This window comes from Streptomyces sp. NPDC005402 (genome assembly GCF_040606575.1).
Taxonomy (GTDB): domain Bacteria; phylum Actinomycetota; class Actinomycetes; order Streptomycetales; family Streptomycetaceae; genus Streptomyces.
The window spans coordinates 149,714-204,711 of record NZ_JBEXFB010000005.1; the positions used below are offsets into that span (position 1 = coordinate 149,714).

Sequence of the window (54,998 nt, forward strand, 5' to 3'; positions counted from 1 at the left end):
CGTGGGCGAGGGCGAGGGCGAGGGCGAGGGCGAGGGCGAGGGCGAGGGCGAGGGCGAGGGCGAGGGCGAGGGCGAGGGCGAGGGCGAGGGCGAGGGCGCCCAGCGCCCAGCGCCCCGGGAGTGCCGGCGAACGGGGCGCGCTCCGACAGCCGGGCCGGGGGTTCATCGGCGCCGCCCTGTCTCCGGCGCGCACACCGGCCTCGACGAGCAGGGCCGGAACGCGGTCGCCGCAGACCGGGGGCGCCCTCGAACCAGCCCCGTCGCGCTTCGTCGCCGGGGCGGTAGCGGCACTGCCACAGCTCCAACAGGTCAGCGCGCGCTCCGCCAGGAGCCGACGCAAGCCGAGGGCACCGGCACCGACCTCCTGGGCGGCCCGCTGTCCCCGCCCCGGGTCAGGCGAGCCTGATCCGAACCACCTGGCACCGCCCGGCACCCCCCTGAGGCCACCACAATTTGACTTGCCACGACAACCCCCGACTTCCGCCCCCAGATAGGCTGTCGGTCCGGTTTCGGGGGTGCGGGGGGCAGTGATGATCGGTAGCGGTGCCCGTGAGTTGTCAGTGCCACTGAGCTTGGGAACGGTCGCCGATCTGGCGCCGGTTCGCGATCGCCGTCAGCCGGCGTGGCTGGCGCTGGGCGAGGACGGAACGATCAGCCGGTGGGACGTGGCAACCGGTCATCACGAGGCTGTCGGCACCACAACCGTCGCGGAAGAATCCGAGCACGAACCATGGAACGATCACCCGCTGCGCAGGCGCCTGCACGCCTCCTACGACGGCCTGTTCGCATCGGTGGTCAACGACTACGGCCGGTTCGGTGAGGTGATCGACCTGCGGACCGGCGAGATCACGCTGACCTTGGACAACCAGGGCTATCACGAGAACACCGTGCCGTTCTCAATGGCGTTCGGCCAGCACCTCGGGCGTGACGTCGTGATCCACCGAACGGACTGGAACCGGCTGGATGTGTCGGACGCGCAAACAGGATCGCTGCTGACGGAACGGTCCTTCGCCGTGCCTGCAGACGCAGACAAGGACGTCTTGCCGGAGCATCACCTCGACTACTTCCACGGCGCCCTGTATGTGAGCCCGGATGGCAGGCGGATCCTGGACGACGGATGGATATGGCATCCGATCGGCCTCCCCTCGGTGTGGGACCTGGACCAATGGGTCGAGAGCAACGTCTGGGAGTCCGAGGATGGTCCGAGCCGGGTCGATGTGTGCGGCCGGGCGTACTACTGGGACCACGCCATGACCTGGATCGACTCCGCCAGGATCGCCGTGGAGGGGATCGGCGACGACGACGAGCGGATGCGGCCCGGGGCACGGATCCTCGATACGGGTCAGCGCGGAACGGCCGTAGAACTCCTTGCGTTCGAGGGACCGACCGCACCGTTCTTCAGTGACGGCTCCCGTCTGTTCAGCGGCGGCAACACCGGTCTGTCGCTATGGGATCCGGCCGAGGGGAAGCTCCTGGGGGCCGTTCCCGGTTTCTTCCCCACCCACCACCACCCAGGCGCTCAGCAGTTCTTGCAGCTTGCTGACGGCGTGGTCCGTCTATGGAACGCGTGACTGCTTTCCTGAGCGAGAAGTGCGAAGTCACCGGCCCCGGCGTCCGCTGCTCTCCCTCACCACCAGTTCCGTCGCCACCTCCACCCGCGTCGTCTCCGGCTGTTCCCCGGACAGCAGCCGCAGCACCATCCGGGCCGCGAGTGCGGTCATGTCGGCAAGAGGGGTGCGGATCGTCGTCAGGCGTGGAGTCACCCAGTCCGCGAAGGGCAGGTCGTCGAAGCCGACCACGCTGACGTCGGCCGGAATGCGCAGACCCAGTTCGGCGGCGGCCCGGTAGGTGCCCAGCGCCTGGTGGTCGGAGCCGGCGAAGATCGCCGTAGGACGGTCGGGCAACGCCAGGAGTTCCAGGGCGTGTTGGTGTGCGAGGCCGTGGGTGAAGTCGCCGTAGCGCACCAGCTCGGGGTCGAAGGGCAGTCCCGCCTCCGCCAGGGCGGAGCGGTAGCCGTCGACCCGCGCCCGGGAGGTGAGCCGGCGTTCCGGGCCGCTGATGATCGCGATGCGCTCGTGGCCGAGCTCGATGAGGTGCCGGGTCGCCGCCAGTCCGCCGGGCCAGTTGGTCGCGCCCACCCACGGGGTGCCGGGCGCGGGTTCGTCGATCGGCATCACCAGCGCGTAGGGGATGCCGAGCCGTCTCAGCTCCTCGTGCTGCCCGGGCGTCAGTTCGGGCACCACGAGAATCGCTCCGCGTGTGGAACGGGTGGCGAGGGAGTCCAGCCACTGACGGGCGCGTCTGGTCCGGCCGTGCGTGGAGGAGACCACCAGGCCCATGCCCGCGTCGTGCAGGACGTCTTCCGCGCCCCGGATGAGTTCGACCGCCCAGGGGCTGTCCAGTTCGTTGATGACGAAGTCGATCAGCCCTCCGGGCGGGGCCGCGGTGGCCGCCGGATGGTGTTTCGCCAGGTAGCCGTGCTGCTCCAGGAGCCGCTGCACCTTGGCCCGAGTCTCCGCCGATACATCGGATCTGTCGTGCAGCACCTTGGAGACGGTGGACACCGAAACGCCTGCACGATCGGCGATTTGGGCCAGCGTGCGTCTCCTGCCGTCGCTGGATCCTGTCCGAACCGTTGACGTCATCGGATGAATCTCCTACGTTGCCGGGCGATCGAGTTTTGCGAAAGATATCGCAATTCTTGTTTCCGGAGCACGGCTCCTCGGCGAATTGGTGGTCTACATGAAGAGATGGCGCGTCGCTCCCCTGGCCGCGGCCGTGGCTCTGGTGCTGTCCGGCTGCGGAGGTACCGGCGGCGGTGACGGCGCCCGCTCGGGCGGCGGGAAGGGCGAGTTACTGGTCTGGGTGGACAACACCCGTATGCCCGCGGCCCAGCAGTACAAGAAGGCCCACCCGGACGTGAAGATGCGCATCGTCACCATCCCGCCCGACGCCGGCTACGTGCCCACCAAGGTCTCGCTCGCCAACCGCACCAAGAGGGGCTGGCCCGACGTCGTCTTCCTGGCCAATCCTGCCGAGACCGCGACGCTCGCGAGCGAGAAGTTCGGTTACGCGGCCCCGCTCGACGACCTGGTCCCCAAGACCGTCCGCGACGGTTTCTCCCCCGGCTCCCTCGACACCTGCACCTTCGGCGGCAAGACGTACTGCCTGCGCAACGACATCGCCCCCACCGTCCTTTGGTACGACGCGAAACTGATGGCGCGCTACGGCTACCAGGTCCCCAAGACCTGGGCCGAGTACCGGCAGACCGGCCTGAAGGCAGCCGCCGAACACCCCGGCACGATCGTCGGAGCCGTCAACGGCAAGTACGGCGCCGGCATTTACTTCGGAAGCAGCGGCTGCCCCACCCGGGACACGCTCAGCCTGACCGAAGTCCACATCGACCTCGGCCGGCCGGAGTGCACCCGGGTCGCCGATCTGCTCCAGCCGCTCGCCCGCAAGAAGGCCGTCACCACCGTCGTGCCCATCGACCCGGGCTTCGCGAAGTTCGGCAAGGGCGACAAGATCCTGATGCTGCCCGCCCCGGCCTGGTTCGGCGACTTCATGTTCGCGCCCGCGTTCAAGGTGCCGAGCGGCCGGATCGCCGCCGCCCCCATGCCCACCTGGCCCGGCGAGAGCAAGCCATACGCCGGACAGGTCGGCGGCGGTGCCTTCCTCGTCTCCTCGCACGCCGGTGGCCGTACGAAGCAGGCCGCGGACCTGGTGCGCTGGATGACCACCGACGTGAACCTCCAGGCAAAACAGCCCACTTACCCCGCCTTCACGGCAGCCGCGCAGAAGTGGGGCGAGGCCAAGTCGAAGGACCCGTACTACGCCTCGGACCCGATGCCCGCCCTCACCGCGGCGGCGAACGCGCTGCGACCCGGTTTCGGCGCGGTCCGTTTCGAGGCCGACTGGCAGAGCAGCTTCAACGACACAGTCGTCAAGGCCGTCGACTCCGGCAACAACCTCCGCAGTTCTCTGGGGAGTTGGCAGGACAAGCTGGAGGCGGCGGCCAAGACCAGCGGGTACACGCTCGGATGAAGACGCTCGCGACATCCCGCCCGCCCGCGGTCGCCGCCGCCGCGACCCCGGTGCCGTCCCGGCGAAGGCGCCGTCCCGCCCGTACCACCGCCGTCTGGATTCTTGTCGGCCCTTACACCGTGTTCCTCGTGCTCTTCGGGCTCGCGCCCGCCGGATACGCCCTGTGGACCTCCTTCGTCGACAACGGCTCCTTCTCCGGCGGACGCGACTGGGCGGCCGTCTTCCACGACTACCGGCTCGGCGACGCGGCCGCGCACGTGACGACGTATCTGCTGCTGTGGCTGCCGATCCTGCTGCTGACGGTGCTGTCCCTCGCCTTCACCCTGCACGCCCGCCCCGGCCGCACGACGAGCACACTCCAACTCGTCTACTACCTGCCAGGCGCGGTCACCGGCTCGGCCGCCGCCCTGCTGTGGCTGTTCATGGTCAGCCCGGACAGCAGCCCGTTCTCCCCGCTGCTCGAACTCATGGACATCGAGAGCGCCACGGACGCGCTGTCCGGCGGCAACCTCATCGCCGTCCTCACCGTGATGGGCGTCGCGGTGCACGCCGGCGGCTGGATCGTGGTCCTGTACGGGGCGCTCAACGCCCTTCCCAAGGACGTCCTGGAGGCCGCGCAGGTCGACGGCGCCTCCGCCTGGCGAACCATGTGGCACGTCAAGCTGCCGATGGTGCGTACGTACGTCGCCTTCGTGCTGATCTCCAGTTTCGCCTCCGGCAGTCAGGTGTTCGTCGAGCCCACCGTGCTGTCCACCAGCGCTCCCGGTCAGATCAGCCCCACCTGGTCCGTCAACCAGCTCGCCTACGTCTACGCCACCCAGGACGGCGACTTCGGCAAGGCCGCCGCGCTGTCGCTGGCCATGCTCGCCGTAGGAGTGCTGGCCGCGTGGATCGTGATCACCCGTACGCGCATGTACGCCACCCACTCCCCCGATTCCCGGTGAATGAGGCGATGACCGCTCTCTCGCGTGGCGCCCGCGCCCTGTTCCTGCTCGGCGCTGCCGTCTTCTTCGGACTGCCCCTGCTGTGGCTGCTGTTGGCCCCCACCCGCACCGCCGACGACCTGACCACCGGTTCACCGCTCGGCTTCGGCTCGCTGGGCAACGTGGGCGACGCCTGGACGCACCTGACGTCATACAACGACGGTGAGATCACCCTGTGGATCGGCAACTCGATTCTCTACGCGGCGGCCAGTGTGGCCCTCTCTCTGCTGCTGTGCGTGCCCGCGGGCTACGCGCTCGCCAAACACGACTTCGCCGGCCGCCGGACGCTGCTCACCCTGTCCATCGTGACGATGATCCTGCCCCCGGCGGCGCTGGTGCTGCCGCTCTACCTGGAGATGTCGGCGATCAACCTCACCGGAACGGTCTGGTCGGTGATCCTTCCCCTGTCCTTCTACCCCTTCGGCGTCTACCTGGCCTTCCTGCACTTCCAGGCGAACCTTCCAGACAGCCTGCTGGACGCCGGACGCGTCGACGGGGCGAGTGAACTGCGGCTGTTCTGGTCGGTCGCCCTGCCGCTGGCCCGCCCCGCCGTCGCCCTGATCGCGTTCTTCGGCTTCGTCCGCTGCTGGACCGACTTCTTCCTGCCCTTCGTGATGCTCTCGGACGACCGCACCTTCACCCTCCAACTCGGCCTGATGTCCCTGCTGCAGTCCACCGGCGCCGTCAACAACTCCAGCGGCTTCGCCGACCTCGACATCCACCAGCCGGAGGCGGCCCTTGCCGGGCTCGTGGCCTGCGCGCCGCTGCTGATCGGATTCGTCCTCGCCCAGCGCTTCCTGCGCACCGGGCTGCTGGCCGGAGCGGAGAAGGGCTGATGAACGATCCACGTATCGAACTCGGCACAGCAGTAAGGGAATTGGTCGTGCCCGTCACATCCCGCTTCAGCGTGGGCCGGGCACGCGTACGGCTCGGCGTGAACACCGCGATCCACGACGACAAGGCGGCCGAACTGGAGGCGTTCGCCCGGCCGTTGTGGGGACTCGCGCCCCTCGCGGCGGGCGGACAGGACGTCCCACACGCCGAGTTGTGGGTCGAAGGGCTCGCCCACGGCAGCGATCCCGCGCACCCCGAGTACTGGGGCGAGCCGGCCGACCGTGACCAGCGCATCGTCGAGATGGCCGCCATCGGCTTCGCGCTGGCCCTCGCCCCCCAGCAGTGGTGGGACCCGCTGAGCGGCCCCGAACGCGACCGGCTCGCACGCTGGCTGCTCAGCGCGCTGCCCCGGGAGACCTCCGACAACAACTGGCTCTTCTTCCCGGTCCTGGTCGGCCTCGGCCTCGACCGAGTCGGCGTGCCCTACGACCGCTCGCTGATCACCTCGCGCCTCGACCGTCTGGAGACCTTCTGGCTCGGCGACGGCTGGTACGCGGACGGACCCACCGAACGACGCGACTACTACGTCCCGTGGGCCATGCACTTCTACGGCCTGCTCCACGACACGCTCACCGGTGGCGACCGCTTCAAGGAACGGGCGGCACGGTTCGCCGGTGACTTCCGGCACTGGTTCGCCGACGACGGGGCCGCCGTCCCCTACGGCCGCAGCCTGACCTACCGCTGGGCGCAGGCCGCCTTCTGGGGCGCGCTGCCCTTCGCGGGCGTCGACGTACTGCCGTGGGGCGAGGTCAAGGGCTATCTGCTGCGGCATCTGCGCTGGTGGCAGGGGCGGCCGGTGACCGGGCCCGACGGGCTGCTGTCCATCGGGTACGGCTATCCGCAGCCGGCGCTGGCCGAGCAGTACAACGCGCCCGGCTCGCCCTACTGGTCGCTCAAGGCGTATCTGCCGCTCGCACTGGCGGCGCAACACGCGTTCTGGACCGCGAAGGAAGAGCCGGCTCCCGCACTGCCCACCGTCAGCGCCCAGCCACACGCCGGGGCCGTACTCATGCGGGCGTCCGGCGACGTCACCCTGCTCGCCAGCCGCCAGCACCACTCGTGGGTGCGCCACGGAGCCGAGAAGTACGCCAAGTTCGCCTACTCGACCCGCTTCGGCTTCAGCCTGCCCAACGGCACCCTCGGACTCGATCAGGGCGCCCACGACTCCATGTTGGCGCTGAGCGACGACGGCGGGGCGCACTACCGGGTCCGTGAGGAGCCGGCCGCGCACTACGTCACCGCCGACACGGTCCTCAGCACCTGGCACCCCTGGCCCGATGTGGAGATCACCACCTGGCTGACGGCCGCAGCGCCCTGGCACACGCGCACCCACCGCATCCGCAGCGCCCGCGCCCTGCACACCGCCGAGGGCGGCTTCGCCGTCGACCGGGACGCGGACACGGACCGCGAGACCGGACCGGCGTACGCGAAGGTGTCGGCCCCGGCAGGACTCACCGCACTGCACGACCTCGACGGCCGACGCGACGGCGAGGTCATCGACTGCCTCCCCGGCACAAACGTCCTTGCGCGACGCACCGCCCTGCCCATGCTCATCGGCCAACTCCCGCCCGGCGAGCACTGGTTGCGATGTGCCGTACTCGGTGCTCCCGGCGGGGCCGAAGCCGAGACGGCCTGGCGGAAACCCCCGACCACCGCACATCCGACGACTGGAGACCGGACATGAGACTCAGACACCTGTCCGTACTGGGCGCCGTGACCGCGCTGCTGACCTTCCCGGTCCAGGCGCAGGCGGCACCCTCCGGCCACACGTACCACGTGGCCCCCCAGGGCAGAGACCAGGCACCCGGCTCACCGACAAGCCCGCTGCGCACCATCGGCGCCTGCCTCGAACGCGTCCGCCCAGGCGACACCTGCCTGATCCACCACGGCACCTACCGCGAACAGCTCACCCCGCCCTCCGGCACCCAGAGCGCGCCCATCACGATCGCCGCCTACGGCGACGGGCCGGTGACCGTCGACGGAACCGACCGCGTCACCGGCTGGAAGGACGCCGGCGGCGGACTGATCGCCGCTGACACTGACCTGCCGCCCGACCCGGACTTCAACGCGGTGTTCCTGGACAACACCCGTGCGGCGGAAGGCCGTTGGCCCAACTCCGGCGCCGATCCGCTGAACGCCACCTGGGCCGAGGCCGACACCACCTCCACCGACCAGCACATCGACGACAGCGACCTGCCCGACGCCGACTGGACAGGTGCGACCGTGCACGTGTGGGCGGGCTCCAACCCCTGGGCCCAGCAGACCGGTACGGTCACCGCAGCCGCATCCGGCGCGCTGGACTTCAAGGGCGGCAACTACCGCTGCCCGCCCCTGTGCATGGGCAACCAGACCTACCGCAACTACTACCTCGTCGGTTCGAAGGCCACCCTCGACCAGCCCGGGGAGTGGTACTACGACAAGGCCGCGCACCGTCTCTACATGGTCCCCCCGAAGGACGGCATCGCCGGACACACGGTGACCGCCAAGCACCGGCTGTGGGGCGTCGACCTCACTGCCAGCTCGTACGTCACCGTGCGTGGCCTGGACCTGTGGGGAACCTCCCTGCGAACAGGCAAGCCGAGTACAGGAGTTGTGGTCGACGGACTGCACGCCCGGTACATATCCGAGTTCTCCACGCTGCCCATGCCACCGGACAGCGATCTCGCAGTCGAGCCGTTCGAGGGCAACATCGTCGCCTCCCGCATCCTCGACTCGGGCGTGCAGATCCTCGGCACCGACAACACTCTGAAGAACAGCGAGATCGAGCAGTCGGCCGGCGACGGGGTACTGGTCCGCGGCACCGGAAACACCGTCACCGACAACTACATCCACGACGTCGGCTGGATGGGCAGCTACACCCCGGGCATCGAGATCAACGGCAACGGCCACACCGTCACCCACAACACGGTCCGGCGCACCGGACGGGCCGCCATCGACACCGCCTGGCAGCTCAACGGCACCGAGTTCCACGACAACCGCATCGCCTACAACGACATCTCCGAGGCGATGCGCACCTCCCGCGACGGCTCACCCTTCTACGTCTGCTGCAGCCTCAACGGCTCCGGCACCTCCATCGACCACAACACCGCCCACGACGCCGACGGCCAGAACGGCTACTACGTCGACAACTACTCCGGCCACTTCCGCCTGCACCACAACGTCGCCTGGAACACCGGCAGTCGGGGCGTCTACTTCAACGGCCACACCGGCCCCAGCATCGCCAACGAGGACCACAACTCCAGCTACGGCATGGGCATCAACGTCGCCTCGACCGCGCTGGGCGGCGCCACCGACGCGTCCGGCTCCTACTTCAGCAACATCATCGGACCCAAGCCCGTCACCGCGACGCAGACCGGCAATCCGCTGCCGGTCGTCCGCTCCAACCTCATCAGCAACACGCCCGGTTACACCGACGCCGTCAACGGTGAGCTGTGGCTGACGCCGGGTTCGCCCGCCATCGACGCGGGCGAAGTGGTGGACGGCGTCACCACCGACGTCCTGGGCACGGCTCCCGACCAGGGCGCGTACGAGTACGGCGCACCCCTCTGGTCGACCGGCTGCGATCTGCCCGGCTGCCAGCAGCGGGTGCGGCACGGGAGTTGGACCGCCACCTCGAGCGACGGCAGCAACGCCTCCACCACCGTCGACGGTGACATCAACACCCGCTGGACGGGCAGCGCCCCGCAGGCGGCCGGACAGTTCCTGACCGTCGACCTCGGCGAGAGCAAGACCTTCGACCGGCTCACCCTCGACGCGGGCCGCGACACCAGCGGCCAGCCGTACGGCTTCACCGTCTCCGTCAGCCGTGACGGCACGCACTGGGGCGAACCGCTCGCCGAGGTCCACGGCCGCTCCTTCACCCAGGACGCGGCCCTCCCCCGCCGGACCACCGCCCGCTACCTGCGCATCACGCTCACCGCGAGCGGGCCCGCCCCCTGGGTCGTCAACGACATCCGGCTGTACGGCGACGGTCCCGACGCCGCCTCGACACTCCAGGCGGAACAGGCCACCGAGGTTCGGGGAACGGTCCGCGGCACCGCGGCGATCTCCCTCGGGGGCGGGGACCGGGTGGGCTTCCGCGCGGCGAACGTCAGCGGCAGAAACCTCACGGTGCGCGTCGCCCCGTCCTGCGTACGCGGCTGCTCACTTCAGCTGCGCCTGGACAAGCCGGACGGTCGCGTGGCGGCCACTATGCCCCTGAACGGCACCGGCGACTGGCAGGAGCGGTCCGTGAGCCTCAAGCACACGGTCACCGGATCACACGACCTCTATCTCGTGGCGAAGGGCAACAGCCCCGTGGCCGATCTGGACTGGCTGACCATCAGACCGTGACCCGGCCGGTGAACCGGCGCCCCCGGTGACTGACCGCGTCGTGTCCGACTGCGGCAAGCGAACCGGGGGCGTGGGGCCGAACCAAGCCTGGTCCCGGGCTACGACGGCCTCGGCCACCGACCAAGCAGTCCAGCGGCTCGGGCGCGTCAACGACCTCGTGGTGCCCTCCACCCCCTCACGAGTGCAAGGCATGGAGCAGCAGCGGCAAAGACCGGTGCAGCTCGCGCTCCCAGTACGGCCAATCGTGGGTGCCGGGTCCGTAGAAGTCGGTGGTGAGGTGTCCTCCAGTGGCCTTCAGACGGTCGGCGAGCGCGTGGTTCATCTGGTTGAGCAGCGCTTCGAGATCGTCGTAGGCGCATGACTTCCGTGCTCAGCGATGACATGGAGGGTCCGGTCGAGAACACGTCCGACCGCCGGGGTGGTTGGGGCAGCTGTGACCACCGGAGATCTGAGTGCTCCCCCTCCTCTTCTCCCGCGCCGACCAGTTATGTAGATTTATACATAACTGCTGGATGCGGGACTCGTGGCCGGCCCGCCCCATTTCTTCTGAGCCTCGCGGAGCCTCCTCTTGACAGACCCCGCCGTGCGTCGGCGCCGCCAGGCCCTGTACCTCTTCTTCTTCCTCCCGGGTATCGCCATGTCCTCCTGGGTCACGCGCACTCCGGACGTGCGGGACCAACTCGGCGTGTCGACGGCGGAGATGGGGCTGATCCTGTTCGGCCTCTCCGTTGGATCGATGATCGGCATCCTGGGTTCCGGCCGCCTCGTGGAGCGCCTCGGTACCCGGCCCGTGATCGTGCTCGGTACCGCCCTGATCATCTCGGCCACGATCGTCATCGGCGTCGGCAGCGCCGTTGCGTCGGCTCCCCTGGTCACGGCGGGGCTCTTCCTGTTCGGCGCGGGTATGGGCTCGGGCGAGGTGGCGGTCAACGTGGACGGCGCCGACGTCGAGCGCATCACCGACGCACCGGTGCTGCCCACACTGCACGGCTGTTTCAGCCTGGGCACGGTGGTCGGCGGGGTGGCCGGCATGACCGCCACGGCCGCGGAGATCCCCGTCCACTGGCATCTCGCCGTGATCACGCTCGTCGCCACAGGGATGCTGATTTACGCCTCACGTGCGCTTCGGACGGGCGTCGGCCTCAGCACGCGACGTGACACGTCCGACTCCGCCCCGCTCTCGGGGCCGCCGGTCTGGAAGGACCGAAAGCTGCTCCTCATCGGTGCCATCGTGCTGGCCATGGCCCTGGCCGAAGGAGCGGCCAACGACTGGCTGCCGCTGCTCATGGTGGACGGCCACGGTCTGGACGCCACGGCCGGTTCGCTCGTCTACGTCGGGTTCGCCGCCGCGATGACGCTGGGGCGCTTCTGCGGCACGTTCTTCCTCGTCCGTTTCGGACGCGCGGCCGTCCTGCGAGCGAGCGCCGTCTCCGGGGCCCTGGGACTCGTCCTCGTGATCTTCTCCGACAACGTGGCCGTCGCGGCGACCTCCGTTCTCTTCTGGGGCCTCGGGGCTTCGCTCGGCTTCCCGGTGGCCCTGTCGGCGGCCGGCGACTCGGGCCCCGACCAGACTGCGCGCGTCTCCCTGGTCGCCATCATCGGCTACGTCGCCTTCCTCGTCGGGCCGCCGGCCCTCGGCTTCCTGGGCGACCACTACGGGCTGCGTACGGCGATGCTCGCGGTTCTCGTGTTCGTCGCCTCCGCCATCGTGATCGCCCCCGCCGCCGACACCCGCGACCGGGCCGCTGCGACACAGGGCGCCTGACAGAGCCCCGGCGCCGCGAGACCGGGCCGCGCAGCCCCCAAGGCGGTGCCGAGATTCCAAGACAGAGGTGATTCTCCGGTCCTCGCCCGCCCTCGCCTCCGACACAGCCGCGGCCCACGTCGGAGTGGTCAGGGATCGATGGCCGTGCGGTCGTGGGTGGTGCGGGTTTGCCGTACGTTGCCACGCCCGACCGCGCGACGGCCCGGAGCGGGACGGGCCGGAGCGGGACGGGCCCATACCGGTCGCCCGCCGCGGCAAGTAGGGTCCAACATCGTGAAACTCGCGATCTTCGATCTGGACGGCACCTTGGTCGACCGCAGCGGCGCTTTCGCCGAGGCCATCACCAGCCTGAGCAACGACCACGGCTACGGCCCGGAGATCGAACAGTGGCTGCTGACCGAGCTCGCCGACCAAGCCGAGCGCGGTGACTTCGACCGGTTGCGTGCCACCTTCCCCGTCGCCGAGAGCGCCGACCATCTGTGGCGCGTCTACATCGACCGTATGTCGTCCTCAGTGCACTGCCGTCCTGCCGTCCTCAGCAGCCTGGAGCGTCTCAAGGAGGCGGGCTGGAGCATCGGCGTCGCCACGAACGGCGCCAGCGACATCCAGCGGGCCAAGATCCACGCCACCGGCCTGGCCGATTTGATCGACGGGATGGCGGCCTCGGGCGACGTCGACATACGCAAACCCGACCCGCGCCTGTTCGAACTCGCCGCCGCACGATGCGGTACGCAGCTCAGCCCGGGCGACTGGATGACCGGCGACAATCCCGAGACCGACATCGTCGGCGGCCACGACGCGGGGTTGCGCACCATCTGGGTCACCGGCCGCCCCTGGCCCGCCGGACTGGTGACGCCGCACCACACGGTCGATGACGTCGTGGCCGCCATCGGCTACCTGCTCGACGAGGGATCGGCATAGTTCGGGGGCTGCCTTCCTGCGTAGCCGCACCCCACTGCCCGCCGATCAGGGGCAAGGGAACTCCGCCGATCAACCCGAGGGACGAAGCGGCCCTGGTTTCGTACCCTGGCTCACATGCGCACGCGTCCGACACTGCACTGGACCCCTCCCCCGGGCCTGCCACCGGGCACCACCGATCTCCAACCGGTGACCGACGCGCTGAGCGCCGGCGGCGTACTGGTGATCAGCGGGGCGGGTATCTCCACGGAGTCGGGCATCCCCGCCTACCGAGGCGAGGGCGGAAGCCTGAGCAGGCATACGCCGATAACGTATCAGGACTTCACCGCGGCCCTGGAGGCACGGCGAAGGTACTGGGCACGCAGCCATCTCGGGTGGCGTACGTTCGGCCGCGCCCGTCCCAACGCCGGTCACCAGGCCGTCACCGCGTTCGCTCGGCACGGTCTGCTCTCGGGTGTGATCACCCAGAACGTCGACGGCCTGCATCAGGCAGCCGGCACCGAAGAGGTCGTGGAACTGCACGGCAGCCTGGCCAGAGTCCGATGCCTGGCCTGCGGCGCCGTCACCTCACGCCGCGATCTCGCCGTACGGCTGGAAGAGGCAAATGCGGGGTTCGAGCCCACGGGCGCAAAGATCAACCCCGACGGTGACGCCGACCTCTCCGACGAACAGGTCGCCGGCTTCCGCGTCCTGCCGTGCGAAGACTGCGGCGGCATCCTCAAGCCCGATGTGGTGTTCTTTGGCGAATCGGTGCCCGCGCAACGGATCGAGCACTGCCGTCAGTTGGTCCGTGAGGCGAGATCCGTACTGGTTCTGGGTTCCTCGCTCACGGTGATGTCCGGACTGAGATTCGTCCGCCAAGCGGCCGAGGCCGACAAGCGGGTCCTCATCATCAACCGGGACCCCACCCGCGGTGACCAGTTCGCCCACACCCGCATCAACCTCCCGCTGGGAACCGCCTTGTCGTCCGTCGCGGGCCGACTGGACCTTTCCGTCGACGCGGAGCGGACACCCCGGCCAACGTCGTGACAACGGCTGTGCGCCCACCACGCCGGACGAGTCCACGCGCGTGACCGGCTGGGGGTCACCCACGTGCCCACCGACGGCCGTACGCCGATGTGGTAGCCGAGTCTCCCGAGGTTGCCGGCCACCGGCTTCGCATCCCGGCGCTGGGACCTCCTCACCGAGCGGCGCGAACCCCCCGGCCGGTGAGCTCAAGGGTTCCTTCGCGTGGCCTGCCTCAGGTCGGAACGGAACTGCCGCACGAGCGTCTTCGGATCCCGTACGACCTGCCACAGGCCGATCGACAGCAGCGCCAGACTGACGGTGAAGCAGACCCAGAACACTAACTGGGTGCCGGTCGCGAGGTCGTGGGTGCTGCCGTCCTCGTAGCGGCAGTACGCCTGTGGGGGAAACGCCTTCGAGCTGCCGACGCCTCCGTAGTACATGGAGCACAGGTCCTCGCCCGGGTCCTTGAGCGTGTCGTCCGCCGTGACGATCAGCAGCCAGGCCAGCGCGGCCACCGGAACCGTGCCGAACACGATCACTTTCGTCCAGGTCGGCAGGCGGGGATGGCCGAGGAGCCCGATCAGCGCGAGCAGTACGACCGCGAACACCGCGGACACGGCTCCGGCGGTCAACGGCCTCTCGAACACCTCGTCCAGGAGCCAGACGACTCCGGCCACCGGTGGCGCAGTGAGGAGAACGACCTTGATCCCGGACGCGATACGCGGCTGCACGAGCAGGTACACGGCAAACGCGCACGTGATCAGGGCGAGGAGCGCGATCACGGACGCGCGGGGGCGGTGGCAGCGGCATCCCGGTGTGTCTCGTCCTTCCGCCACGGACCGACGCCGAGTTTTCCGGTCGTCCCGAGGTCGAGTTCCGGCACAACCATCACGGGATCGGCTGCGGGCTTGGCCCGGACGCGGACGTACGGCGCGTTCACCGCTTCGCCGGCCTGGGTGGTGTTACGCCAGGCCAGTCCGGCCACCGCAGCCTCACCAGGACGCAGGACGACCGGTTGGGGGCCACCGTCCCCACCGAGACCGGTACTGATCTGATCGGTCCCCTGAAGGATGTGCACGCCGTCCACGGCGTGGTGGTCCTCATCCTGGATCGTGAGTCCCGGGTAGCCGTCGAGGTGAAGGGGCCGGGTGCCGCAGTTGACCAGGTGCAGGCCGACGACGCGCAGCCCCATCGCCGCGTCCCCCTCGTCGGCGTACACGTGCATGCCCGACTTCGGGCACGTTCCCGAGGCGGACGATGCCTCGGCTTCGGGGACGCTCCGCACCTTGATCACCTCCACCCCCGTCACCTCGGGTGGGTTCCCGAGCGTCTCCCCCATGACGGCGGTGCCCTTGACGGTCCGTCCCGGCCCGACCGCCTCGACGGTCTGCTTCACGTTGTCGACCGCGCCTCCGGAGTCCGAGAGGAAGCCGATGGTCAGCGTGTAAGTGGCGCTCTCCGTCTGCTGGTTGGTGACCTCGAAGTCCGCGCTGTAGTCAACTCCCGCGCAGCCGCTCTGCGGGCCCCAGGCGTACAGCGCGGTGATCTTGACGCCGTCCTCCGTCACGCCGGCACCGTCCACGGAGGGCAGGGGCAGCGCGGTCGGAGTGCCGGAGGGACGAACGGACGGCTCCGAGGACGAGGGGCTGCCGTACCGGGAGAAGTCCGACGGGCACAGCGCCTCGGCTCGGACCGGGCCGCCGTCGTCATCCCCGCCGGACGAGGCGCTCTGGGAGCCACAGGCGGCGAGCAGCAGGGCGGCGAGGAGGACGGCGGGAGCGGTGCGGGAGGCGGTCGGCATCCGCCCACCCCACCAGCAAGACCCCCGCTTGGGCTGTGGCGGAACCCACACCTCCGGTCACAGCGGTGTCACAGATCACCTTGGCGGGCGTGGTGCCTTCAGCAGGTGCCTTCTTTGCCCTGTTCCGGTATCCACACCCACCGGTTCCTCGTGGACGTCGTGGCTGCTGACCTGGTTCAGATACGGCGCACGGTGTGCAGTGACCTGGCGTACGTCCCCGCGCCGTCGAGGAGGGACGCGCCGCCGAGATCGGACATGGTGGGCCCGTTGGCCGTCTTGCGGCTGGAGAGGAAGCGGCGTTGACCGGCGTCGTCGAGACCCAGGTAGATGCCGACGTGGTCGATCGTCAGGCTGACCCCGTCGTCGCTGGAGTCGGCGTTGAACAGCACCAGGTCGCCGGGCTGGAGCAGGGCTGCGGCGGGCGGGGTGGTCCCGGTGGCGCGGTCGACGACCACGCCCGGCGCGTAGTCGGCGATATGCCGGGACTTGCGGGGGATCCGCGTGCCCGAGGTGTCCTCCTCGGCGGCCAGGGGCACGCCCAGGTGGTAGCCGTAGACCATGCGCGTGTAGCCCGAGCAGTCGAGGTTGCCGGCCTGCTTGCTGGACGGCCCTGTGTAGGTGCCGTCCGGGAAGGTCCAGCCCACCTTCATGTACTCGTGGAAGTCGGCGCCCTCCAGCCGGTAGCCGTGCGGGTCGAGATAGCCGTACCCGGCCTCGCCCAGGACGTGCTTGCCCTGGGCGGGTCCGGCGCCGGCCGTGACCGCCGCAGCGCCGCCGAGGAACATCGCGGCGTACGCGAGGACGTCCGGGACGGTGGACCCGGCCCAGCCACGGATCGTCTGCTCCAGCTCGGCCGTCCAGGTGCCGTCGAAGGGCTCGGGCAGCAGACGCACCCAGTCGCCGTGGGTGACGGTCGGCAGGGCCGCCCAGTTCGCGGCGTCCACCTCGAGGCGGCTCACGGACAGTCGGACCGGCAGGTTGGTGCAGCCCTCGTTGGCCAAGGCGCGCAGGCCCACCCGGCCCTTGGTCAACGTGGGCGTGGAGTCGGTGATGTCGAAGGCCCACGAAGACGGTTCCACCGACGCGGACTGCCACGCTTTCGCCTGGATCCGGGCGCCCTCCCGCCGCACCCGGATCGTCCAGTCGACCCCCGCCCGCACCCCCGTGGCCAGTGTGAGCGCCGTTGCCAGCGGGGTCACGGCGTTGTCGACCTCCTTCTCCAACCGCATCTCGACCGCCCCGGAGGTGAGGAAGGACAGCCGCGCCCGGTAGTGGTTCTGGGTGCTGACGTAGCCGAAGCTCAGCGCGAACGAACAGGCCTGCCCCGTAGGGACCTTGTCGAACCTGGCGGTGCACCGTACGTCGACGTCGGTGATCTCGTCGTCGGAGAGGCTGGCGTGCCGGCTGTACCCGGCGGTCGTGACGTCGACGATGCCGGCGCCCGGCACCACCGAGAAGTCGGTCTTGAAGGTTTCGGATGTGATCCACCTTCCGCCGCCCGGCGAAGTACCCCAGTACACCCGGTCGCCCTCGCCCAGCGCGAGGTCCGGCAGCGTCCGCTGGAAGTCGTCGACGAACGGCCGTTTGTTCTCGGCGAACGTCCGCTGCGGGCCGGGCAGTACGACGGTTCGCGCGCCGTGCGTGAGCAGTGCGACGCGCTTGCCGCCGGAGGTGACCTCGGTGCGGGCCGGAGCGCTGGAGAGCACGGTCGCGGTGAGGGGGGTGGTGAGGGCCACCGGCGTGAAGTGCGCGGCGCCGAGCGGCGCCATGGTCACCCACGAACGGGCCGGGGACAGGCCACCCGGCCCCGGGAAGGCGGGCACGTCGGCGGCCACCGCGGCACGCGCCGGGGCGACGGCCAGACCGGTGAGCGGAACGGCGGCAGAGGCCGCAAAGGCGGCGAGGAGTCTTCGTCGAGATGTGTCAGACATGTGCTTGATGATCCGTTGCCACCCACCGCCACGTCACGTCAACTCCGACTTCGGCCTGCGACAAGCGACTTCGGCGGTGGGGTGAGGTGTGACACCGGTGCGTCGGCCAGGCCCCGTCGATCAGTTCGGCAAAATGCCGCCGTGAGTTTGAGGGAAAGCCCTTCCACCGGTCTCTCGGCTTGACAGTCTCTGTCCGCACACACCGGATGTCATGTCCGCGATCACCACGTCGCCCTGGAGAGCACCATGCCTCGAACCGTCAGCAGGACCTTCCGGCTTGTCAGAGCCGCCGCCGTTACGGGTAGCGGCACCGCTCTCGCCGTCACCCTGACGGGCAGCGCCTCCGCGGGCGTGCTGCCGAACCTTCCGGAGAACGCCACCACGTTCCAGAAGTACTTCGAGCCGGTGTACGACTACGACACGGACTCCTGCTACCCGGCCGCCGCCATCGACGCGAACGGAACCCTCAACGGCGGTCTGAAGCCGACCGGGTCCATCACCGGCCAGTGCCGCGGTGACCACCTCGGCCACGCCAACACGTACTCGCGAGCCAAGTGCAACAACGGCTGGTGCGGGATCATCTACGCCAGCTACTTCGAGAAGGACAAGGCCTCTCCGGGCATCGGCCACCGCCACGACTGGGAGTGCATGGTGGTGTGGGTCGAGCAAGGGGCGGACACGCCGTCGTACCTGTCCGCCTCCCGGCACGGCGGCTTCAGCACCCACCCGATCGCCGACGTTCCGATGAGTGGCCGGCGGGTCATGGCCGTCTACCACAAGGACGGCGCCAGCACCCACGCCTTCCGCTTCGCCAAGTGGAACGAGACGGCGGAGAACGACACCGGCGCGTGGCACCAGGAGAACCTGCTCACCTGGGACAACCTCGCACCCAACCTGCGCACCATCTTGAACGGCTCCGACTGGGGCAGCGCCAACCTCCCGCTCCAGGACTCCAAGTTCAACGACACGCTCAACAAGGCCAAGCCGGGCGAGATCCCCTTCGACCCGTACGCCTGACCCGCGGGCCGGCACGGCACCGAGGCGGGGCATGACGGTCGCCGCCCCGCGTGTCGGGGCGGCTCACACCGGCGAGCGCACCGGTACGCGAAGTGACTCGGGTCTGGCCCCCGTCCTGCGGTGGCACCGAATCTTGGGACACGTTTTACGCGACGCACGCAACTGCGGCCTGTGCCCTCTCTGTCTGACAGGGAGACGGGTCCGTCAGGGCCGAAGAGCGAGAAGACCGGGGCAGTCAGTGGGACGGCGCAAGGGCAGCATATGGGTCGCATTCGTCACGGGTGTGATGCTGGTGGGCGCGAGCGCCTGCGGTGGGGGCGGCAGTGACAAGGCGAGCGGGGGCGACGCGAAGGCGTCGGGAAAGCCGAGTGCGAGCACCTCTCCGTCACCGACGAAGCCCGCGGGCCCGCCGATGCTGCTGGAGACGATAACCCCGCAGACGGGAACCACGGTCGGCGTCGCCATGCCGATCTCGGTGATCTTCACGAACCCTGTGGCGGCCAAGGCGCGAGCCGCGGTGGAGAAGCACATGAAGGTGAGCGCCTCACAGCCGGTGCCCGGCGCCTGGCACTGGATGGGCGACAAGCGCGCCGACTGGCGCCCTAAGACCTACTGGCCCTCCGGCACGACGGTGAAGATCGACGCCGACATGACGGGCGTCAGCAACGGCAACGGACGTTACGGCGTGCACAGTTACACGCACACCTTCAAGGTGGGCGACGACGTGCGCGCGGACGTCTCGGTGACCGGCCACACCATGAAGGTGACCCGGAACGGCGCGCCGGTGCGCACCCTGTCGATCAACGCGGGCAGCGCCGAGTATCCGACGTGGGACGGCACGATGGCGGTCATCGACAAGCAGGAGAAGGTCCACATGACCTCCTGCAGCGTCGGCATCAGCTGCGACAAGGGCAGCCCCAACTACTACGACCTCACACTGCCCTGGGACATCCACCTCACCCAGTCCGGCACCTACGTCCACTACTCGACCGGCGACCCCAACCCGGGCAGCGGCAGCGCCCGCGGCTCGCACGGCTGCGTCCACCTCTCCCTGTCGGACGCCAAGTGGTTCTACGGTCAGGTCAAGCAGGGCGACCCCATCACCATCACCGGCTCACCCCGCGGCAAGGCCCCGGCCGACAACGGCTACGCCGACTTCAACCTGGGCTGGGCGCAGTGGCTCGCGGGCAGCGCCTCCGGAGAGGGGACAACCGCCACCCTGTGACGCACGCGCGTCGGTGCCTGGTGCTGCTGAGGGAGCTGGGGGCCGCGAAGAAGCTGGACTGGTCGTCGGCGGTGATCGACCCCTCCCCGTCCGGGCGGCCCTGCGCGGCCCAAAAGCGCACGCAGCCCGGTCTTTCGCCCCCGACCGGGCAACAAGCACCACGTCGTCACCGACGAGTTGGGCATCCGGTTCGAGGTGTGACCGACTGGCGGAAACCGTGGCGACGCCACGCAAGGCGGACCTGATGCCGGGCTTACCTGGAAGCCCGGCATCAGGAGCGGCTGGGCCAGTACCGGACACGCCTGAAGCGCGCCGACGGCCGGGGTGAGGGCGTGCCGACGGTCTTCGACGCGTACGCCGATCACGCGTCGTTCGCGTACGAGTACGGCATCCGCGACCGCGGCTGTTCAGGGCCGCCGCCGAGCTCCCGGCTGGGGACGAAGGCCGGGCCGTAATTCGCGCGCACAAGGACAGGTCGAGTGCCCGATCGAGGGCCACCTGGAGCAGCTGCTGCCCCGCCCGGCCCTACGCGGCCTGACGCGACCCGCGCGAGCGATCGTGAGCAGGGGCCGATGTCGACGCGGACGACGATGGCCGGGCGGAAGATCGTCCGTACCGCAGCACCTCCCCGAGCCTGGGGGCGTCGATGCCGTGGCAACGCAGCGTATGTCGCTCGAAGAGCCCTCTCGGTCCTGGGGCCGGGCTCACGTCGGGATGGAGAGCGCGTTGCGCACCTCGTGCATGACACGCGTTGTTGGTGGAGGGGTCGAGAGGGTCAGCGGTCAGGTTGTTCTTGGCCAGTGCGACGGCGAAGCGGTGGTCTGGTGCGGCCCATCGGAGCGAGCTACCGGCCCCGCCGTGACCGAACTCCCGGTTGCCCGGACCGCCGAAGCCGAGGGCGAATCGGGCCGGGTAGCCAATCATGGTGTCCGGTCCGTCGCCGACGGGGGAGGTAGCAGCGGTGACCCGGTCGGAGGACATCAGCCGGACGCCGTCGAGTTGGCCGCCTTCGGCCAGTGCGGCGTACATGCGGGCGAGGACGCGGGCGCTCGCGGTGCATGCTGACGGAGCACAGGCCCGCTGATGAGGAGAATCGAGCGATTGCCCGCCGTGCTGGTGTCCGTCTGCGGCATGCCGGTGTGGCCGTTACTGCCACTGCGAGCTGGTTGCGATGGCCCGTAGCTGGGTCATTGTCAGGATCGGTGCGGTACGGGTCGCGGGGGTGTCGGCGCTGGGTGCCTGCCACTGCATGATGGTGACGTAGAGCCCGTCAGGGCGCAGGACGTTCACCGTCTCGTGCCCGGGGTTCGTGGCGGGTGGTGCCTGCCGGGACTGGATGAGGGTGCCGTCGGCCCATTGCGTCGCGCCGGTGAAGACGTGGGTGCGGATCGCGGTGGTGGAGGTCGGCCGGGAGACGTGCACCTCGAGCAGCGATGTGCCGTGGCCGTCGTCCACCCACAGCTGTCCGGACGTGCGGCCGCCGGGCGGGTTCGAGTGACTCATGCCGGTCGGCAGCAGTGCGGTGAGGGTGGCCAGGGCGCGGTGGGCGGGCAGTGTGCCGGTGAAGGTCACCTTCGGGGTGGCCGGGGCCGGGTCGGTCGGGGCTGAAGCTGCCGGAGGGGTGAGCGGGTGGTCGGCTGTCCGCCCGTCGGCCGGCAGTCCGGGAACGAGTCCGGTGCCGAGCCCCCCGACGATGGCGAGAACGGCTGCTGCGCTCACGCCGACGGCCATGGCGCGACGCCGACGCCGGCGTCGGCCGTTGCGGATACCGCCCTGCACGAGCGAGGCGGTGTGGGGCGGCTCGAAGGGCAAAAGGGTGGTGCGCAGCGCTTGGGCGAAGTCTTCTTCGAGGGGCATGGCGGGTCACCGCGTTTCGGGGTCGGTGAAGAGGCGGAGGTGGGGGCGGGAGCGGGGTGCCGGGGCAGCGGTGTCAGGGGCTGACGAGCTCGGACAGGTCCTGGCCCAGAACGTCCCGGATCCTGGCGAGCGCGCGCATGCTCTGGTTGCGTACCGTGCCCGGCCGGACCTGAAGGATCGCCGCGGTCTGCTCGACGCTGCGGTCCTCCCAGTAGCGCAGCAGCAGTACGGCCCGGTCCCGGGCGGAGAGCCGGCCCAGGGCGTCGAGCAGGGTCAGCCGCAGTGTGGCGTCGTGCTCGGTGGCGGCACCGCGGTCCGGCAGCAGGGCGGTGGGCTGCTCCGTGCTGCTGCGTCGGCGGCGGTGGGACAGGTAGGTCCGTACGAGGACGGTGTGGGTGTAGGCCGCCGGGTTGTCCACCTGCGCGATCCTGCGCCAGTTGGCGTACATCCGGCCCAGCGTGTCCTGCACCAGGTCCTCCGCGAGGTGCACATCACCGCTGGTGAGTACGCATGCTGAGCGGAACAGAGGTGCGGACCGCGCAGCGGCGAACGCCATGAATTCCTCTTCGTGCCGGCGCTTCATCCAAGTTCCTGTTCGTCGTCCACACTCTCAAGACGCGGTGGCCACATGGTTACGTCCCACCCGGAGCAGCAGAAGTCCGGCCGCCGAACGCGTACTTGCTGCCAGCGACGCCGACGGCTCGGCGAAGGCCCCGTGTCCGCGCAGGCGCCACGGCTACGCGCGCAGATACTCATCACCCTCCGCGGTGCCAGCGGCCCACTCCAGCTCATCGAGTCGGCGAAAAGAGTGCGATCAAGGAGACCGCATCACCGGCCCACCGGTCGGCCACCGCGAGTGCGGTACGCGCCGGTGTCACGCCGGGCCGATGACCTTCTTACGCATGGGTTCGATGTCCGCCTCAGCCGTGGCGGTGTCATGTTCTTCACCGACCCCATCGCGGCCTTCACTCATCTCCGACACGCGCTCGTCCCAGCCGGCCGGCTCGCCTTCCTCGGCCCGCAGCCCGGCGGCCCGGACAGCGCCTACGCCCGTGCGACGGCCGCACTCGCACCGTTTCTGCGCGAGGCATCCCCTGCCGCCAGAGGCATGGGGTCCCTCATCGACCCCGCCCGCATCCACCAGGTGCTCGCCGCCGCCGGGTTCACCGACATCGACATAGCCCCCGCCGAGGCCCCCATGACCTTTGGCGCAGATGCGGCCGACGCCGCCGACTTCATCTTCGCCATAAGCCCGACGCGCCACAACCTGCGCCCCGTCGCCCCGGCGACCGTCGCCCGTGTACGTGCCGAAGTGCACGACGCGCTCACAGAGTTCGAGACCCCCGACGGTGTCCACATCCCTGGTTCCGTCTGGATCGTCACCGCATCGCCTACACACAAGCAGTAGTCAAGGGGGAGGTCCAGTCCACGAGCCCATACCGAAAATGATATATCCGACAAATCCTGAATAGTGGTGTTTGGTAGGGGCACACCGTCCAGGGAACGCCACTCCCGAACGGAGCAGCCAATGATCATCAAGAAAATGCATGACATGGGCATCCGCAGCGAGCATGCCTACACCGCAGCCATGGTCTCCATCGGCCTGTCCGTCCTCACCTGGGCAACCAGCCTCGGAGGCGAACCCGGAAGCCACGCCGACCTCGCCCGCGCCGACCGCTGGGGCATCTTCGTAGGTGAATGGGCGCCCACCTTCTTCGGCCTGGGCGTCGCCCTCTCCCACTACGAGCAACAGGACGGCACACTGACCGCCACCGTGCATGAGCTGCGGGAGCAGAAGGCCGGCTGACACGCACGAGCGCCCGCCCCGCCCCGGGGCGGACAACAAGCAACGACCCCCGCCGCCCGCTTCGAAGAGCAGGCGACGGGGCCCACGCACGCGTGGCGTCGGGGCAGTCAGCCTCGGTCAGGGTGGTTGTCCTCGATGCCAGGAGGCGAGAGCCGAGATCCGGACTCGCCCTGCGGGCCCCCTTCAGGAACTCCGCCGATGAGTTTTCCGCGGTCGTGCCGTCTACCCCTCGACGAAGGGAGCGCACCATGCGCAAGATCATCGTTTGCACGTTCCTGACGCTGGACGGCGTCATGCAGGCACCGGGTGGTCCGGACGAGGACGTTCAGAGCGGCTTCGAGCACGGTGGCTGGCAGAAGCCGGTGAGCGACGACGAGGTCGGCGCGGCCATAGCCGGTTGGTACGAGCCCTCCGACGCGATGCTGCTCGGCCGCAAGACGTACGACATCTTCGCGTCGTACTGGCCGACCGCCGATCCCGACAACCCGTTCACCCATCGGATGAACAACATGCACAAGTACGTCGCGTCTCGAACCCTGACGTCCGTCGAGTGGCAGAACTCCACTCTGCTGGAGGGCGACGTCGTCGATGCCGTACGCACGCTGAAAGCGTCCGAGGGAGGCGACATCAACGTCGTCGGCAGCGGCGACCTCGCCCAGACCCTCATGCGGCACAGCCTCGTCGACGAATACCGGCTGACCATCCATCCGGTGATCATCGGCACCGGCAAGCGGCTGTTCGCCGACGGAGCGATCCCGACCGCGCTGGAGCCGGTCAGCGTCTCGACGACGAAGAGCGGCACCATCGTCGGCGTCTACCGGCCCAGCGGCAAGCCCGGATACGACAGTTACTAGCCAGACGCCCTCCGCATGCGCTGGTAGACGGCCCCGCCGTCACCTGCACCCCGTCGCAGTGGGTTCGTACCGATGACGATCGGTACGAACCCACTGCGCTGTGCGCAGAGCTCAGGTGATGTCCATCAGCGGCCGCGGCGGCGGCCACCCAAAAGCCTGACCTTGGCCAGGGTCGTTTCACACGACGTCTTCAAGGCGACCCCCGATGTCCCGACACCGGAACGCGCTCAGGGAACCTCAGCCATCCGACCTCTGATTCAACTCCCCCGCATGCACACCCCATTGACACTCCCCTACGCCTCCCCAATCATCAAGACATCCGATGATTGAGGAGCCGCCATGAGTACGTATCCAAGACGTCATGTCCTCGGTGTCACGGCGGGTGTCGCTGCCTCGGCCGCCCTTTCCTTCGCCTCCGCGACCGACGCCCAAGCTGCTCAGGAGGTCGAGCAGCAAAGCGGGACTTGGGCAGCCGTGCCCGCTCCTGTCCCCGTCCCGCTCGACAGCCTCTACGACAACGACGGCATCGACACCGCCTCCGCGCGAGGCGGCGACTTCGACGGCTCCGGCTACACGTTCCCTGGCGAGGAACTCCCGGCGGGCCAGGTGGCGGTGGACGGCGTTCCCTTCGTCTTCCCGTCCTCGGCAGCCGGTGCCAAGAACAACGTCGTGGCGCTTGGTCAGCGCATCGAGCTGCCCAAGGGGCGCTACATGGCGGCCTACTTCCTCACCTCGGGGAGTTACGGCAACGCCTCGGGCAAGGCGACCGTGCACTACGCGGACGGTTCGACCACGACCGCCGGCCTCACGGGAGCCGACTGGTACGCGGCAGGCGGCTCGCTGTCGACGCCGTTCCGCTACGGCCCGGACGGCGCGAAGGACGAGCACAGCGTCGGCATCGGTACATCGGAGCTGTGGGTCGATCCGCAGCGCGAGGCGATCGCCATCACCTTGCCGGTCACCCACGCCCCCGAGCCGAACCAGACCGCGTTGCACGTGTTCGCGCTCTCCCTCCAGCCGGTCGCCCAGGGACGCGCGCTCGTCCTGCGCGACGCCCACTCCACGAACTCGCTCCTGACGTCCACCGGCGCCCAGAGCGTCGAGGCCACCGTCGTGAACGCGGGCACCACCGCCGTGTTGGCCGGCGACCATGTGTCGGTGCAGGTGGACGTGCCGGGTGCCCGGACCGTGGAGCCCGCCGCCGTCCGCCGCCTCGACCCCGGCGAGCAGGCTCGCGTCCGCATCGGTATCCGCAACCGCACGGGGACGGCACCGGGCACGTCCCAGGACGGCGTGGTGACGGTCACCGGCCGTGGCGCCACGGCCGCCACGCAACGCAGCCGACTGTCCCTCGGCGTCGCCGACTACCAGCCGACCGATACCTCCCTCTCCGGTCACCAGGCGCCGTACTGGTTCCACCGCGCCAAGTTCGGCATCTTCATCCACTGGGGCGTGTACTCGGTGCCCTCCTGGGCGCCGGTCGGAAAGCAGTACGCCGAGTGGTACTGGGACCAGATGCAGGACCCTGCGAACGACACCTACGCCTACCACCGGCGGACGTACGGCGAGAACTTCGCGTACGACGACTTCATCCCGATGTTCACGGCGAAGAAGTTCGACCCCCGCGCCTGGGTCGAACTGTTCCGGGACGCCGGTGCCCAGTACCACGTGCTGACCTCCAAGCACCACGAGGGATTCGCCCTTTGGGACACCAAGGTCTCCGACCGCAACGCCGTGAAGATGGGCCCGAAGCGGGACCTGGTCAAGGAGCTGTTCGAGGCGTCCCGGCGCTACACGCCCGAACTCCACCGCGGCCTCTACTTCTCGATGCCCGAGTGGTTCAACCCGGACAACCCCTGGATGGGCCACGCCCCGCGCAACCCGTACACGCTCGAAGCGTTGCCCTACACCGGATACACGTCGGGCAAGGACTTCGTGAAGGACTATCAGGCTCCGCAGATGCTGGAGCTGATCCACGGGTACGACCCGGAGCTGATCTGGTGCGACATCGGGGGCGCGAACGACAGCGTGCACGTGCTCGCCGAGTACTTCAACCACGCCAAGAACCGGGCCCGTCCCATCGACGTCACCGTCAACAACCGGTCAGGGATCGCCTTCCACGACTTCACGACTCCCGAGTACACGACGTACGACAACACCGTGATCGCCAAATGGGAGTCCAGCCGCGGCCTGGACCCCTTCAGCTACGGCTACAACCAGGCCACCCCCGACGGTTCCTACATGACGACGGAACAAGTCGTGCAGAGCCTGGTGGACATCGTCTCCAAGAACGGCAACTTCCTGCTCGACATCGGCCCACGCGCCGACGGCACCATCCCGGAGATCATGCAGACGCGACTGCGGGAGACGGGTCAGTGGCTGCGGACGAACGGCGAGGCCGTCTACGACACGACGTACTGGTCGAAGATGGCGGAACTGGGTGAGGACATCCGCTTCACCGTGCGCCCGAACCAGGCCTTCTACATCCACTCGCTGGCACAGCCGGGCTCACGGCTCACCATCGAGGCGCCGGTGCCGATCCGCAGCGGGGACAGGGTGATGATGCTCGGCCACGACCGGCCGCTGAACTGGACCGTCAGCAAGGGAGCGTTGGTGATCGACGTCCCAGCGGCAGCCCGCAAGGCGGGACAGCACGTGTGGGTCTTCAAAGTGAAGTGGAGTTCCTGACCGACGACGCCGCAGCGACAGCCATCACTTCACCTTGCGTGGTGTTCGACGCGGGCTCCGTGGGGATTCCCGTCCTGTGCAGTCCAACGCCCAGCGAACGGAGCCGACATGGAGTACCCGGACCTTTCCGCACTGCCCGCAGAGTTGCAGGATGAGGTGACCGCTCGCGGTTCGCTCAACGTCTTCCGGATGATGATGCACTCCCCCGCGCTGGCACCCGGTGTGCTGGCGCTGGGGGACGCGATCCTCCGGCGGAACTCGCTGCCGGATCCCTTGCGCGAACTCGCCATCGTCCGGGTCGGCCATGCCTACCGGGCGGCGTACGAGATCCACCATCACGAGAACATCGCCCGTCTCGTCGGACTCGGTGAGGAGGCGATCGCCGCCGCCGCGACCGGTTCCCCCGAGGGCCTGTCCGCGGCCGAGGCAGCCGTCCTCACCGCCACCGACCGCCTGCTCGACCGGCATTCCCTCGACGACGCCGAACAGAAGGAGCTGCTGGCGTTCCTGACGGTGAACCAGCTCGCCGACCTCGTCATCACCGTCGGCTTCTACCAACTGATCTGCGACTTCCTCAACACCTTCGAGGTGACGACCGCAGGCGAGGCCCCACCGCCCTACGGCGACGTACCGGCCGCTGGGAGCGACGAGGGCCGGTGAAGCGGGCGTCGCGTTCTCGGGTGCGTGACCGGTAGCTGCGGTTGCCCGCTGTCCAGCCGCTGGGTGCACGAGTCGTCGGAGTCGGAGTCGCCCACTCCTGGCAGCTCATCGGAAGCGGAGTGCCCGGCGAGCTCCGTGATCTCCTGCCGGTGACTTCGGCAGGTACGTGGCGACGCGGGCACGCCGTCCCGTGGCCCTCCGTGCGGCAGGTCGCGCGGAAGGCCACGGTACGAGCGTCACCGCCCCTGGAGGCCCTGGCCGGCGCAGGTCGACGTGCCCCCTGGGCGGGCTGTCACGGTGCCATCTCGTACGCCCCGGACAGCGCCTCCACACGCTGCCAGACGCGGCCCGACCGCGCTTCGTCGACGACGGGACGCCGGACGGCAGCCAGTGCCCAGCGCTGCTGATCCTCCGTGGCGGAGTCCTTGCCGTGCAGTTCGACGGCGAAGGCGGAGAAGTCACGCACGAGGACGGAGAACAGCTCGTCGAGCACATCCTCGTCGAGGTCCGTCAGACGGGCCTGCTCCAGGATCAGCTGAGCGTGCACCACCAGCGCGAACAACTGGCCGACGGCGAGAAGGAGATCGAGGTCGCGGCTCTGCTCCTCGTCGGGGGCCGCCGTGGCGACGAACTCGCACAGGGCGTCGGCCTGTTCCCGGAAGCGGGCGACGTTCGGCACGCCGGCGTACGCGTCGTAGGCGGGGCGCCAGTCGTGGAAGCGCACGGAGCCGAGGCCGCGGGCCGGTCCCTGCTCGAAGAGGAACGTGTCGTCAGCCGCGTCGAGGCGGGTCGGCACGGCCGCGAACTCGACCGGGTGCAGGAGGTGGTTGCGCATGAACTTGAGGATCAGCGCGAGGTTGACGTGCACCGTGCCCTCGAGCTTGGGCAGCCCCCGGATCTCGACGGCGGCCTGTGCGAAGTAGGTGTCCTTCTCGAAGCCCTTGGCGGCGATCACGTCCCACATGAGATCGATGACCTTCTCGCCCTCCGTGGTCACCTTCATCTTCGTCATCGGATTGAACAGCAGATAGCGGCGGTCGTCCGCAGAGGCGGAGCGGAAGTAGTCGACGGCGCGGTCGCTGAACAGCTTCATGCCGACGAGGCGGACGTACGCGTCGGTCAACTCCCGGCGCACGTGCGGGAAGGCGGTGACGGGGCGGCCGTACAGGATGCGCTGATGCGCGTGCGTCACCGCCTCGTACATCGCGTGCTCGCAGATGCCGATCGTCGCGGTACAGAGGTTGAACTTGCCGACGTTGACGGTGTTGAGAGCGGCGTCGAAGGCGGCGCGGCCGGTGTGCAGGACGTCGTCCGCGCCCACGGGATAGTCCTCGAGGCGGAACTCGCTGACGTACTTGGAGGAGTCGACGACGTTCTTCACGAGGTGATACGCCGGGTGGCGGCTGTCGGCGGCGAAGAAGACGTAGCCGTCCGGGCCCTCGATGTCGGCGCGTCGGCCGAAGACCGAGACGAGCCCGGCCGCGTTGCCGTTGCCGATGTAGTACTTGGAACCCGTCGCCCGGAAGCCGCCGTCGGCGTCCGGTGTCAGCAGCATGTCGGTGGAGTAGATGTCGGCGCCGTGGGTCTTCTCGGAGAGTCCGAAGGCGAACACCTCGCCCTGGGACAGGAGTTGCGCCGCACGGGTGCGGGCAGCGGCGTTGTCGCTCTGCCACACCGGCCCGAGACCGAGGATGGTCACCTGCCATGCGTACCAGTAGTCGAGGCCGTAGAACCCGAAGATCTCGTTGAGGGCCGCAATCCGGGCCGTGTCCCAGCGCTGGTCCTCGCGTCCGCCGGCGGACGCGGGGGTGAGGAAGGTGGCGAACAGCCCTTCCTTGGCTGCGAACGCGAGAAAGTCGGCCAGCCAGGCGCGGGAACGGTAGTCCTCGATGAGCCTGCGCTTGCCGCGGTCCTCGAACCAGTCGACGGTGGTGCGCAGCAACCTGCGGGTCTCGGGGTCGAAGTGCGCGGGGTCGTACGTCCGCGGGTTGAAGAGGAGGGGGTCGGCCATGGAGGTCCGCCTTCCGAGGGTTGAGGGTGAAGTGGGCGGGCTGGGGACAGGACTGAAGGGCGCGCGGTGCGCGGGCGGCGTTGGGCGGCGGTTCAGGCGTACGGCTGTGCCGTACTGAGCCGCCGAAGGGTGGCGAGCACGTCGTCGAGCCAGGCGATGGTCATCCGCTCGTACGCGATGCCGCCGCGCAGCACGACGTGCTGCAGCTCCTGAGCGGCGTCGAGCGGGGCGGGGGCCGCGGGCCCGGTGAAGTCGCGTTGCTCCCCTGCGAGATAGTGCGCGAGCCGGTCGCTGTGCACCTGACGGTGGCGTTCGACCTCACGGATCAGCACGGACGGGTCGTCGAAGGCCGCACCCCGGATCTTCACGGCGAGGTCGTGCCGCATGCTCTCGGGCTGGATCGATTCGTGCAGCCACTGAGAGAGGGCGGCGCGGCCAGGGCCTACGACGGAGTACTCCTTCTTGTCCGGCCGGTTCTGCTGCGGCATCTCACGGACGGCGAGCAGGCCATCGCTCTCCATGCGCCTGAGAACGCGGTAGATCTGCTGGTGGGTGGCGGTCCAGAAGTATCCGATGGACCGTTCGAACCGCCGGGCCAGTTCATAGCCGGAGCCCGGCTTCTCCAGCAGGGAGACGAGGATCGCGTGCTCAAGCGCCATGCCGCGATCTTTCTATGCAACTCGTTGCATAGCCAAGGGGCGCCGCCCAGGTGAGACGGGGCTCACTGCCCCTTGCTCCTCCGAGTCGCCGGTGAACTCGTGCTCGCCGACCGGCCACGATCGTCTGACCCGGCTGCCGAAAGCGGGTGGGCCTCGAAGCATTCCCTTTCCCCGCCGGCCGCAGGGCTGAAGCAGGCTTGCACCGGCGTTCCGGGGCTGACCACGCTCATGAGGGTGTGGACGTAGGTCTCCGCCTGCTTGCGGGTGGTGACCTGGGCGCTGTGGAGGGAACCGGGCCGGGCTCCCACTCGCATCTCGACGCGGTCCTTCACGCCCGCGCCCCACATGCGGACCCAACTCGTCCCGCATTCCTGGCTGTAGCGGATCTGGACCCAGGCACCGGTGGTGGTCTCGTGTTCGGCCAGGGTCAGCGGCTCGGCACCGCATCGCGTCGCGATCGGGCTGGGGCTACACGGGCGCCATCGACGGTCAGCTGGGCACCAACAGCTGGAAGGCCTTCCAGCGCTGCCTCGCGACGTACTGGGGCTACACGGGTGCCATCGACGGGGACCCGGGCCCCAACACCATCAAGGCGCTGCAGCGTCTGCTGAAGGACGACTACGGCTACACGGGCGAGATCGACGGCATCGCCGGTCCGGGCACCCGGGCGGCGTTCAAGCGCTTCGCCGCCTGAGCCGTACGACCGGTACGACCCGCCCGACCGGGCTGATCGTCGGGTGAACGCCCGCGGCCCGTCCTTGCCCGGCAAGGACGGGCCGCGGAGTGCGTTCCCGCTCACCGGTCCACACCCGCTCCGAACGCCTGGAACAGCGGCGCGCAAGACGCGGTTCTCCGGCGTTCGTCCGTCCCTGCCACGCCCCACGCCCCTCCTCAGAAGGAGAACTCGCCGCCATGGGAAGACTCGCATTCGTCGTTCGTGCCGAAGACAGAAACCCACCGCACAGGACCGCGCACCGCACCGCACCGGGCGGGGCTGGCGGATCCGCGTCGGGACCTTCGCCGCCACCGCGGCGATGGTCTCGGCCGGCATCGCGCTCGGCGCCGGCCCGGCGTCCGCCGCTCCGGCCCCGGTCAGACTGACGTCCGCGTCCTGCCCCAGCGAGATAGTGCAGGGCCAGGCGAGCGGCTGTGTGACGGAGTTGCAGAACCTGCTCAACGCGCACGGCGCCGGTCTGGCGGTGGACGGTCAGTTCGGGTCGGCCACGCTCTACGCGGTCCGTGAGTACCAGGCCGCCACAGCGATCGCGGTGGACGGGCGGGTGGGCCCCGCGACCAAGAGCAAGCTGTACGCGACCGGCGGCTCGGCCCCCGCCCCCGTCAATCTCAACTCCTCCTCGTGCCCCGCGAACATCGTCCAGGGCGCCAAGGGCGGATGCGTCACCGAACTCCGGCGGCTGCTCATCCACCACGGCTACACGGTCGACGTGGAAGGCGACTTCGGCGCCGGGACCGCGAGTGCCGTCCGCAGCTTCCAGTCCGCCCACGGTCTTACGGCCGAAGGCCAGGTCGGCCCAAACACCAAGGCCGCCCTGTACTCGAACATCGGCGGTGGCGGCGGCAACGGCGCGCCCGCGCCGATCAACCTGAACTCCGCCTCCTGCCCCAACGAGGTCGTGCAGGGCAGCGCAGCGGCTGCGTCACCGAGTTGCAGAGCCTGCTCAACCACCACGGTGCCGATCTCGCCGTCGACGGCGACTTCGGCGCGCTCACCGACAGCGCCGTCCGGGACTTCCAGGCCGAGAAGGGCCTGTCGGTCGACGGCCATGTGGGGCCGAACACGAAGGCCGCCCTGTACGGCGCGGTCACCCCGCCGTCGTCGCCCCCGTCCGGCGGCGGTTACGCCAAGATCCTCGACGTGGCGGCGGCCGAGGCCGGCACGGTCGACGGCAGCGCCCGCGCGAACAGTTACGGCTCGGCCGTGGGTCTTTCGCTGTCCACCAGCAACTACGCCTGGTGCGCGACCTTCGTGAGCTGGGTGGCCAAGCAGACCGGGGCCACCTCCTACCGCAACACCTACGTCTCGGGCTGGGTCAAGCAGGCGCGGGCCGGCAACTACCACCTCTCCGTGACCACCAGTCCCCAGCCGGGCGACATCGTGGCCTTCGACTGGGACGGCGGAAGTGACTTCACCGGCGGCCACGAGCACATCGGCTTCGTGCGGACGGTGTCCGGGTCGTCCTTCACCACCGTCGAGGGCAACACGAGCAACCCCAAGGGCGGTAGCGATGGCGTCTACGTCAAGTCCCATGCCATGAACAGCGGTTACGACGTGGTCTTCATCCGCGGCCGCTGAGCCGAACGGCCGGGGTCCAAGGCAGGCCGGGCCGTAGGGCGGCCTTCCCAGGGCTCCGGCACCGGCGGCTGCTTCGGCGGGCGCGGGGGCGCGGACCGCGCCGCAATGCTCAGTGGGTGTTCAGCGCTCCGCAGTGGGTGTCAGCACTCCGCGCGCCGGGCCAGCAGGACCGAGTCCTCGGCCTCGACCGGCCCGTTGTCCCGTTTGAGCGTGCGAGTGCGCTGCTCCACGACGACGGGCTCGAAGTCGTCCGGGAGGCCAGGGAGGAGTTCCGCGGCCAGGAACATCGCCTTGCGGTGGCTCTCGGCGAGGTGAGTGAACTCGTGGGACGGCGCGTGCCCGACGACGAGCAGCAACCCGCCAGGGGCGACGGCTGCGGCGAGGCGGCGGGTCACGTCGACCATGCCGCCGTCCGGGGCGTGCAGATAGTGGCTGGTGACCAGGTCGTACGAGCGGTCGCCGGCATCGAAGGTCCTGGCGTCCACCTGCCACCAATCGACACGGTCGGCCACGCCGGCCTGCTCGGTGTGGCGGGCGGCACGGGCCAGGCCCTCGGCCGAGAAGTCGGCGCCGGTGACACGCCAGCCCTGCCCGGCCAGCCAGACCACGTCGCCTCCCTCGCCGCAACCGACGTCCAGCGCCGTGCCAGGGGTGAGCTCACCAGCGGTGACGACCAGCTGCGGATTTGGCTCGCCGCTCCAGAACCGCTCCTGTCCCGCGTACCGCTCGTCCCAAGCCGCCGGCTCGAACATCTCGGTGGCCGCCTGCTCGTCGTGCTCGCCGCTTCGGCCGTGCTCGTGGTGTCCTGACACCGGATGCCTCCTGCTGCTCGTGGTTCTGTCCCGGGCCGCCCCACTGGGCGCGTTGTCGATGGTGCTCGGACCGGCGCCGGTCCGCACGCGAAGTTGCCGGACCGGCAAACAACAGGGGTGGTCGTGAGGCCGGAGCCGGGTCAGAGAAGTGGGGCCTCGAATCCGGCGCGCCCTGCCGGCGGCGCCTGGCGGTGCAACAACGGACACTGCGGAAGATCCCGCGCCAGTCAGATGCCGCTCCCCCGCTGCGCAGCGACATGACTCCTCTGCACCGGCCGGCTACACCATGACAGGAAGCGCTGCGAGCCCGCGAACGAGACGAGTGCGCCGCCAGTCCAGCCGATCGGACGGTGCGGCGAGCCGGATGCCGGGGAACCGAGTCAGTACCGCTCGCAGGGCGATCTCCGCCTCGGCCTTGGCCAGGGGCGCACCGATACAGCGGTGGATGCCGTGGCCGAAGCCGAGATGCGCAGCGGCGTCCCGGTCCAGGTCGAGCAGGTCCGGCGACGGGAAGCGCACGGGGTCGCGGTTGGCCGCGCCAAGAACGACCAGCACCGGGATCCCGGGCGGAATGTCGACACCGCCGAGCGTGACCGCCTCCGTGGTGAACCGGAAGGTGGCTGTGGTGACGGGGGAATCGAACCGGAGCAACTCGTCCAGCACGTCCGGCACGTCGTCCGGATTCTCCCGGAGGCGCGCCAACTGTGCAGGGTGCTGCAGCAGTGCCAGGGCGGCGTTTCCGAGGAAGTTGGTGGTGGTCTCGTGGCCGGCCACGAGCAACAGCACCGCCAGGGAGACCAGTTCCTCCTCGCTCAGACGCTCCGCCCCGTCGCGAGCCGAGATGAGCCGGTCGAGGAGAGAGTCACCGGGGTCCCGGCGTTTCGCGGCGACGAGGCGCGTCATGTAGTCGGCCATGGAATGCGAGGCGGCGTCGATGACGTCGGGTCTGCCTGCCGCGAACAGCTCTCCGGACCAGCGCTGGACGTCCGGCCGATCCTTCAGCGGGACTCCGAGCAGCTCACAGATCACGATGACCGGCAGCGGCACCGCCAGCGCGGTCACGAAGTCGAACCGCTCGCCGGCCGGCCATCGGTCCAGCAGTTCCTCGGTGACCCGCGCGATGAACGGACGCAGCTGCGCGACGGCCCCGGCCGTGAACGCCTTGGTCACCAGCTTGCGCAGCCGGGTGTGCCGAGGCGGGTCGCTGGCCAGCATGGTGTGCGCCACCGCGGGGTGCAGACGACGCCGTGACTCCTTGCCCGCGAAGAAGGCTGCCGTGTCCTTGGAGAGCCGAGGGTCGCAAAGGGCCTCCCTGGCTTCCGCGTAGCCGGTGACCAGGTAGCTGGGGCGCCCGTCCGACTCCGTGAGCATGGGCTGCACAGGGCACTTGGACCGCATGGCCGCAAAGGTGGGGTACGGGTCCTGGAGGAAGCGGGGGTCCTGAGTCGGGTCAGTCATGCTTTCAGACTCCAACGGGGGCTGGCTCAGCGTCGTCGGCGACACACCCAACACGAGGCGCGCTTGCGTCAGTTGCCTGGAGGAGCGACTGCTTGCGTGTGCCCATGGAGGTCATCGCGAAGACGGCCACCACCGGACGGCAAGGCGCCCTCGCGGGACAAGGTGAGGCGCCGATCTGCGCGGCGAGGCCCCGGACCTGAGGGCGGCGCTGAAGGAGTCGGCGACTGCCGGGACCAGCGACTGCCGACGACGTCGCGTTGATCAGGCCCCTGTCGTCCGCCTCGGTCTGCGGCCGGGTGAGAACCCCCGCCCGCCGAAGCTGACACCGAGGTGCCGCAGCACGTGCGAGCCGTCACAGCGCGGAACGCGGCAGCCCCGTGACAGTGCTCCTCAAAGCGCGCGCCTAGACCACGTAGTTCGGTGAACCTCCGCGGATCACATCATCACGCAACTAATGGTTGCGCGTCCTCTAGCGAGTCGGCTACATTGATGTGCAACCAAACGTTGCAGAAGGCGGGCGATCATGGAATTCGGAACGGTCGAGCGGGAGATCCACATCGACGCCTCACCCGAGGTCGTCTTCGACGTGGTGAGCAGTCCCGAGCACCTGCGTGAGTGGTGGCCGAACGAGGCGGAGTTTCCGGCGGTGCCCGGGGGGACGGGACGGATCGGCTTCGGGGACTGCTCGCAGGGCGGCACCTGGGTGCAGTTCACGGTCGTCGACGCCGTGCCGCCGCGGCTCTTCTCCTTCCGGTGGACACACGAGGAGGGGCAGTCGGCCGCCCCCGGCAACTCGAACCTGGTCGTCTTCGAGCTCGAGCCCGCCGGGACAGGGACGCTCCTGCGGATGACCGAGAGCGGCTTCCGCGAGCGCGGCTGGGACGAGGCGAAGGTTGCCGCCAAGTACGCCGAGCACGTCACCGGCTGGGACTTCTACCTGCCGCGGCTGCCGGGGTATGCCGCGACGGTCGGAGCCGGCGGTCGAGCGTGATGGTGGACGACGCCCTCTGGTCGGCGGTCGGCGACCCGACCCGGCGCCGGATGCTCGACCTGTTGCTGAGCGAAGGCAGCGGGACGGCGACCAGCCTGAGCGAGCGACTGCCGGTGACCCGTCAGGCGGTGGCGAAACACCTCCTCGTCCTCGACCGGGTGGGCCTGGTGCACGCCACCACCACCGGGCGCGAGAAGCAGTTCCGTGTCGATCAGGCCCAGCTCGCTCGTGCCGTCGCCCAACTCGCCGACGTCGGCGCTGCCTGGGACTCCCGTCTGCAGCGCATCAAGCGCATCGCCGAGACGATCCAGCGCGGCAAGGACACGGACGACGAGACCGACAAGAAGCAGTAGAGAGGAACACGGAGATGGCAGACATCCTTCACCGCATCGGCATCGAGCAGTCCTCGCCGCAGCAGGTGTACGACGCGCTGACCACCCTGGACGGCTTGTCCGGCTGGTGGACCGAGAAGACGTTCGGAAAGACCGACCTCGGCGGCGTGATCGAGTTCCGGTTCGGGCCGGGCGGGTTCGACATGAGGGTCGTCGAGCTCGATCCGGGCCGGCTCGTCCGCTGGGACGTCGTGGACGGACCTCAGGAATGGATCGGCACCAGTGTGCAGTGGGACCTCCGACAGGACGGCGACTACACGATCGTCCTGTTCAAGCACGAGGGCTGGCGTGAGCCGGTCGAGTTCATGCACCACTGCAGCACCAAGTGGGCCACCTTTCTGCTGAGTCTCAAGCAGCTCCTCGAGACCGGGGAAGGTGCCCCCGATCCGCGCGATGTGAAGATCAGCGACTGGCACTGACGCGGCGACGCCCGAGGAGAACCGCTGTCCCACGGCAAGACCGTCACGTCCGTTGACGGTGGCACCAGGTTGTCCTCGGCTGCTAGCGACAACCAATCGACACAGGTGGATTTGGGTGCCAGAGCAACCATCACGCCCCGGGTCGCCCTCGACTGGGAAGCCGCCTACTGCCAGAGTCCCACGATCCAGCTCTCGCAAGACGGCACCAGCTGGAAAGGCGCCAAGACCGTGACGGCCGACGACGGCGCCGTCGACACCCTGGACCTCTCGGGACAAGCCCGTTACGTGCGTTGCAGCGGCTCAGCAGGGCAACGTCCTGGGGCTGCTCGCTGGTGGACGGTCGGGCAGATCCGCGCCCACCTTCCCGCCACTGTCGCGAGCCTGGAGGAACACGAGACCGTGGCAGGCGAGGACCCGGCGCCCGAGCCGCGGGCGGAGCGGCTCGACCGGCTGCCTCCGGTACCTCACGTCCTACGCCCGTCAGGCCCGACAGTGCGGAACCAATCTCCTGCGATGGCACCGCCGGCGCCTCAACCCGACCACTGAAGCGATCTACGGTGTGGGGTCTTCAAGGAGTTGGGGGCCGTTGTTGCGGACGTTGTTGACCGCTGTGGAGACGGGCCGCGCATCCAGGTGACCGCCGGCGGGCTGGGTCAGCAGCGCGCGCAGTTCGTCGGGGTCCTGGTGGTGGGGGTCGAGCCACGCGTCGTAATGGTCCGGGGTGAGCGCCAGTGGCATGCGTGGGTGTACGTGGCCGGCGGCGTCGGTGGCCCCGGTGGTGATGATGGTGCAGGTCATCAGCCAGGCGGACGGGTCGTCGTCCTGCCTGACCGCCGGATCGCGCCAGTACTCGTACAGCCCGGCGAGTGCCATGACCTGCTCGTTCTCGGGGTGGATGAAGTACGGCTGCTTGCGGACCTTTCCCGTGTCCGGATCCTTGACCTGTTGCCACTCGTAGAAGCCGTCGGCCGGCAGCAGGCAGCGGTGCCTGGCGAACGCGCGGCGGTAGGCGGGCTTCTCGTGCACTGTCTCCACCCGTGCGTTGATCATCCGGGCTCCGACCTTCACGTCCTTCGCCCAGGACGGAACCAAGCCCCAGCGCATCGGCCGCAGTTGCCTGCCCTCCGGCGCGGCATCGTCATGTCCGCGCGCGGTGCGCTCGAGGACGGCCCACACTTCGTCGGTCGGGGCGACGTTCCAGTTCGGCGCGAGCGCCTCCTCGGGACGCCAGTCGGTGACCCGGAAGAGCTGGACCAGATCCTCGGGACTGCGGGTGGAGACGTATCGGCCGCACATAGAGCCACTGTGCCACCGGTCCGCCTGATCCCAGCTCCCTCTGGGCCCGATACCGGGCCGTGTCCCGCAGGTGCCGCAGGGCGTCCGCAGGGCCGATGCCTGACCCGGGCCCCACGACCAGCGATTCTGTGCACCCGTACGGTCGCGCACCACCGGCACTGAACCGAGCCCGGTGCGGGATCAGAACTGCTCTCAGCGCAGTTGCTCGGCCAGTCCGACGATGATGCCCTCCGGGCCGCGGACGTAGCTGAGCAGATAGCTGTCCTCGAACCGGGCGATCTCGCCGACGAGTTCGGCGCCGTGGGGGCGCAGGCGGGCAACGGTGTCCTCGATGTCGTCGACGGCGAACATGACGCGATGCGTGCCCAGAATGTTGTGCGGCCGGTTGCGCGGCCCGGCGCTGATCGCCTCCGGGCTGCGGTACTTCGCCAGCTCGAGCCGGCTGTGACCGTCCGGCGTCCGGACCATCGCGATGTCACAGTGGACGCCGTGGAGCCCGGTGCACTGGTCGGCGACGAGGCCCTCGACCTCCGCCTTGCCCTCCAGCTCCATGCCGAGCTCCACGAAGAACGCGATGGCGGCCTCCATGTCCTCGACCACGATGCCGACGTTGTCCATCCGCTGAATCGCCATGCCGGTTTCTCCTTCTTCCTCGTGCGGCCGGTGGCGGCCGCTGATGTCCCTGGGACGGAGCCGATGGAACGTTCTCGACATCCTCAGACCGCGAACTGCGAAAAATCCCCATCGCACCCCGGGGAGCCTCATCTCACGCGGGTCCGGATCACGGATCGCCGAGGTCATCGGCCCTGACCGGCAACGGTCCCGGCGGCGAGGAGCTGAGCACGGGCTCCGCAGACGTCCCCGCCACCGCACTGCCGTGGCGGACCAGCACGGCGCAGGTGGCCGCGAGGAAGACACACTGCATGGCCGTCCGGGGGCCGAGCCGGTCCCACCAGGGCACGTCGCCTCCCGCGGCGTACACGTTGGCGGGGAACATCACGACCAGCACCGCGCTGAGCACGGCGGCCGAGCTTCGGGCGGTCCGCGACCACAGCAGCCCCGGTGCGCAGGCGAGTTCAACGATGCCGGTCAGCGTGACGAGCAGACCCGGGGCCGGCAGGGCCGACGGGACCATGGCGATGATCTCCTCGCGCATGCCGATGAAGTGCGCGGCCCCGGTGAGCGTGAACATGGCCGCAAGGCCGCCCCGCAGAGCGGCGATCGGCCGACGTAGCCGTACCACCCCCAGCGCCCCGGCGAGCAGCAGCACACCTGTGACGGCGACGAGTGCAACAAGCGGTTCCATGTACGACCTTTCTGCCTGACGGATCTCTTTGGGAATTGAGGGAGCCGGCCGGGTGCTGGATCTGTACGACGACCCGCGGCTGCGTGAACGCCGACGGCGGCCGCGGCACCGGTCACCCGGACCCGGACGACCGCGCCGGTCTCCTGCCGGACGGCGAGCCGCAGCCCGGCAGAGAATTCCCGGGACGCCTCGACGTCGGCCACGTACCTGACGGGAGGGACGGTCAGCATGATCTGCCTCTCTCTGAGGTGCTCCCGCCAGCGTCCCGGCCGGTGCTCCCTTGAGCGCTGTAAGGTCGCCAGGACAGACGCAACCAGACGTTCGGAGGGGATCTGGTGACGCAATCCGTCACGCTCGACGCGCTGGACCGTCGCCTGATCCATGCCCTCCAGATCGACGGGCGCGCCTCGTTCAGCAGGATCGCCACCGTGCTCGGGGCCCAGGAGCGCACCGTCGCGCGCCGCTACCACCGGCTGCGGTCGGCACTGGTGGTCCGGGTGATCGGGCTCGTCGACAGCCGGCGGATCGGCATGCTCGACTGGTTCGTCCGCATCGCTGCACGCCGGACACCGTCGATCCGTTGACCACCGCCCTCGCGCAGCGGGACGACACCTCGTGGATCGCCCCGCTCGCCGGCGGGACACGGCTGACCTGCATGGTCCGCACCCCGAACGCCGGATCGGACGGCGATCGACCTCTCTTCGACCACCTGCTGCGGACCCCGGGGATACGAGATGTCGAGGCGAGCTGCCTACTGCGCCCGGTCGCCGGGGTCGGCGGCTGGGCAGGTCGGACGAGCGCACTGGACGCGTCCGAGCAGGCGGCCCTCATCGGTTCCACGACGGAGCCGCCGGAGGGTCTGGAAGTGTCTGCCGAGTCGTCCGGTTGGGGCGAGGCGGACACGCGACTGGCGGGCGAACTGGCCCTGGACGGCCGGGCGGACGTGGCACAGTTGGCCGCCGTCACCGGGTGGTCCGCCTCCACCGTGCGGCGCCGCGTCGCCGGGCTGCGGGCCGCCGGGGTGCTGCACTTCGAGGTGGATGTGAACCCGTCCCACTTCGGCTTCCCGGTGGAGGCTCTGCTGTGGATGGAGGTGGCGCCGGCCGCGCTCGGCGAGGTGACGGAGGCGCTGTCACGGCACGCCGCAGTAGCCTTCGCCGCCGTCACGACAGGCCGGGCGTCGGTCTTCGCCATGGTTCAGTGCCGCGACACCGGCGCCCTGTACGACTACCTGGCCGGCGAGTTGGCCGCGCTGCCGGGCATCGGTCGGGTGGAGACCGCCCTCGTCCAGCGCCGCGCCAAGCGGGCGGGACCACTCCTCCTGCCGACGGCGGCGGAACGCGTTCGACGATTCCCACCACGACCGACAGTCCACTGACCCTGCAGATCGCGGTGTTGGTGACGCGCCTCCCGACAGCTGCGGTGCCTTGGCCCGACCGAGCGCGCCCTGCTCTCACCCGCTCTGGCAGGCTTTGCCCTTGAACTCGGCTATGGGGACGGTGACTGCGGATTCGTCGCCGTTGTCCGAGAGGCCGTCGTAGCGGACCTTTCCGGGGGTGAGCCGGTCCCGGTCGGCCAGGGTGAAGGAGACGCTGCGCGACGACGACGAGTTGTCCTTGGTCCAGCCGTAGAGCGTGTACGTGGTCTTGTCGGTGAGGGGAGCGGGAGATTGGGTCGCCTTCCAACCGACAGCAGGGCCATCGACGGTCCAGGTCGCGAGACCGGGCGTGAGGGAACGCCCGGCGGTCCATGACCCGACCGTCACCTGCTTGTCGACGTCGGCGCTGTCCACGTAGAGGGTCGCGCCATCGATCTTGTGCCCGCAGACCATCATGACTCCGACCAGATGGCCGTCGCCGGTCACGGAGATACCAGCTACGGCATCGACGGGAACCGTACATCCCGAGGTCGCGGCCAGGGTCACGCCGATCCCGACAGCACCGAAGAAACGCCGCAACAACGGCCGTGGAGTGGTCGACCACATGATTTGCCCCCTGCTCGGCGCACGCGTATGCCCCTGCCCTCGGACGGCAGGGCGGGCGGCGCGAATACGGCCACCGTTGGTCACCGGTGTGTGAAGACCGAACAATAGAACGGCGGCCGCGGGCCACACCATAGATCAGGCCCGCTGGGCAGGACATGTTCGAGGCCACCGAGTACGCCGACGCGGCGACGGGGTGGGGTGAGTCAGATCAGGTAGCCACGCCGCCACTCTTGGCACGCACACACCTGAACAGGCGCGCAAGGAGATCTTGGACGACGCCGGGCTGATCGCTCGGTACGGCCGGATCGTGTGGGCCTGCGCCGGGTCACGGAAGCGGCCGGCATCTCCCACGGCCCGACCTCACTCGTTCCAGGTCGCTCAGACGTGGTCACTGTCCATGGTTCAGGTGGGCCAAGAGGAGATTCGGGTCCGGCTCGGTGGCGAAGTACGAGGCGCTGGGGACGTAGACCGTCCGGTCGCGTACGGCCACGGAGGTCGGGTTCGAGAGCCCGTCCTGCTGGGTGAGAACGACGGAGTGGGAACCGCCCGGGCACACCACCACGACCTGGTTGGCGCCGTTCACTGCGGCGAGCACCGTGTCCGCGTGGCGTGAGGTGAACGCGAAGTCGTCGATGCCGTCGAGCCCTGTCGCCCGGACCTCGATCATGCCGGCGGAGCCGTTCCGGCGTACGGGGATGCGCAGCAGCGTCCCGCGGTCGGTGTTGGACACCCAGACGGCGTCGTCGTGGACCTTGATGCCGTTGACGCCGAAGCCCGTTCCGGACGGGACCGGGGCGAGGGCCGTTCCCGTGGCCCACGCGGTGGGCTCGCCTCCTGTCATCGGCACGCGCCAGACGATTCCCCGCACCGAGTCGGCCGCGTACAGCACGCCCCGGTGCTCGTCGAGGGCGAGGCCGTTGGGCAGCCCGTTCGCCGGAAGCTTCGCGATCTGCTTGGGCCTGCTGCCGTCAGGTGCGATACGCCAGATGCCGGTCTTGCTGGTTCCGGTGGCGTAGTTGACGTAGAGGGTGCCGTCGTGGGCGCGGGCGATGCCGAGAACGATGGCGTTGTGGACGATGGGGGTGTTCGGGTTCGCGACAGCGGGCAGGGTGACGCGTCTGCGAATGTCTCCATGCCGGGTGACGTTGGCGACCTGCCGGGCGAAAGCGAAGGTCAGGTCGGCGGAGCCGTCGGGTTCGACCGCGATGTTCTCGGGTGTCTCCCCTGCGGCGAAGTCGAAGTGGGCGACGACCCGCGGGTGAGACACGACCGGCTCGTCACCCGATGCTGGAGCTGATGCGAGCACGCCGAGGGCGACGGCGGTCGCGGCGATACCGGCCAGATGCGGGAGTCGGGGCATGAACCTCTCCTTGGGCTGCGGCTCGGGCCACCGCTGTGGCGCCAGAGGCAGACTGCGGTGCGCCTGTCGGTGACTGCCGGAGTCGCGGCCGGAAGATAGCCCTCGTGGCCTAACACGTCATCTGATGTGGCGTGTTCGATGTGGCGTGTTCGATGACTTCCCGTCGTGGGGACCGTTGAGCGGCTGGCGCCGCATCAGCTGTGGGTTCGGCCGTCGGGAGCCTCGGCTCACCGGCGGTTCACGTAGTGGTCGAAGGCCGGGTGCGGGCAGGGTCCGTCCGGCCCGCCACGTCCATCGGCGCGAACGCGCCCCGCAAGGAAAGGTGTCTTCATGCCTGTTGGGCCGGGGGCCGGGTACACGATGCCTGATCGCGACGTTTGGTGGGCCGAGGAGAGGAAGTCGGAGTGGCGGTGAAGGCGATGGGGTGGGCGCACTCGTTCCCCATGTCCGAAGGAGTGCGGGTCGGCCGGGAGTGGACACGCAGGCGGCTTGAGTCCCTGCCGTGGACCGCTGCCGAACCGGACACGGTGGACGCCATCGTGCTGGCGGTGTCCGAGCTGATCACCAATGCGCACGTCCACGCCCACAGCGACGCACACCTGGTCCTCACCTGGGACGGCGACTGTCTTCAGGTGAGCGTCCACGACGAGGACCCTTCGCTGCCGCAGCAGCGCGAACCGGAGCAGGGCGCGGTCTCCGGCCGCGGGGTGTCCATCGTGGGCAAGCTCGCCGACGAGTGGGGAACGAGGTGCCAACGGCACGGCAAGACGGTGACGGCCTGCTTCCGCCCCGCCGACCCCGCTGCCGCCACCGACCGTAAGGACAGCCGCAGTTGAGATCTGCTCACCGGTGAAGCCCGTTGTGGAGGACAGGCGTCATGAATCTGGCACGAGGATCAAGTGACGACCCGTACGCCTGGCTCTGGATCCTTGGCGCTCTCGCGCTGTACGCACTGATCAGCTACGGGCTGACATACCGGGCCCGTGTCCGGCGCGGATCCGCACACCCGGCTCGTGACGCCGTGCACGACCTCAAGGACCGAGAGGACCCACAACCACCCCGGCAGCGCTTCGTCAGTCGCGTGCTCATGCTGTGCGGCGCGGGGCTCACCGGTCTGGCCGCAGCCCTGACCAGCGGCGCCGTACGGATCGTGACGGTCGGACTCACGGCCGGCGTGGCGGTGGTGGCGTGGGCGTACTACGACTACCGCACGGAAAGGCGCGCTCGGACGAGCACGGGCCCGGACGCGTGACCTGTGGCAGGCAACCCTGACGAGCGAGACTCGGCTCCCGGACTGCCTGCCCTTGCCTTCAGATCTTGTCCGACTCGGCCGCTCTCCCCGCCCTCGCGGGCCTGATCCGCACGGCCGGACGGCTGTGAGGTCCGCCCCGCACCCGCGGATACCTGGCCGGTTCCCGGCGAAGAGGTGCATCGCAGTCGGCACGTTTGCACTCGGCACCCTGGTGAACCGACGGTCCCCGCGGCGTGCAGCTCTCTAGACCGTCGCTGCTCACGTCCTGCCGTACCTGATCGGGCTCAGGCGGCCAGCTTGGTGTCGATGACGAAGCTGGTCTCGATGACCTGGCCGGGGAAGGTCAGTTCAGTGACGCCGAGGACTGTGCTGACCGGTCGGTGGTCACCGAAGTACGTCAGGTTGCCTTCCGCGGTCGCCTGGGCGTTCTGGCGCAGGTTCACCACGTACAGGGTCTGCGCGATGATTTGGTTGCGGGTGGCGCCGTAGTAATTCAGGACCTTGTCGAAGTTGGCGTAGGTCTGCTTGAGCTGGGCTGCGAAGTCGTCCGCATGGAGGAAGTTGCCGCTCTCGTCGAGCGAGAGCTGCCCGGAGACGTGGACCAGGTCGTCGGACTTGATCGCCTGCGAGTATCCGAAGTCGCTCTCGGCCGGCACGTTGTGGTTGAAGACGTCGATGGTGCTCATCCTGCCTGCCTCATTGTCATGAGAGCCCGCGGGTTCTCGGGTGCGCTTCACGAAACCAAGACGACACGTGCTCTCTTGTGGTTACTCGGGAACTGTAGGAGGGTGTCCGTTGACCTGGAAGAACGCACTTTGCAGTGACTGGGGAACCAGATGGTGACCAAGCAGTTCACGGGCTCGCCCGAAGACGCGGACCTGCGGCGCGCGGACTCGTTGGCGCGGGAGATCTTCTCGGACGTCGCCAACAAGTGGGCGTTCCTGATCATCGAGGCTCTCGGAGAGCGCACCCTGCGCTTCAGCGAGCTGCGCAACGAGGTCGAGGGCGTCAGCCACAAGATGCTCACCCAGAACCTGCGCATGCTGGAGCGCTACGGCCTGGTCGAGCGCAAGGTGCACCCCACCGTGCCGCCGCGGGTCGAGTACACCCTCACCGAGCCGGGCCAGGCCCTGCGAGCCACGGTGGACGGAATGTGCGGCTGGACCCACCAGTACCTCGGTCATATCGAGGCCGCCCGCCGTCGGTTCGATGACTGACGGACGCACAGCACGCGCGTGAGGCATCCAGCCGTTCGCGATGCCCGAGGGCCCTCGACGGTCAAGGACGTCGTTGGGCACGGGGCCTCGTCTGGGCGGGCGGGCCGCGATGACGGTCGGCTGGGTCCGGGTGGAGGCACCTGCCCCCTGCATACGGGTGGAGTCGGCCGACCCCGGACATGAGAAGGGCGCCGGAGTGAACGCCGAAGGTGTAGCCGCCCTTGCGGCAGGTCCTCAACTCTGGTTCGCCCGTGTCACCGCCGGAGAGGGTGCGCCCGGCGTGCGCATGGGGTCCTCAAAGGGGCTCACCGCGCTCGGCGGTATCGGCACGAGCCGGCGGCCCGCTCCCAGACTCCACCGCGACAGCGCGCGGTGTACGTCACAGCCCGCAGGTGCACGGCCCGCAACTGTCTGTCCCTCCGTGGGACCGCCATCAGTGGTGCTGGCCGGTCCTCTCGGTCGAACCCGGAGGACACACGCGCCAGCCACCGCAAGCACCGGCACGGCCGGGAAGGGGCGTGCGATCCACGATCACCCCGAGGGGCAACCGCCTCTCGATGCGCCTTCCCGGCCGGTCGGACGGGTCCGTCAGCGCAGTCCGGCGAAGAGATCGGTCTCAGGTACCGCCGCGCCGGTGGCGTCCTGGACGCGTACGAAGGTCTCCATGCCCATCAACTCGCCGAACCTCTCCTTGCCCATCTTGAGGAAAAAGATGTTCTCGCCCTGACTGGCGTGCGCGGCCAACGCGTCGAACTTCTGGCCGCTGAACGCGGTGGTGTCCACCCACGTGGTGATCTCATCGTCAGGGAGGCCGATCTCGGCCATCGCGGCGGTCTCGGCGGGATCCGGCTCCGGCATGTCCTCATGGAACTCGCGCATGAGCTCGCCGAACCGCTGCATCATCGAGCGGGGCATCGTGGTCCAGTACACCTTCGGTGTCAGCTCGGTCATCTCCAGCGCCGCCATCGTGATGCGGTGGGCCTGGATATGGTCGGGGTGGCCGTAAAAGCCGTTCTCGTCGTAGGTGACGACCACATCGGGCCGGTAGTGCCGCATGAGTTCCGCCAGTCGCGCGGCGCCTTCCTGCACGGGGGTCTGCCAGAAGGATCCGGGGGCGTCGTTGCTCGGCCAGCCCATCATTCCGGAGTCGGCATAGTCCAGCATTTCCAGATCGCTGATTTTGAGGACGTCACAGCTCGCCTCAAGTTCCTGACGGCGCATCAAGGCGACCGCCGCCGGATCGTGCCCGGGATCGCCCGGCTTGACGCCCCCGGGTCCGTCACCGCAGCCGCCGTCGGTACACGTCACGAGAACCGTGCGGATTCCCTCCGCCGCATACCGCGCCAGGACCCCTCCGGTCCCCGTGGCCTCGTCGTCGGGGTGGGCGTGCACTGCCATGAGCGTCAAAGGCCGGTCAGTCATGAAAACAGTCCTCCTGTGGACATACGTCTTGATCCAAGTGCGCGGCAGGCTGGGCCGCGATCCTGGGGCCGGATCCTGGTCGGACGGTCGACCTTGTGGTCTCCGTGTTCCCCGCCCGTACGGTCCCGGTCCCTCGGTCGATGCAACCGTGCCGACCGGACCCACTGTTCCCGGCGCGGCCGCTTGTTTTCCATACCTCGGCGTTTCAACGCGAACGAGGTACTTGTCCGGCCTGCGGATCTCGACGCCGCATCGGATCCGACCGCACCTGGACGGCCAGAGCACACGAGACATACACCGACGACCTCGGAGACCACCGCGCGCTGATCGCGGTCTCCGCAGCTCCCACACATGGCCGGGGAAGCTCGCTGACAGTTCGCGCTCCGGGTCAGTGACCCGCCAGACCCCGGCCCAGGGACCGGTGGAGTCAAAGGGCCGCCGGAGATCACCCACTGGATGGGGGTGTGTTGTCGGGTGCTCGGGGGGACCATGGAAGTCGCAGCGCCTGCAGACGCTGGCAGGCGTGCTCCGAGGCCGACGGACTCCTGTGGCGTCGGCCGGCGGAAGGAGTGCCGGCGATGGACGAAGCCGATCGGTCTGCCCTGGACCCCGGCCGGGCCGACGCCCGCCGTCCCGAGGACGAGCCGCCGCAGCCCAGCGGGCTGATAGACCTCCTCAGCGTGGCCGCGGTGCTGCTGGATGCCGAGGGGCGGGTCGTTCTGTGGAGTCCGCAGGCCGAGGAGCTGTACGGCTACACGGCCCAGGAGGCGCTCGGGCAGTACGCCGCCCAGCTACTGGTCCACACCGAGCAGTGGGAGTGGGTGATCAAGAAGTTCGCCGAGGTCATGGAGAGCGGACAGAGCTGGGGCGGCACCTTCCCCATCCGGTGCAAGGACGGCGGCACACGACTGGTGGAGCTGCGCAACATGCGGCTCCTGGACGACCGCGGCGACTTCTACGCCCTGGGACTCGGGACCGACTCACCCAGGCTGCGGCAGGTGGAACGGGAGCTCGCGCTGTCCACCCGGCTGGTCTCCCAGTCCCCCATCGGCATCGCGATCCTCGACACCGACCTGACGTACGTGGCGGTCAACCCCGCCCTCGAGCGCATCCACGGCATCTCCCAGGCAGAGCACCTCGGCCGGCACTACCGCGCGGTCATGAGCGCCGCGGAGTTCGAGGAGGCCGAGGCCGCGATGCGGCAGGTCCTGCGTACCGGGGTGCCGGTGATCGACCGATCTCCCATCGTCGGCCGCACCCGCGCCGGCCCGGAGCAGCACGCCTGGGCGATCTCGGTGTACCGGCTGGAGGACACCAGGGGCCGTGTTCTCGGGGTGGCCGAGCTGGTCGTGGACATCACCGACCGCTACCGGTCGGCCCGGGAGGCCACGGAGACGCGGCGCCGTCTGGCGCTGATCGCTGACGGGGCCGCCCGCATCGGCACCACCCTGGACGCCGACCAGACGGCCCGGGAACTGGCGGACGTCATCGTCCCCGAGTTCGCCGACGTGGCCGCCGTCGACGTGCTCGACTCCGTCCTCGACGAGCACCGCCCCGCCACCCACGACGGCCCCGCGCTCTTCCGCGCCCTCGCGGTCAAGGCCGCCTACCCCACCGACGCCGCCACGGCCGCCGACCCGCCCGGCCGGATCACCACGTACGAACCCGACCGTCTGGCCACTCGATGCGTGCGCACCGGCCGGCCCATCCTGGTCCCCCACACCGACGGACACGACCTGTCGCACATCGCCCGCGACGAGCACGCGGCCTTGCTGCTGGCCCGCGCCGGTGTGCACTCCTATCTGGCCGTCCCCCTCAGCGCCCGCGGCGCCACCCTCGGTTTCCTGGGGCTGACGCGGGCCCGGGATCCACGTCCGTTCGACGAGGACGACCTCGCCATCGCCGCCGAACTGGCCTCCCGCGCCGCGGTGTGCATCGACAACGCCCGCGCGCACCAGCACATGCGCAACGCGGCCGAGACCCTCCAGCGCAGCCTGCTCCCGACCACCCCGCCCGACCTGCCCGGCCTGCAGGTCGCATCCCGCTACCGGCCCGCACAGACCGCCTACGAGATCGGCGGCGACTGGTACGACGTCCTCCCCCTCGGCGACGACAGGACGGCGCTCGTCGTGGGCGACGTCATGGGCAGCGGCATCGAGGCCGCCGCCGCCATGGGCCGCCTGCGCACCGCCACGACCGCCTTCGCCGGCCTCAACCTCGGCCCCGCCCAAGTCCTCGAGCAACTCGACTCGATCACCGCCGGGTTGGAGCAGTACATCGCCACCTGCGTCTACGCCGTCTACGATCCCCACCGCCGCGAGTGCCGCATCGCCAATGCCGGCCACCTGCCCCCCGCTCTCGTCCCCAGGGGTGGGCACCCGCGCCTCCTCGACCTGCCCACCGGCGCGCCGCTCGGCGTGGGGGGCGTCCCGTTCGAAACGACCACCCTCCCCTTCGGCCCCGGCGACCGGTTGGTCCTCTACACCGACGGACTGGTCGAAACCCGCCAGGACTCCATCGACGAACGCCTCGAGATCCTCCTCCGTCTCCTCGACACACCCGCATCGCCGCTGGAGGAAACCTGCGACCGACTCCTCGCCGAGCTCAGACACCCCGGCGACCACGACGACGTCGCCCTGCTCATCGCCCGCGCCCGATCCTTCCCATCTCACCGCGCAGACGTGCCCATCCGGCGTCCCGGGTGAAGCTCATCCGAAAACCGGCCGGAGATGCAGAGGCCGGTCATGGAACGGCGGGCGGCTCGGCTCCGGCCCAGGCTCCCTTCCGAGCCACGGACCGCGACGGGTTGACGGACTCACGAGCCAGGTGGATGCGAGCCATGAGTTGGTCATCCCCGACGCCCTCCGGTGCCACCGCCATGGTCCCGTCAACCGTCAATGCGGGGCAACGTTACGGGCGTTCATCGAGGCCGACGTAGCCACCATCAGCCCCGACCGTCTCACCGCCAAAGTGACCGCCTACGCCCGCCTCCACCGCTACGTGCCCGGGAGCCGGGGCGCCGCCGCGCGCCCCCAAGGAGCCAGAGCCCGGTGCTCAGCGGCGGTACGCGGCTGTCGCGATCTCGATGAAAGAGCGGATCAACGGGTTGGTGTCACCCTCGTTCCACACCGCCACCACTCGGCTGGGCGCCATGTCGTTCAGCGGTACCACGGTCAACTCCGCGGGCAGGTCGTGTCCGAGCGGGGCCAGGCCGACCGTGCCGTTCCACAGCACTGCATGCAGGCATTCCTGGACGGCGCGTACCACGGGGCCCTCACGCGGCCTGCCGCCGTTCCAGTACGACTGCCAGACGGGGTCGGTCCCCCGGGGGAACCGGAACCAGGGGCGGTCGCTCAGCTCGGCCAGCCGCAGCCGGTCGCGGCGGGCCAGCGGATCATCGGCGCGCAGGACGACGCCGACCGGATCGGTCCGCAGCACACGCACGGTGAGGGCGGTCTCGTCGAACGGCGCTCGAGTCAAGGCCACGTCGACCAGCCCGGCGCGCAGCCCGCACGTCGGGTCGGTCAGATCGGTGTCACGGACGCGGATCTCGATGCCGGGGTGGCGCCGGCGGTAGGCGGCGGCCAGCCTGGACACTCCCGGGTCGGTGCCGTCCCCCAGGATGCCGACGGTGATGGTCGTGACGCCGGCCGCCGCGCTCACGCGTACACGGACACGGTCGGCGTGGTCGAGCAGCGCCCGCGCCTCGTCCAGCAGCACCGTACCCACCGGCGTGAGCATGACACCGGCTGGGGAGCGGGCGAACAGCAGGGCGCCGACCTCCGCCTCCAACTGCTTGATCGCCCGGCTCAGCGGCGGCTGGCTCATGTGCAGTCGGGTGGCGGCCCGGCCGAAGTGGAGTTCCTCGGCGACCGCCACGAAGTAGCGCAAGGTCCGTAGCTCCACGCTGCAACAATACCCACCGGGTATCGGCGTCGCGGGACAGGTCTTGGACACTGACACGGCCCCGGCGGTGCACTCGGAGCATGACCGAAGAAGCCAGGACCAGCGAGCCGCAGACCGACCCCGCCGTATCGGTGGTTGGTCCCGGCGATGGCGAGACGATCGTTCTGGGCACCACGCGCATGCGCGTTCTGGAGGACGGCAGTCACACCGGGCACCGCCTCGCGATAGCCGAGTCCATCCTCGCCCCGCACACGCAGGGACCGCCCCAGCACCGCCATGCCCAACACGACGAGGGCTTCTACATCCTCGCCGGCACTGTGCGGTTCACCGTCGGTGACAAGGAGTACGAGGCCACCGCGGGCACGCTCGTCATGGTCCCACCCGGCACCCCGCACACCTTCGCCAACCTGACCGACCACCCCGCCGTCATGCTCAGCACCTTCACCCCCGACCTGTACGTGCACTACTTCCGGGACCTCCAGAAGATGCTCGCCGGAGGCCGGCCGCTGACGCCACTGGCCAACATCGACGCGATGAATCGCTACGCGACCGGACCCGCCACCGAACGCGCCTGAAGCCGCCGGTTCGTGCGGCCCGGGCGGCTCCCTCCCCACCGGCGGGCCGTGGCGCTTCCGCCCTTCACTGTCCGGTTCTCCAGAGCTCTTCCGGCCATTTACGCAATCGACGGGGCTCCGGTGAGCCGGTGCCCACGAACGGGAATGATGAAGATCGCCTATTGGATTGTCGCGGGCCCACTCGCCCTCTTCTACTTCTACGCGGGCGCGATGAAGGTGGTCCGCAGCCGCGATCGACTCCGTCCGATGATGGTCTGGGTCGACCGCATGCCGTTGCCCGTCGTAAGGGCTCTGGGGACGGCGCGACCGGACTGATCCTTCCGCCGCTGACCGGCATCGCCCCTTCGCTGGCGACAGCCGCGGTGATCGGCTTCGTTCTTTTGCAGATCGGCGCGGTCGCCGTCCACCTGACTGGCGAAGACCGCCGGATCACACTCAACCTTGCGCTCATCGCCACCGCGGCCGTGACCATCTGGCCGGCCACCGGTCTGTGATCGAGCGCAGTTCTCGACCGGTGGATAGGCCTGCAGGCCGGCCCACACCCCATGGCCGCCCGCCCTTGCTCATGAGTCCCCGTCCGCGGCAGCCTCATCCGCGGCATCGGCTTCCGCTTCTGCGTCCTCGCTTGTCATCGGCCGCCGTGCAGCGGCCATCCGGTGCTCGTCGGCTCTCGGTGATCATCTGCTCCGTTCCCCACCGGCTCTCGCGACGAGGCAGTGGGCGGTTTGTCACTGATAATGCTCCGATGACCGATCTCCAGGAACTCCTCGAGCCGGATGCCGGTGGGGCGGCGGATTTCGACGGTGGCCCCTACCGGGAGCAGCCTGCGCTGAAAGCGATGAGTTTGGCTGCGGATCGCGGTCTCAGCCCTGTAACCAACGGATGGGAGTTGAGATGGGCACGCTGAATCAGGTGGCCGACGGCGTCTGGGTCCGCCAGAGCGAGTGGGTCTGGAGCAATTCCGTCGTGGTGCGCGGGGACGACGGGTTGATCCTGATCGATCCCGGCATCAACGGCTCCGAGTTGGACCAACTCGCCGATGCCGTGGACCAACTGGGTGTCCCGGTGGTCGCCGGGTTCTGCACCCACCCCCACTGGGACCACCTGCTCTGGCATTCCCGGTTCGGCGACGTGCCGCGCTACGCCACCCCGGCCGCCGCCCACGTCGCCGGTGAGGCCCGAGAGCGGGCGCAGGCGATGGCGGCGGAGAGCGCATCCGGCATCCCCCTCGACCTGGTCGCACTCATCACCCCGCTGCCCGCGGACGGCGCACCCGTGCCGGGTGAGATCATCGAGCATCAGGCGCACGCCGTCGGCCACGCCGCCATCCTCCTCGCGGACCGCGGCGTTCTGCTCGTCGGCGACATGCTCTCCGACGTACTGATCCCCCTCTTCGACGTACGCCAGGACGATCAGGTGGGCGCCTACGAGAAGGCACTCGACCGGCTGGATGAGGCCGCCAGGCGCGTCGATGTCGTGGTCCCCGGCCATGGCGCCGTTGCCGTGGGTCCCCAGGTGGCGGCGCGCGTCGCTTCCGATCGTGCCTACGTCGACGCGCTGCGGCGAGGAGAGGAACCGGTCGACGCGCGTCTGGGGCCGCATGCGGACTGGCTCTACCGGCCCCACCGGTCGAACCAGGAGCAGGCGCGAGGACGGTAGGGCCTTCCGGGACTCGGGGGGCCCTTGGCGGTCTGCCGGGTCGACATCCTGACCAGGCCGGCCCGAGGCGGCGCTGATGGCCGCTGCGGCGTCGCCTCGACCGAATCCCGCAGCCACGGGCACACCACCCGTGCCGAGTTCGGGGTCGCGCCACGATGCGTGACAGCCCTCGCTCGGGGCTCACTTGCACCGTCGGCCGCGGCTTGCCGGATCGGCGGGCCGCGCCGTCGACCTGTCCCCGGTGCGTGCCCGCCGGCCACAGCCGAGGTTTCAGCCCTCGGAGCATCAACCGGCACCACGACGCCGGCGCCCCTCACTCACCCCGGCGCCGGGCAGGAACCGGCTGTGCCGTGACCGGCCGCGGGCTGAGCCGTAATTCGATTGACCGGGCCACAGGTCAACGCTGCACTGTGACCAGGCGTCACCAGTCGTGGTGCCGGTATTCCGAGGAGGCAGCGGCAGCGTTCCGGCTGGTGTCGTTCCGGGGGAGCTCCGCGACGTAGGCCGCCAGGTTGCGCAGGGTCTGCCGGCCGCCCTCGATCGCGTGGTACTTCTCCACCGCCTCGTCCCGGAGCTCCTTGGTGGGGAAGACCGTGCGCATCACGATCCGGGTCTCGTCGCCGGCCGGCTCGAAGGCCAGGACCGACTCGAAGGCGTTGGGATCGTCGCGGGACTCGCCGTGCAGCAGCGCGATCCGCTCCGACGGGACGATCTCCCGCCAGGTGATCCACTCCTGGTAGTCGGTCCCGTCCGGTCCGTGCATCACGAAATCCCAGGCCCCGCCGACGCGGAACTCGAAGGACCGCGTGGTGGTGGAGAACCCCTCCGGCCCCCACCACCGCGACAGGTGCCGGACCTGCGTGAACGCTTCGAACACCAGCTCCCGTGGTGCACTGATGACTCTGGACATCACGATCTCGCGGTCCGCGGTCGCGTCTCCGGGCGTGCCGCCGCTACTGGTCGTCGCCATTGGATGGTTCCTCCCGCCTTGCCTGTTTCAGGTCCTGCACGTACTCGTCCAGCCGGTCGAAGCTCCCGCTCCAGAACCGCTCGAAGCCGCCGAGCCACTCATGCACCGGCTGCAGTCCGCGGGCGTCCAGGCCGTACAGGCGCTGTTTGCCCGCCCCGCGGACCCGCACGAGCCCGACCTCGCGGAGGACCCGCAGGTGCTTGGACGCCTGCGGCTGGGTCATCCCCAGGTTCCGCGCCAGGTCGTTCACGGGCCGCTCGCCACCCCGCAGCAGCACCAGGATCTCCCGCCGCTGCGGTTCTGCGATCGCGTTGAACGCGTCCGAGGTCGTCGCCGCTCGTGCCATGACGTCATCGTATGCCCATATGGGCATGTGTCAACGCACCGCCGCCCTGGCCGCATCCCAGGAGGGCGCTGCGCGACGAATGACGGCTGGAACCGCGGGCAGGCGGAAGACCGCCGCAAGCCCGAGTACGTCATGGGATCGCGGACCTGAGCACGCCTGCCGCGCCCTGCCGGCGAACCCACGGCCTCACAGCACCGGCAGGACCTCCCGACCGCCTCCGTGCCCCGGACGACGGACCGACGAGCGAGCGAGCGAGGTGGAACAGCACTTGGCCCCGCTACGACTCGGACCTCACCGCTCGGCCAGGTTCTTGATCAAGCCCCGCCGCCCGCCCTTTACGGTGGGCACCGTGGAACTCCTGCATCTGCGTTACTTCGTCGCTGTCGCCCAGGAACTGAACTTCTCGACGGCGGCCCGCAAGCTGCACATGGCGGCCTCCCCACTGAGCAGACGGATCAAGGATCTTGAAAGCGAACTCGGACACCGGCTGTTCGACCGCGACACCCACCACGTGACACTCACTCAGGCCGGCAACGCCCTGCTGCCGATCGCGCGGGGAGTCCTGGAGCAGGTCGACTCCATCCAGTGGCGGCTGGACGAGACAGCCCGGCCGCAGCGGGCCACCCTGCTGCTGGGCGTGCCCAGCGGCGTCCATCCGGATCTGCGGGAGCGGATGGAGGCCCTGGCCGAGCGGGTCTGCGACCGATTCGAGATCAAGCGCTGGCCGGGCGGCACCGACCGGCTCGTCGACGCCGTCTGCGACGGCAGACTCGCGCTGACCCTCGCTCGCCTCCCGGCAGGCGGCGACCCCGCACTGGAACTGCTGCCGGTGATGTCGGAACGGCTGGGCGCGGTCGTCCCCAGG

At 69.4% G+C, this 54,998-nt stretch carries 53 protein-coding genes and 4 pseudogenes (1 of these 57 cut by a window edge); 35 read left to right on the forward strand and 22 right to left on the reverse strand.

What is annotated here, in order from left to right:
- Positions 1-530 precede the first annotated feature (530 nt).
- Complete coding sequence (locus ABZT02_RS11400; protein WP_356017107.1) at positions 531-1,571, forward strand: hypothetical protein; 1,041 nt, start codon at positions 531-533, stop codon at positions 1,569-1,571.
- 27 nt (positions 1,572-1,598) lie between these two features.
- On the opposite strand, the gene ABZT02_RS11405 is transcribed toward ABZT02_RS11400, so the two are convergent.
- Positions 1,599-2,645, reverse strand: coding sequence for a LacI family DNA-binding transcriptional regulator (locus ABZT02_RS11405; protein ID WP_356016559.1), 1,047 nt, complete (start codon positions 2,643-2,645; stop codon positions 1,599-1,601).
- Between the two features lie 97 nt (positions 2,646-2,742).
- On the opposite strand from ABZT02_RS11405, the gene ABZT02_RS11410 reads away from it, so the two are divergent.
- From ABZT02_RS11410 to ABZT02_RS11430, 5 genes are read left to right on the forward strand one after another with little or no spacing between them, the layout of a single operon-like run.
- Positions 2,743-4,044 (forward strand): extracellular solute-binding protein, encoded by a 1,302-nt coding sequence (locus ABZT02_RS11410; protein WP_356016561.1) that lies wholly within the window; start codon positions 2,743-2,745, stop codon positions 4,042-4,044.
- Positions 4,041-4,988 carry a sugar ABC transporter permease gene (locus ABZT02_RS11415; protein ID WP_356016563.1) on the forward strand — a complete coding sequence of 316 codons (948 nt, stop codon included), beginning with the start codon at positions 4,041-4,043 and terminating at the stop codon, positions 4,986-4,988. The genes ABZT02_RS11410 and ABZT02_RS11415 overlap by 4 nt, the downstream gene beginning before the upstream one ends.
- Before the next feature lie 8 nt (positions 4,989-4,996).
- A complete protein-coding gene (locus ABZT02_RS11420) occupies positions 4,997-5,863 on the forward strand; it encodes a carbohydrate ABC transporter permease (RefSeq protein ID WP_356016565.1) in 867 nt (288 codons plus the stop codon).
- A complete protein-coding gene (locus tag ABZT02_RS11425; RefSeq protein ID WP_356016567.1) occupies positions 5,863-7,605 on the forward strand; it encodes a DUF2264 domain-containing protein in 1,743 nt (580 codons plus the stop codon). Before ABZT02_RS11420 ends, ABZT02_RS11425 begins: the two co-directional genes overlap by 1 nt.
- Positions 7,602-10,253, forward strand: coding sequence for a discoidin domain-containing protein (locus ABZT02_RS11430; RefSeq protein WP_356016569.1), 2,652 nt, complete (start codon positions 7,602-7,604; stop codon positions 10,251-10,253). Before ABZT02_RS11425 ends, ABZT02_RS11430 begins: the two co-directional genes overlap by 4 nt.
- Positions 10,254-10,428: 175 nt before the next feature.
- On the opposite strand, the pseudogene ABZT02_RS11435 reads toward ABZT02_RS11430, so the two are convergent.
- Positions 10,429-10,596: pseudogene (locus ABZT02_RS11435) on the reverse strand (esterase family protein); the annotation flags it as partial.
- 225 nt (positions 10,597-10,821) lie between these two features.
- Here ABZT02_RS11435 and ABZT02_RS11440 point away from each other — a divergent pair.
- From ABZT02_RS11440 to ABZT02_RS11450, 3 genes are all read left to right on the forward strand, one after another.
- Positions 10,822-12,018, forward strand: a complete 1,197-nt coding sequence (locus ABZT02_RS11440; RefSeq protein ID WP_356016570.1) for an MFS transporter — start codon at positions 10,822-10,824, stop codon at positions 12,016-12,018.
- Positions 12,019-12,291: 273 nt separating this feature from the next.
- A complete protein-coding gene (locus ABZT02_RS11445; RefSeq protein ID WP_356016572.1) occupies positions 12,292-12,939 on the forward strand; it encodes an HAD family hydrolase in 648 nt (215 codons plus the stop codon).
- 114 nt (positions 12,940-13,053) lie between these two features.
- The gene (locus ABZT02_RS11450) at positions 13,054-13,965 is read left to right on the forward strand and encodes an NAD-dependent protein deacetylase (protein ID WP_356016573.1); all 912 of its coding nucleotides are present in this window, start codon (positions 13,054-13,056) and stop codon (positions 13,963-13,965) included.
- Between the two features lie 185 nt (positions 13,966-14,150).
- Here ABZT02_RS11450 and ABZT02_RS11455 read toward each other — a convergent pair whose 3' ends face one another.
- The 3 genes from ABZT02_RS11455 to ABZT02_RS11465 form a co-directional block, all read right to left on the reverse strand.
- The gene (locus tag ABZT02_RS11455; RefSeq protein WP_356016575.1) at positions 14,151-14,726 is read right to left on the reverse strand and encodes a hypothetical protein; all 576 of its coding nucleotides are present in this window, start codon (positions 14,724-14,726) and stop codon (positions 14,151-14,153) included.
- Positions 14,723-15,745 carry a DUF4232 domain-containing protein gene (locus tag ABZT02_RS11460; protein ID WP_356016577.1) on the reverse strand — a complete coding sequence of 341 codons (1,023 nt, stop codon included), beginning with the start codon at positions 15,743-15,745 and terminating at the stop codon, positions 14,723-14,725. The genes ABZT02_RS11455 and ABZT02_RS11460 overlap by 4 nt, the downstream gene beginning before the upstream one ends.
- A 176-nt stretch (positions 15,746-15,921) precedes the next feature.
- Entirely contained in the window at positions 15,922-17,676 is a 1,755-nt protein-coding gene (locus tag ABZT02_RS11465) for an NlpC/P60 family protein (protein WP_356016579.1), read from the reverse strand.
- A 246-nt stretch (positions 17,677-17,922) separates the two neighbouring features.
- Between ABZT02_RS11465 and ABZT02_RS11470 the strand changes: the two genes are divergently transcribed.
- From ABZT02_RS11470 to ABZT02_RS11480, 3 genes are all read left to right on the forward strand, one after another.
- Positions 17,923-18,693, forward strand: coding sequence for an NPP1 family protein (locus tag ABZT02_RS11470; RefSeq protein WP_356016580.1), 771 nt, complete (start codon positions 17,923-17,925; stop codon positions 18,691-18,693).
- A 286-nt stretch (positions 18,694-18,979) separates the two neighbouring features.
- Positions 18,980-19,918, forward strand: coding sequence for a L,D-transpeptidase (locus ABZT02_RS11475; RefSeq protein WP_356017109.1), 939 nt, complete (start codon positions 18,980-18,982; stop codon positions 19,916-19,918).
- Between the two features lie 332 nt (positions 19,919-20,250).
- Positions 20,251-20,373, forward strand: a complete 123-nt coding sequence (locus ABZT02_RS11480; RefSeq protein WP_356016582.1) for a hypothetical protein — start codon at positions 20,251-20,253, stop codon at positions 20,371-20,373.
- A gap of 691 nt (positions 20,374-21,064) precedes the next feature.
- Here the strand turns inward: ABZT02_RS11480 and ABZT02_RS11485 are convergent.
- Positions 21,065-21,775 (reverse strand): hypothetical protein, encoded by a 711-nt coding sequence (locus tag ABZT02_RS11485; protein WP_356016584.1) that lies wholly within the window; start codon positions 21,773-21,775, stop codon positions 21,065-21,067.
- Positions 21,776-21,848: 73 nt separating this feature from the next.
- Positions 21,849-22,358, reverse strand: a complete 510-nt coding sequence (locus ABZT02_RS11490; RefSeq protein ID WP_356016585.1) for a SigE family RNA polymerase sigma factor — start codon at positions 22,356-22,358, stop codon at positions 21,849-21,851.
- A 354-nt stretch (positions 22,359-22,712) separates the two neighbouring features.
- Here ABZT02_RS11490 and ABZT02_RS11495 point away from each other — a divergent pair, with 354 nt between their 5' ends.
- The 5 genes from ABZT02_RS11495 to ABZT02_RS11515 all read left to right on the forward strand — a co-directional run bounded on the left by ABZT02_RS11495 (position 22,713) and on the right by ABZT02_RS11515 (position 27,784).
- The gene (locus ABZT02_RS11495; protein ID WP_356016587.1) at positions 22,713-23,183 is read left to right on the forward strand and encodes a hypothetical protein; all 471 of its coding nucleotides are present in this window, start codon (positions 22,713-22,715) and stop codon (positions 23,181-23,183) included.
- 120 nt (positions 23,184-23,303) lie between these two features.
- Positions 23,304-23,582: a hypothetical protein gene (locus ABZT02_RS11500; protein WP_356016588.1), complete on the forward strand. Its 279-nt coding sequence runs from the start codon at positions 23,304-23,306 to the stop codon at positions 23,580-23,582.
- A 248-nt stretch (positions 23,583-23,830) separates the two neighbouring features.
- Positions 23,831-24,436 (forward strand): dihydrofolate reductase family protein, encoded by a 606-nt coding sequence (locus ABZT02_RS11505; RefSeq protein WP_356016590.1) that lies wholly within the window; start codon positions 23,831-23,833, stop codon positions 24,434-24,436.
- Between the two features lie 339 nt (positions 24,437-24,775).
- A complete protein-coding gene (locus ABZT02_RS11510; RefSeq protein ID WP_356016592.1) occupies positions 24,776-27,124 on the forward strand; it encodes an alpha-L-fucosidase in 2,349 nt (782 codons plus the stop codon).
- 108 nt (positions 27,125-27,232) lie between these two features.
- On the forward strand, positions 27,233-27,784 hold the full coding sequence (locus ABZT02_RS11515; RefSeq protein ID WP_356016594.1) for a carboxymuconolactone decarboxylase family protein: 552 nt from the start codon (positions 27,233-27,235) through the stop codon (positions 27,782-27,784).
- Positions 27,785-28,076: 292 nt separating this feature from the next.
- Here ABZT02_RS11515 and ABZT02_RS11520 read toward each other — a convergent pair whose 3' ends face one another.
- From ABZT02_RS11520 to ABZT02_RS11530, 3 genes are all read right to left on the reverse strand, one after another.
- Positions 28,077-29,795: an acyl-CoA dehydrogenase family protein gene (locus ABZT02_RS11520; protein ID WP_356016596.1), complete on the reverse strand. Its 1,719-nt coding sequence runs from the start codon at positions 29,793-29,795 to the stop codon at positions 28,077-28,079.
- 92 nt (positions 29,796-29,887) lie between these two features.
- Positions 29,888-30,454 (reverse strand): PadR family transcriptional regulator, encoded by a 567-nt coding sequence (locus ABZT02_RS11525; protein WP_356016598.1) that lies wholly within the window; start codon positions 30,452-30,454, stop codon positions 29,888-29,890.
- Positions 30,455-30,516: 62 nt separating this feature from the next.
- Complete coding sequence (locus tag ABZT02_RS11530; RefSeq protein WP_356017111.1) at positions 30,517-30,912, reverse strand: DUF2690 domain-containing protein; 396 nt, start codon at positions 30,910-30,912, stop codon at positions 30,517-30,519.
- Between the two features lie 5 nt (positions 30,913-30,917).
- Here ABZT02_RS11530 and ABZT02_RS11535 point away from each other — a divergent pair.
- The 3 genes and pseudogenes from ABZT02_RS11535 to ABZT02_RS11545 all read left to right on the forward strand — a co-directional run.
- Positions 30,918-31,148, forward strand: a pseudogene (locus ABZT02_RS11535) (peptidoglycan-binding domain-containing protein); the annotation flags it as partial.
- Between the two features lie 340 nt (positions 31,149-31,488).
- A pseudogene (locus tag ABZT02_RS11540) lies at positions 31,489-31,947 on the forward strand (peptidoglycan-binding protein); the annotation flags it as partial.
- A 173-nt stretch (positions 31,948-32,120) separates the two neighbouring features.
- Entirely contained in the window at positions 32,121-32,768 is a 648-nt protein-coding gene (locus ABZT02_RS11545) for a CHAP domain-containing protein (protein ID WP_356016600.1), read from the forward strand.
- A gap of 140 nt (positions 32,769-32,908) precedes the next feature.
- Here ABZT02_RS11545 and ABZT02_RS11550 read toward each other — a convergent pair whose 3' ends face one another.
- Both ABZT02_RS11550 and ABZT02_RS11555 read right to left on the reverse strand, forming a co-directional pair.
- Positions 32,909-33,580, reverse strand: coding sequence for a methyltransferase domain-containing protein (locus tag ABZT02_RS11550; protein WP_356016602.1), 672 nt, complete (start codon positions 33,578-33,580; stop codon positions 32,909-32,911).
- A gap of 279 nt (positions 33,581-33,859) precedes the next feature.
- Positions 33,860-35,038, reverse strand: a complete 1,179-nt coding sequence (locus ABZT02_RS11555) for a cytochrome P450 (RefSeq protein WP_356016603.1) — start codon at positions 35,036-35,038, stop codon at positions 33,860-33,862.
- Positions 35,039-35,561: 523 nt separating this feature from the next.
- Between ABZT02_RS11555 and ABZT02_RS11560 the strand changes: the two genes are divergently transcribed.
- From ABZT02_RS11560 to ABZT02_RS11575, 4 genes are all read left to right on the forward strand, one after another.
- Complete coding sequence (locus ABZT02_RS11560; RefSeq protein WP_356016604.1) at positions 35,562-36,029, forward strand: SRPBCC domain-containing protein; 468 nt, start codon at positions 35,562-35,564, stop codon at positions 36,027-36,029.
- The gene (locus ABZT02_RS11565) at positions 36,029-36,382 is read left to right on the forward strand and encodes a winged helix-turn-helix domain-containing protein (protein ID WP_356016606.1); all 354 of its coding nucleotides are present in this window, start codon (positions 36,029-36,031) and stop codon (positions 36,380-36,382) included. Before ABZT02_RS11560 ends, ABZT02_RS11565 begins: the two co-directional genes overlap by 1 nt.
- Positions 36,383-36,396: 14 nt before the next feature.
- Complete coding sequence (locus ABZT02_RS11570) at positions 36,397-36,840, forward strand: SRPBCC domain-containing protein (protein WP_356016608.1); 444 nt, start codon at positions 36,397-36,399, stop codon at positions 36,838-36,840.
- 105 nt (positions 36,841-36,945) lie between these two features.
- Positions 36,946-37,386, forward strand: coding sequence for a discoidin domain-containing protein (locus ABZT02_RS11575; RefSeq protein ID WP_356016609.1), 441 nt, complete (start codon positions 36,946-36,948; stop codon positions 37,384-37,386).
- Positions 37,387-37,392: 6 nt separating this feature from the next.
- Here ABZT02_RS11575 and ABZT02_RS11580 read toward each other — a convergent pair whose 3' ends face one another.
- The 3 genes from ABZT02_RS11580 to ABZT02_RS11590 form a co-directional block, all read right to left on the reverse strand.
- Positions 37,393-38,136: an SOS response-associated peptidase gene (locus ABZT02_RS11580; RefSeq protein ID WP_356016610.1), complete on the reverse strand. Its 744-nt coding sequence runs from the start codon at positions 38,134-38,136 to the stop codon at positions 37,393-37,395.
- A gap of 192 nt (positions 38,137-38,328) precedes the next feature.
- Positions 38,329-38,769 carry a VOC family protein gene (locus tag ABZT02_RS11585; RefSeq protein WP_356016612.1) on the reverse strand — a complete coding sequence of 147 codons (441 nt, stop codon included), beginning with the start codon at positions 38,767-38,769 and terminating at the stop codon, positions 38,329-38,331.
- A 148-nt stretch (positions 38,770-38,917) separates the two neighbouring features.
- Positions 38,918-39,442, reverse strand: a complete 525-nt coding sequence (locus ABZT02_RS11590; protein ID WP_356016614.1) for a hypothetical protein — start codon at positions 39,440-39,442, stop codon at positions 38,918-38,920.
- Between the two features lie 335 nt (positions 39,443-39,777).
- Here ABZT02_RS11590 and ABZT02_RS11595 point away from each other — a divergent pair, with 335 nt between their 5' ends.
- Both ABZT02_RS11595 and ABZT02_RS11600 read left to right on the forward strand, forming a co-directional pair.
- Positions 39,778-40,026 (forward strand): AsnC family protein, encoded by a 249-nt coding sequence (locus tag ABZT02_RS11595; protein ID WP_356016616.1) that lies wholly within the window; start codon positions 39,778-39,780, stop codon positions 40,024-40,026.
- On the forward strand, positions 40,023-40,820 hold the full coding sequence (locus tag ABZT02_RS11600) for an Lrp/AsnC family transcriptional regulator (RefSeq protein ID WP_356016618.1): 798 nt from the start codon (positions 40,023-40,025) through the stop codon (positions 40,818-40,820). Before ABZT02_RS11595 ends, ABZT02_RS11600 begins: the two co-directional genes overlap by 4 nt.
- Positions 40,821-40,895: 75 nt before the next feature.
- Here ABZT02_RS11600 and ABZT02_RS11605 read toward each other — a convergent pair whose 3' ends face one another.
- Together ABZT02_RS11605 and ABZT02_RS11610 are read right to left on the reverse strand one after the other, a co-directional pair.
- Complete coding sequence (locus ABZT02_RS11605) at positions 40,896-41,426, reverse strand: hypothetical protein (protein ID WP_356016620.1); 531 nt, start codon at positions 41,424-41,426, stop codon at positions 40,896-40,898.
- Positions 41,427-41,814: 388 nt separating this feature from the next.
- Entirely contained in the window at positions 41,815-42,786 is a 972-nt protein-coding gene (locus ABZT02_RS11610) for a hypothetical protein (protein WP_356016622.1), read from the reverse strand.
- Between the two features lie 404 nt (positions 42,787-43,190).
- On the opposite strand from ABZT02_RS11610, the gene ABZT02_RS11615 reads away from it, so the two are divergent.
- Both ABZT02_RS11615 and ABZT02_RS11620 read left to right on the forward strand, forming a co-directional pair.
- Complete coding sequence (locus ABZT02_RS11615; protein WP_356016624.1) at positions 43,191-43,622, forward strand: ATP-binding protein; 432 nt, start codon at positions 43,191-43,193, stop codon at positions 43,620-43,622.
- Positions 43,623-43,663: 41 nt separating this feature from the next.
- Positions 43,664-44,038: a hypothetical protein gene (locus tag ABZT02_RS11620; protein WP_356016626.1), complete on the forward strand. Its 375-nt coding sequence runs from the start codon at positions 43,664-43,666 to the stop codon at positions 44,036-44,038.
- Positions 44,039-44,322: 284 nt separating this feature from the next.
- Here ABZT02_RS11620 and ABZT02_RS11625 read toward each other — a convergent pair whose 3' ends face one another.
- Complete coding sequence (locus tag ABZT02_RS11625; RefSeq protein ID WP_356016628.1) at positions 44,323-44,724, reverse strand: RidA family protein; 402 nt, start codon at positions 44,722-44,724, stop codon at positions 44,323-44,325.
- Between the two features lie 150 nt (positions 44,725-44,874).
- On the opposite strand from ABZT02_RS11625, the gene ABZT02_RS11630 reads away from it, so the two are divergent.
- A complete protein-coding gene (locus tag ABZT02_RS11630) occupies positions 44,875-45,255 on the forward strand; it encodes a helix-turn-helix domain-containing protein (RefSeq protein WP_356016630.1) in 381 nt (126 codons plus the stop codon).
- A 588-nt stretch (positions 45,256-45,843) separates the two neighbouring features.
- On the opposite strand, the gene ABZT02_RS11635 is transcribed toward ABZT02_RS11630, so the two are convergent.
- Positions 45,844-46,677 carry a PIG-L family deacetylase gene (locus ABZT02_RS11635; protein WP_356016632.1) on the reverse strand — a complete coding sequence of 278 codons (834 nt, stop codon included), beginning with the start codon at positions 46,675-46,677 and terminating at the stop codon, positions 45,844-45,846.
- 578 nt (positions 46,678-47,255) lie between these two features.
- On the opposite strand from ABZT02_RS11635, the gene ABZT02_RS11640 reads away from it, so the two are divergent.
- A complete protein-coding gene (locus tag ABZT02_RS11640) occupies positions 47,256-49,382 on the forward strand; it encodes a SpoIIE family protein phosphatase (RefSeq protein WP_356016634.1) in 2,127 nt (708 codons plus the stop codon).
- Positions 49,383-49,731: 349 nt separating this feature from the next.
- Here ABZT02_RS11640 and ABZT02_RS11645 read toward each other — a convergent pair whose 3' ends face one another.
- Positions 49,732-50,583, reverse strand: coding sequence for a LysR substrate-binding domain-containing protein (locus ABZT02_RS11645; protein ID WP_356016636.1), 852 nt, complete (start codon positions 50,581-50,583; stop codon positions 49,732-49,734).
- Positions 50,584-50,663: 80 nt separating this feature from the next.
- Between ABZT02_RS11645 and ABZT02_RS11650 the strand changes: the two genes are divergently transcribed.
- From ABZT02_RS11650 to ABZT02_RS11665, 4 genes and pseudogenes are all read left to right on the forward strand, one after another.
- Positions 50,664-51,158: a cupin domain-containing protein gene (locus ABZT02_RS11650; RefSeq protein ID WP_356016638.1), complete on the forward strand. Its 495-nt coding sequence runs from the start codon at positions 50,664-50,666 to the stop codon at positions 51,156-51,158.
- 147 nt (positions 51,159-51,305) lie between these two features.
- A pseudogene (locus ABZT02_RS11655) lies at positions 51,306-51,652 on the forward strand (DoxX family protein).
- Between the two features lie 251 nt (positions 51,653-51,903).
- Entirely contained in the window at positions 51,904-52,065 is a 162-nt protein-coding gene (locus ABZT02_RS11660; RefSeq protein ID WP_356016640.1) for a hypothetical protein, read from the forward strand.
- Entirely contained in the window at positions 52,053-52,817 is a 765-nt protein-coding gene (locus ABZT02_RS11665) for an MBL fold metallo-hydrolase (RefSeq protein ID WP_356016642.1), read from the forward strand. The genes ABZT02_RS11660 and ABZT02_RS11665 overlap by 13 nt, the downstream gene beginning before the upstream one ends.
- 421 nt (positions 52,818-53,238) lie before the next feature.
- Here the strand turns inward: ABZT02_RS11665 and ABZT02_RS11670 are convergent, their stop codons facing one another.
- Both ABZT02_RS11670 and ABZT02_RS11675 read right to left on the reverse strand, forming a co-directional pair.
- Positions 53,239-53,787 (reverse strand): SRPBCC family protein, encoded by a 549-nt coding sequence (locus ABZT02_RS11670; RefSeq protein ID WP_356016644.1) that lies wholly within the window; start codon positions 53,785-53,787, stop codon positions 53,239-53,241.
- Positions 53,771-54,133, reverse strand: a complete 363-nt coding sequence (locus ABZT02_RS11675) for a metalloregulator ArsR/SmtB family transcription factor (protein WP_356016646.1) — start codon at positions 54,131-54,133, stop codon at positions 53,771-53,773. Before ABZT02_RS11675 ends, ABZT02_RS11670 begins: the two co-directional genes overlap by 17 nt.
- Positions 54,134-54,482: 349 nt before the next feature.
- Between ABZT02_RS11675 and ABZT02_RS11680 the strand changes: the two genes are divergently transcribed.
- Positions 54,483-54,998: the 5' portion of a LysR family transcriptional regulator gene (locus ABZT02_RS11680; RefSeq protein WP_356016648.1), read on the forward strand. Its footprint extends 396 nt past the window's final position; 516 of the gene's 912 nt are visible here — the first part of the coding sequence; the start codon lies at positions 54,483-54,485; the stop codon falls past the right edge of the window.

What these genes read in the sequence shown, in the direction of transcription:
- ABZT02_RS11400 (WP_356017107.1), top strand. Translation starts at nt 531, where the DNA reads ATGATCGGTAGCGGTGCCCGTGAGTTGTCAGTGCCACTGAGCTTGGGA.
- ABZT02_RS11405 (WP_356016559.1), bottom strand. Translation starts at nt 2,645, where the DNA reads ATGACGTCAACGGTTCGGACAGGATCCAGCGACGGCAGGAGACGCACG.
- ABZT02_RS11410 (WP_356016561.1), top strand. Translation starts at nt 2,743, where the DNA reads ATGAAGAGATGGCGCGTCGCTCCCCTGGCCGCGGCCGTGGCTCTGGTG.
- ABZT02_RS11415 (WP_356016563.1), top strand. Translation starts at nt 4,041, where the DNA reads ATGAAGACGCTCGCGACATCCCGCCCGCCCGCGGTCGCCGCCGCCGCG.
- ABZT02_RS11420 (WP_356016565.1), top strand. Translation starts at nt 4,997, where the DNA reads ATGACCGCTCTCTCGCGTGGCGCCCGCGCCCTGTTCCTGCTCGGCGCT.
- ABZT02_RS11425 (WP_356016567.1), top strand. Translation starts at nt 5,863, where the DNA reads ATGAACGATCCACGTATCGAACTCGGCACAGCAGTAAGGGAATTGGTC.
- ABZT02_RS11430 (WP_356016569.1), top strand. Translation starts at nt 7,602, where the DNA reads ATGAGACTCAGACACCTGTCCGTACTGGGCGCCGTGACCGCGCTGCTG.
- ABZT02_RS11450 (WP_356016573.1), top strand. Translation starts at nt 13,054, where the DNA reads ATGCGCACGCGTCCGACACTGCACTGGACCCCTCCCCCGGGCCTGCCA.
- ABZT02_RS11460 (WP_356016577.1), bottom strand. Translation starts at nt 15,745, where the DNA reads ATGCCGACCGCCTCCCGCACCGCTCCCGCCGTCCTCCTCGCCGCCCTG.
- ABZT02_RS11465 (WP_356016579.1), bottom strand. Translation starts at nt 17,676, where the DNA reads ATGTCTGACACATCTCGACGAAGACTCCTCGCCGCCTTTGCGGCCTCT.
- ABZT02_RS11470 (WP_356016580.1), top strand. Translation starts at nt 17,923, where the DNA reads ATGCCTCGAACCGTCAGCAGGACCTTCCGGCTTGTCAGAGCCGCCGCC.
- ABZT02_RS11475 (WP_356017109.1), top strand. Translation starts at nt 18,980, where the DNA reads ATGCTGGTGGGCGCGAGCGCCTGCGGTGGGGGCGGCAGTGACAAGGCG.
- ABZT02_RS11485 (WP_356016584.1), bottom strand. Translation starts at nt 21,775, where the DNA reads ATGCCCCTCGAAGAAGACTTCGCCCAAGCGCTGCGCACCACCCTTTTG.
- ABZT02_RS11490 (WP_356016585.1), bottom strand. Translation starts at nt 22,358, where the DNA reads ATGAAGCGCCGGCACGAAGAGGAATTCATGGCGTTCGCCGCTGCGCGG.
- ABZT02_RS11495 (WP_356016587.1), top strand. Translation starts at nt 22,713, where the DNA reads ATGTTCTTCACCGACCCCATCGCGGCCTTCACTCATCTCCGACACGCG.
- ABZT02_RS11500 (WP_356016588.1), top strand. Translation starts at nt 23,304, where the DNA reads ATGATCATCAAGAAAATGCATGACATGGGCATCCGCAGCGAGCATGCC.
- ABZT02_RS11505 (WP_356016590.1), top strand. Translation starts at nt 23,831, where the DNA reads ATGCGCAAGATCATCGTTTGCACGTTCCTGACGCTGGACGGCGTCATG.
- ABZT02_RS11510 (WP_356016592.1), top strand. Translation starts at nt 24,776, where the DNA reads ATGAGTACGTATCCAAGACGTCATGTCCTCGGTGTCACGGCGGGTGTC.
- ABZT02_RS11515 (WP_356016594.1), top strand. Translation starts at nt 27,233, where the DNA reads ATGGAGTACCCGGACCTTTCCGCACTGCCCGCAGAGTTGCAGGATGAG.
- ABZT02_RS11520 (WP_356016596.1), bottom strand. Translation starts at nt 29,795, where the DNA reads ATGGCCGACCCCCTCCTCTTCAACCCGCGGACGTACGACCCCGCGCAC.
- ABZT02_RS11525 (WP_356016598.1), bottom strand. Translation starts at nt 30,454, where the DNA reads ATGGCGCTTGAGCACGCGATCCTCGTCTCCCTGCTGGAGAAGCCGGGC.
- ABZT02_RS11555 (WP_356016603.1), bottom strand. Translation starts at nt 35,038, where the DNA reads ATGACTGACCCGACTCAGGACCCCCGCTTCCTCCAGGACCCGTACCCC.
- ABZT02_RS11560 (WP_356016604.1), top strand. Translation starts at nt 35,562, where the DNA reads ATGGAATTCGGAACGGTCGAGCGGGAGATCCACATCGACGCCTCACCC.
- ABZT02_RS11565 (WP_356016606.1), top strand. Translation starts at nt 36,029, where the DNA reads ATGGTGGACGACGCCCTCTGGTCGGCGGTCGGCGACCCGACCCGGCGC.
- ABZT02_RS11570 (WP_356016608.1), top strand. Translation starts at nt 36,397, where the DNA reads ATGGCAGACATCCTTCACCGCATCGGCATCGAGCAGTCCTCGCCGCAG.
- ABZT02_RS11580 (WP_356016610.1), bottom strand. Translation starts at nt 38,136, where the DNA reads ATGTGCGGCCGATACGTCTCCACCCGCAGTCCCGAGGATCTGGTCCAG.
- ABZT02_RS11585 (WP_356016612.1), bottom strand. Translation starts at nt 38,769, where the DNA reads ATGGCGATTCAGCGGATGGACAACGTCGGCATCGTGGTCGAGGACATG.
- ABZT02_RS11590 (WP_356016614.1), bottom strand. Translation starts at nt 39,442, where the DNA reads ATGGAACCGCTTGTTGCACTCGTCGCCGTCACAGGTGTGCTGCTGCTC.
- ABZT02_RS11605 (WP_356016620.1), bottom strand. Translation starts at nt 41,426, where the DNA reads ATGTGGTCGACCACTCCACGGCCGTTGTTGCGGCGTTTCTTCGGTGCT.
- ABZT02_RS11610 (WP_356016622.1), bottom strand. Translation starts at nt 42,786, where the DNA reads ATGCCCCGACTCCCGCATCTGGCCGGTATCGCCGCGACCGCCGTCGCC.
- ABZT02_RS11620 (WP_356016626.1), top strand. Translation starts at nt 43,664, where the DNA reads ATGAATCTGGCACGAGGATCAAGTGACGACCCGTACGCCTGGCTCTGG.
- ABZT02_RS11625 (WP_356016628.1), bottom strand. Translation starts at nt 44,724, where the DNA reads ATGAGCACCATCGACGTCTTCAACCACAACGTGCCGGCCGAGAGCGAC.
- ABZT02_RS11630 (WP_356016630.1), top strand. Translation starts at nt 44,875, where the DNA reads ATGGTGACCAAGCAGTTCACGGGCTCGCCCGAAGACGCGGACCTGCGG.
- ABZT02_RS11635 (WP_356016632.1), bottom strand. Translation starts at nt 46,677, where the DNA reads ATGACTGACCGGCCTTTGACGCTCATGGCAGTGCACGCCCACCCCGAC.
- ABZT02_RS11640 (WP_356016634.1), top strand. Translation starts at nt 47,256, where the DNA reads ATGGACGAAGCCGATCGGTCTGCCCTGGACCCCGGCCGGGCCGACGCC.
- ABZT02_RS11650 (WP_356016638.1), top strand. Translation starts at nt 50,664, where the DNA reads ATGACCGAAGAAGCCAGGACCAGCGAGCCGCAGACCGACCCCGCCGTA.
- ABZT02_RS11660 (WP_356016640.1), top strand. Translation starts at nt 51,904, where the DNA reads ATGACCGATCTCCAGGAACTCCTCGAGCCGGATGCCGGTGGGGCGGCG.
- ABZT02_RS11665 (WP_356016642.1), top strand. Translation starts at nt 52,053, where the DNA reads ATGGGCACGCTGAATCAGGTGGCCGACGGCGTCTGGGTCCGCCAGAGC.
- ABZT02_RS11670 (WP_356016644.1), bottom strand. Translation starts at nt 53,787, where the DNA reads ATGGCGACGACCAGTAGCGGCGGCACGCCCGGAGACGCGACCGCGGAC.
- ABZT02_RS11675 (WP_356016646.1), bottom strand. Translation starts at nt 54,133, where the DNA reads ATGGCACGAGCGGCGACGACCTCGGACGCGTTCAACGCGATCGCAGAA.